The organism is Bradyrhizobium sp. th-b2 (assembly GCF_000426785.1).
In the GTDB taxonomy this organism is placed as follows: Bacteria; Pseudomonadota; Alphaproteobacteria; order Rhizobiales; family Xanthobacteraceae; genus Bradyrhizobium; species Bradyrhizobium septentrionale.
Genome location: NZ_AUGA01000058.1, coordinates 1 through 43,257 on the forward strand (window position 1 = coordinate 1; position 43,257 = coordinate 43,257).

General features: G+C 63.2%; 40 protein-coding genes and 1 tRNA gene. 25 read left to right on the forward strand and 16 right to left on the reverse strand.

The window, feature by feature from the left end; genetic code table 11:
• Positions 1 to 38: 38 nt before the first annotated feature.
• Positions 39 to 635 carry a helix-turn-helix domain-containing protein gene (locus tag K359_RS57645; RefSeq protein ID WP_051346645.1) on the reverse strand — a complete coding sequence of 199 codons (597 nt, stop codon included), beginning with the start codon at positions 633 to 635 and terminating at the stop codon, positions 39 to 41.
• A 247-nt stretch (positions 636 to 882) separates the two neighbouring features.
• On the opposite strand from K359_RS57645, the gene K359_RS0138455 reads away from it, so the two are divergent.
• Positions 883 to 2,667: an acyl-CoA dehydrogenase family protein gene (locus K359_RS0138455; protein ID WP_156928891.1), complete on the forward strand. Its 1,785-nt coding sequence runs from the start codon at positions 883 to 885 to the stop codon at positions 2,665 to 2,667.
• Positions 2,668 to 2,712: 45 nt separating this feature from the next.
• On the opposite strand, the gene K359_RS0138460 is transcribed toward K359_RS0138455, so the two are convergent.
• Positions 2,713 to 4,386, reverse strand: coding sequence for a bifunctional protein-serine/threonine kinase/phosphatase (locus K359_RS0138460; RefSeq protein ID WP_029083991.1), 1,674 nt, complete (start codon positions 4,384 to 4,386; stop codon positions 2,713 to 2,715).
• 63 nt (positions 4,387 to 4,449) lie between these two features.
• Positions 4,450 to 5,709, reverse strand: a complete 1,260-nt coding sequence (locus tag K359_RS0138465; RefSeq protein ID WP_029083992.1) for an MFS transporter — start codon at positions 5,707 to 5,709, stop codon at positions 4,450 to 4,452.
• A gap of 638 nt (positions 5,710 to 6,347) precedes the next feature.
• On the opposite strand from K359_RS0138465, the gene nirB reads away from it, so the two are divergent.
• The 5 genes from nirB (at position 6,348) to K359_RS59490 (ending at position 13,295) form a co-directional block, all read left to right on the forward strand.
• On the forward strand, positions 6,348 to 8,807 hold the full coding sequence (nirB, locus tag K359_RS0138475; RefSeq protein ID WP_029083994.1) for a nitrite reductase large subunit NirB: 2,460 nt from the start codon (positions 6,348 to 6,350) through the stop codon (positions 8,805 to 8,807).
• Positions 8,804 to 9,133: a nitrite reductase small subunit NirD gene (gene nirD / locus K359_RS0138480; protein ID WP_029083995.1), complete on the forward strand. Its 330-nt coding sequence runs from the start codon at positions 8,804 to 8,806 to the stop codon at positions 9,131 to 9,133. The genes nirB and nirD overlap by 4 nt, the downstream gene beginning before the upstream one ends.
• Before the next feature lie 10 nt (positions 9,134 to 9,143).
• Positions 9,144 to 11,807 carry a nitrate reductase gene (locus K359_RS0138485; protein WP_029083996.1) on the forward strand — a complete coding sequence of 888 codons (2,664 nt, stop codon included), beginning with the start codon at positions 9,144 to 9,146 and terminating at the stop codon, positions 11,805 to 11,807.
• Between the two features lie 298 nt (positions 11,808 to 12,105).
• Complete coding sequence (locus K359_RS0138490; protein ID WP_029083997.1) at positions 12,106 to 13,059, forward strand: amidohydrolase; 954 nt, start codon at positions 12,106 to 12,108, stop codon at positions 13,057 to 13,059.
• Between the two features lie 38 nt (positions 13,060 to 13,097).
• Positions 13,098 to 13,295, forward strand: a complete 198-nt coding sequence (locus K359_RS59490) for a bacterioferritin-associated ferredoxin (protein WP_084518656.1) — start codon at positions 13,098 to 13,100, stop codon at positions 13,293 to 13,295.
• 915 nt (positions 13,296 to 14,210) lie between these two features.
• On the opposite strand, the gene K359_RS0138505 is transcribed toward K359_RS59490, so the two are convergent.
• Complete coding sequence (locus K359_RS0138505; protein ID WP_029084000.1) at positions 14,211 to 14,453, reverse strand: hypothetical protein; 243 nt, start codon at positions 14,451 to 14,453, stop codon at positions 14,211 to 14,213.
• A gap of 276 nt (positions 14,454 to 14,729) precedes the next feature.
• Here K359_RS0138505 and K359_RS0138510 point away from each other — a divergent pair, with 276 nt between their 5' ends.
• A complete protein-coding gene (locus tag K359_RS0138510; RefSeq protein ID WP_029084001.1) occupies positions 14,730 to 15,956 on the forward strand; it encodes a CaiB/BaiF CoA-transferase family protein in 1,227 nt (408 codons plus the stop codon).
• 246 nt (positions 15,957 to 16,202) lie between these two features.
• Positions 16,203 to 16,598 carry a RidA family protein gene (locus tag K359_RS0138515; protein WP_029084002.1) on the forward strand — a complete coding sequence of 132 codons (396 nt, stop codon included), beginning with the start codon at positions 16,203 to 16,205 and terminating at the stop codon, positions 16,596 to 16,598.
• 12 nt (positions 16,599 to 16,610) lie between these two features.
• On the opposite strand, the gene K359_RS0138520 is transcribed toward K359_RS0138515, so the two are convergent.
• The gene (locus K359_RS0138520; RefSeq protein WP_029084003.1) at positions 16,611 to 17,300 is read right to left on the reverse strand and encodes a TetR/AcrR family transcriptional regulator; all 690 of its coding nucleotides are present in this window, start codon (positions 17,298 to 17,300) and stop codon (positions 16,611 to 16,613) included.
• Positions 17,301 to 17,535: 235 nt separating this feature from the next.
• Between K359_RS0138520 and K359_RS0138525 the strand changes: the two genes are divergently transcribed.
• From K359_RS0138525 to K359_RS54395, 4 genes are all read left to right on the forward strand, one after another.
• Complete coding sequence (locus K359_RS0138525; RefSeq protein ID WP_029084004.1) at positions 17,536 to 18,768, forward strand: acyl-CoA dehydrogenase family protein; 1,233 nt, start codon at positions 17,536 to 17,538, stop codon at positions 18,766 to 18,768.
• Positions 18,769 to 18,899: 131 nt separating this feature from the next.
• Positions 18,900 to 19,958, forward strand: coding sequence for a phosphotransferase family protein (locus K359_RS0138530; RefSeq protein ID WP_029084005.1), 1,059 nt, complete (start codon positions 18,900 to 18,902; stop codon positions 19,956 to 19,958).
• 156 nt (positions 19,959 to 20,114) lie between these two features.
• Entirely contained in the window at positions 20,115 to 21,029 is a 915-nt protein-coding gene (locus K359_RS0138535; RefSeq protein ID WP_029084006.1) for a DMT family transporter, read from the forward strand.
• 89 nt (positions 21,030 to 21,118) lie between these two features.
• Complete coding sequence (locus tag K359_RS54395; RefSeq protein ID WP_084518654.1) at positions 21,119 to 21,703, forward strand: DUF2199 domain-containing protein; 585 nt, start codon at positions 21,119 to 21,121, stop codon at positions 21,701 to 21,703.
• Positions 21,704 to 22,064: 361 nt separating this feature from the next.
• Here the strand turns inward: K359_RS54395 and K359_RS0138545 are convergent, their stop codons facing one another.
• The gene (locus K359_RS0138545; RefSeq protein ID WP_029084007.1) at positions 22,065 to 22,817 is read right to left on the reverse strand and encodes an SDR family NAD(P)-dependent oxidoreductase; all 753 of its coding nucleotides are present in this window, start codon (positions 22,815 to 22,817) and stop codon (positions 22,065 to 22,067) included.
• A 97-nt stretch (positions 22,818 to 22,914) separates the two neighbouring features.
• Here K359_RS0138545 and K359_RS0138550 point away from each other — a divergent pair, with 97 nt between their 5' ends.
• Positions 22,915 to 23,235 (forward strand): helix-turn-helix transcriptional regulator, encoded by a 321-nt coding sequence (locus tag K359_RS0138550; RefSeq protein WP_029084008.1) that lies wholly within the window; start codon positions 22,915 to 22,917, stop codon positions 23,233 to 23,235.
• 116 nt (positions 23,236 to 23,351) lie between these two features.
• Here K359_RS0138550 and lepB read toward each other — a convergent pair whose 3' ends face one another.
• From lepB to K359_RS0138565, 3 genes are all read right to left on the reverse strand, one after another.
• Entirely contained in the window at positions 23,352 to 24,110 is a 759-nt protein-coding gene (gene lepB / locus K359_RS0138555) for a signal peptidase I (protein ID WP_029084009.1), read from the reverse strand.
• Between the two features lie 190 nt (positions 24,111 to 24,300).
• On the reverse strand, positions 24,301 to 25,470 hold the full coding sequence (gene argE / locus K359_RS0138560) for an acetylornithine deacetylase (RefSeq protein ID WP_029084010.1): 1,170 nt from the start codon (positions 25,468 to 25,470) through the stop codon (positions 24,301 to 24,303).
• A gap of 995 nt (positions 25,471 to 26,465) precedes the next feature.
• On the reverse strand, positions 26,466 to 27,251 hold the full coding sequence (locus K359_RS0138565) for an SDR family NAD(P)-dependent oxidoreductase (protein ID WP_029084011.1): 786 nt from the start codon (positions 27,249 to 27,251) through the stop codon (positions 26,466 to 26,468).
• Positions 27,252 to 27,390: 139 nt separating this feature from the next.
• Here K359_RS0138565 and K359_RS0138570 point away from each other — a divergent pair, with 139 nt between their 5' ends.
• Both K359_RS0138570 and K359_RS0138575 read left to right on the forward strand, forming a co-directional pair.
• Positions 27,391 to 28,098: a histidine phosphatase family protein gene (locus K359_RS0138570; protein WP_029084012.1), complete on the forward strand. Its 708-nt coding sequence runs from the start codon at positions 27,391 to 27,393 to the stop codon at positions 28,096 to 28,098.
• Between the two features lie 82 nt (positions 28,099 to 28,180).
• Positions 28,181 to 28,948, forward strand: coding sequence for an SDR family NAD(P)-dependent oxidoreductase (locus K359_RS0138575; RefSeq protein ID WP_029084013.1), 768 nt, complete (start codon positions 28,181 to 28,183; stop codon positions 28,946 to 28,948).
• A gap of 144 nt (positions 28,949 to 29,092) precedes the next feature.
• On the opposite strand, the gene K359_RS0138580 is transcribed toward K359_RS0138575, so the two are convergent.
• Complete coding sequence (locus tag K359_RS0138580) at positions 29,093 to 30,316, reverse strand: serine hydrolase (protein WP_029084014.1); 1,224 nt, start codon at positions 30,314 to 30,316, stop codon at positions 29,093 to 29,095.
• A 169-nt stretch (positions 30,317 to 30,485) separates the two neighbouring features.
• Between K359_RS0138580 and K359_RS0138585 the strand changes: the two genes are divergently transcribed.
• A tRNA-Trp gene (locus K359_RS0138585) sits at positions 30,486 to 30,561 on the forward strand.
• Positions 30,562 to 30,641: 80 nt separating this feature from the next.
• Here K359_RS0138585 and K359_RS0138590 read toward each other — a convergent pair.
• Together K359_RS0138590 and K359_RS62015 are read right to left on the reverse strand one after the other, a co-directional pair.
• Positions 30,642 to 31,871, reverse strand: a complete 1,230-nt coding sequence (locus K359_RS0138590) for a site-specific integrase (protein WP_029084015.1) — start codon at positions 31,869 to 31,871, stop codon at positions 30,642 to 30,644.
• Positions 31,868 to 32,488, reverse strand: a complete 621-nt coding sequence (locus K359_RS62015; protein WP_156928892.1) for a hypothetical protein — start codon at positions 32,486 to 32,488, stop codon at positions 31,868 to 31,870. Before K359_RS62015 ends, K359_RS0138590 begins: the two co-directional genes overlap by 4 nt.
• 214 nt (positions 32,489 to 32,702) lie before the next feature.
• Between K359_RS62015 and K359_RS63610 the strand changes: the two genes are divergently transcribed.
• From K359_RS63610 to K359_RS0138620, 5 genes are all read left to right on the forward strand, one after another.
• On the forward strand, positions 32,703 to 32,837 hold the full coding sequence (locus K359_RS63610) for a helix-turn-helix domain-containing protein (protein WP_198031240.1): 135 nt from the start codon (positions 32,703 to 32,705) through the stop codon (positions 32,835 to 32,837).
• 212 nt (positions 32,838 to 33,049) lie between these two features.
• Positions 33,050 to 33,421 carry a hypothetical protein gene (locus K359_RS0138605; protein ID WP_156928894.1) on the forward strand — a complete coding sequence of 124 codons (372 nt, stop codon included), beginning with the start codon at positions 33,050 to 33,052 and terminating at the stop codon, positions 33,419 to 33,421.
• Entirely contained in the window at positions 33,418 to 34,515 is a 1,098-nt protein-coding gene (locus K359_RS54400; protein ID WP_051346648.1) for an AAA family ATPase, read from the forward strand. Before K359_RS0138605 ends, K359_RS54400 begins: the two co-directional genes overlap by 4 nt.
• Positions 34,516 to 35,483: 968 nt before the next feature.
• On the forward strand, positions 35,484 to 35,822 hold the full coding sequence (locus K359_RS0138615) for a hypothetical protein (RefSeq protein ID WP_029084018.1): 339 nt from the start codon (positions 35,484 to 35,486) through the stop codon (positions 35,820 to 35,822).
• A gap of 224 nt (positions 35,823 to 36,046) precedes the next feature.
• Complete coding sequence (locus K359_RS0138620; protein ID WP_029084019.1) at positions 36,047 to 36,937, forward strand: hypothetical protein; 891 nt, start codon at positions 36,047 to 36,049, stop codon at positions 36,935 to 36,937.
• Here the strand turns inward: K359_RS0138620 and K359_RS62025 are convergent.
• A complete protein-coding gene (locus K359_RS62025; protein ID WP_156928895.1) occupies positions 36,887 to 37,285 on the reverse strand; it encodes a hypothetical protein in 399 nt (132 codons plus the stop codon). The two genes, K359_RS0138620 and K359_RS62025, sit on opposite strands and share 51 nt — an antisense overlap.
• On the opposite strand from K359_RS62025, the gene K359_RS62030 reads away from it, so the two are divergent.
• The 4 genes from K359_RS62030 to K359_RS54405 all read left to right on the forward strand — a co-directional run bounded on the left by K359_RS62030 (position 37,284) and on the right by K359_RS54405 (position 40,464).
• Complete coding sequence (locus K359_RS62030; RefSeq protein ID WP_156928896.1) at positions 37,284 to 37,676, forward strand: hypothetical protein; 393 nt, start codon at positions 37,284 to 37,286, stop codon at positions 37,674 to 37,676. The genes K359_RS62025 and K359_RS62030 overlap by 2 nt on opposite strands.
• A gap of 183 nt (positions 37,677 to 37,859) precedes the next feature.
• The gene (locus K359_RS0138635; RefSeq protein WP_029084021.1) at positions 37,860 to 38,363 is read left to right on the forward strand and encodes a hypothetical protein; all 504 of its coding nucleotides are present in this window, start codon (positions 37,860 to 37,862) and stop codon (positions 38,361 to 38,363) included.
• A gap of 186 nt (positions 38,364 to 38,549) precedes the next feature.
• Positions 38,550 to 39,815 (forward strand): hypothetical protein, encoded by a 1,266-nt coding sequence (locus tag K359_RS0138640; RefSeq protein ID WP_156928897.1) that lies wholly within the window; start codon positions 38,550 to 38,552, stop codon positions 39,813 to 39,815.
• 196 nt (positions 39,816 to 40,011) lie between these two features.
• Entirely contained in the window at positions 40,012 to 40,464 is a 453-nt protein-coding gene (locus K359_RS54405) for an ASCH domain-containing protein (protein WP_051346649.1), read from the forward strand.
• 374 nt (positions 40,465 to 40,838) lie between these two features.
• Here K359_RS54405 and ligD read toward each other — a convergent pair whose 3' ends face one another.
• The 3 genes from ligD to K359_RS0138660 form a co-directional block, all read right to left on the reverse strand.
• Positions 40,839 to 41,762: a non-homologous end-joining DNA ligase gene (ligD, locus tag K359_RS0138650; protein WP_029084023.1), complete on the reverse strand. Its 924-nt coding sequence runs from the start codon at positions 41,760 to 41,762 to the stop codon at positions 40,839 to 40,841.
• Positions 41,763 to 41,765: 3 nt separating this feature from the next.
• Positions 41,766 to 42,116: a hypothetical protein gene (locus K359_RS0138655; protein WP_029084024.1), complete on the reverse strand. Its 351-nt coding sequence runs from the start codon at positions 42,114 to 42,116 to the stop codon at positions 41,766 to 41,768.
• A gap of 603 nt (positions 42,117 to 42,719) precedes the next feature.
• Positions 42,720 to 43,079, reverse strand: coding sequence for a PRC-barrel domain-containing protein (locus K359_RS0138660; protein WP_029084025.1), 360 nt, complete (start codon positions 43,077 to 43,079; stop codon positions 42,720 to 42,722).
• Positions 43,080 to 43,257: the final 178 nt, after the last annotated feature.

Consider the following 43,257-nt stretch of genomic DNA (forward strand, 5'->3'; position numbering starts at 1 on the left):
CCCGCGAAATCGTCATAGCGCTTCTCCTAGGATTACCCCTAGGACCTGCAGCGCTCGCGTCCGTCAAACAAGGCGGCCCTCAATGGAGGGATACTGTAGAGCTGGTTGCGCGCCACGACGAACGTCGTCAGCCGTGTCGCCTCGTGCAGCTCGCGCGTGATGGCATCGAGCGTTGCGCCCGGCAGCCGCTCGCTCGTGAGCCAGCCGCCGAGCAGAGCGATGCGGACCGTCGGCCGGTAGGTGCGCGCCTGCCGGTCATGCTCGAGATAGCCGAGCTCGACCAGGCTCTTCAGCAGCGCCGACGTGCTCGACGGCGGGTAGTTCAGCCGCCGCGCGATCTCGGTCATCGCCGCCGGCCGCTCGATCTCGGCAAAATATTCGAAGATGCGGAGCACGCGGTGCGCCGACTTGACGACGGACGGATCCGCGCTGCCGTCGGCGGCGCGAAATAACTCGTCATGCCGGTTGGCCTCGATCACCGTCGCCGCGGGATCGTCGAGTTGCGCGCGCACCCGCTCGGCGACGATGCGCCTGCGGCCGCGCCGCGACGGGGACTGGCTGTCGGAGCGCGCTCCCTTCATCTGCTGCCGCTCATGTCCTTGCGCGCGCAGCGCCAACCGGGTGCGCTGCAACATTCGTGGTGTCGCCTTCTACTGTCGAATGTGCAGCGAAACCGGCGGAGGTCAATAGTGCGCGGTGCAGCATCGACCGCATGCGCGCCGCGCGCGGACGGCATTTCTTCCACGTATCTGAAATTATTCTCGCATGGGGGTCCGGAGGTGGACATCGCAACCACGGTTCTCGATGTTGCAGACAGACGGGGATGACATCCCGCACACCGGCAAGGCTGGTGCGACGCCATCCCGAACAAGGAGAGCCCCGATGCAGATGAGCGCGCTCGATCTTCGTAGCCCCGACGCTGCCGCCAATCCGGCCGATCCGGCCCGTCACATCTCGCATGATTGCGCAGGCCTCAATTTCTACGATCTCGACCGTGGCCTGCGCGGCCTGCTCAACCTCTATCTGTCGCGCGAGGATCGCGAGAAACTGGAGCCGCATTTCCACCGCCTTGGCGAGCTGGCGGGAGGCAGGCTCGACCAGCTGGCGCGGATCGCCGACAAGCACGGCCCGGTGCTCAATCCGCGGGACGCTTACGGCCGCGACGAGGACTGGATCGACTATCACCCCACGTATCGCGAGATGGAGGCGATCGCCTTCGCCGATTTCCAGTTTCACGCCATGAGCCATCGCGCCGGCGTGCTCGGCATGGACCGGCCGCTGCCGGCCGTGGCCAAGTACGTGTTTCAGTATCTGTTCGTGCAATCCGAGTTCGGGCTGATGTGCCCGATCAGCGTCACCGACACCTCGACACATCTGATCCGCAAATTCGGCTCCGACGAACTCAAGGCCTATCTGCTGCCAAAGATGCTGTCCGACGACATGGCGACCTTGTGGAAGGGCACGCAGTTCATGACCGAGCGCGCCGGCGGCTCCGATGTCGGTGCGGTCGAGACCGTCGCGCGCCGCGACGGCGAGGTCTGGCGCCTGACCGGCGACAAATGGTTCTGCTCCCACGCCGATGCCGACGTCGCGCTGATGCTGGCGCGGCCGGAAGGCGCGCCAGGTGGCACCAGGGGCCTGGCGCTGTTCGCGCTGCCGCGCCGCCTGAAGGACGGCAGGCGCAACAGCTACCGGATCGTCCGCCTCAAGGACAAGCTCGGCACCAAATCGATGGCGTCAGGCGAGATCCGTCTCGACAATGCGGTGGCCTATCTGGTCGGTGATCCCGAGCAGGGCCTCAAGCAGATGATGGAGCAGGTCAACCTCTCGCGCCTGTCGCACGGCGTGCGCGCCGCGGCCATGATGCGGCGTTGCCTCAACGAGGCCAAAGTCAGCGCCTCCTCGCGGGTGGCGTTCGGCCAGCGCGTGATCGATTTTCCGCTGCTGCGCCGGCAGCTGATGAAGTTGATCGTGCCGACCGAGGAGGCGCTGTCGATGATGCTGGTGGCCGCGCGCGCGATGGACGAAGCCAATGCCGGTTCGGCGCAGGCGAGGGACCTGCTGCGCATCCTGACGCCGCTCTTGAAGTACCGCGCCTGCCGCGACAACATTCCGGTCGCCACCGGTGCGATGGAGGTGCGCGGCGGCAACGGCTACATCGAGGAGTGGGTGCAGCCGCGGCTGGTGCGCGACGCCCACGTCGGCGTGCTCTGGGAAGGCACCAGCAACATCAACGCGCTCGACATCATCACGCGCGCCGTCGGCAAGAGCGGCGCGCAGCGGGCGCTGGCCGTGGCCCTGCATGCGCGGCTTGACGAGGCGAAGGCCTTGCCGGAGCCGTTTCGTAACCGCCTCCGCACAGCGCTCGACCGCGCGATCGGCTTTGCCGAGCAGGTGGCGGCCGATCGCGCGGCGGAACATGCGGCGCGGCTTGCGGCCAGTGCGCTCTACCATGCGGCGTCGGCGATCGTTCTGGCCTGGGAAGGCTGCCAGGCGGAGGTCGATGCACGACGGCTGTTGCTGTCGCGGTTCGTGCTGGAGCATCGCCTGACCGCGAAGGACCCGCTGGCGCCGGCCGACGATGCGTGGGAACGCGACGCCATCGCACTGGTGCTCGGCGACGACGCCGTTCCGCTTGCGCGGGCGGCAGCGTTGCTGGTTGCCTGATCGCGACACAAGCCGGGTCTTGGTGCGGATGCTCAGCCTGCCGGATTAGTGCCGCGCCAGTAGCACCACGACGATCACGGCCAGGATGGCGCACAGCACTTTCCAGAACGTCACGGGATCGCGGTCGTGCAGCGATTTCCGGGTCGTGACGGCGGGGCCGGCCCAGGTCGCGCCGTTCTCCAGCTCGTGCGCGAACTCGATGGCGTCGCCGAAGCGCTGCGCGGGCTCGACGCTGAGCGCCTTGCCGATCACCGCATCGAGCCAGGCCGGCAAATCGGGGCGGTAGCGCGACAGGGGCGCCGGCTTGCCGAAGCGCGGGCGCGAGAACGGCTCGATCTCGCCGAACGGATAATTCGCGGTGAACATCCGGTAGACGGTGACGCCGAGCGCGAACAGGTCGGACGCCTCATCGCCCGCCTTGCCGCCGAACAGCTCAGGCGCCATGTAGCTCGCGGTGCCCGGAATGTCCTCGGCCGGAAAATCCTCCAGCAGCGGCACGCGCGAGACCCCGAGATCGACCAGCCGCAAGCCGCCGTCCTTCAGCAGGATCACATTGTCGGGCTTGATGTCGCGATGGATGATGCCGGCGCGATGCAGCGCCGTCACCGCGCGCACCAGCTTGGTGGCAATCCCGATCCCTTCGGTCAGCGACAGCCGCGGCGCGCGATTGAGCCGCTGCTCCAGCGTCTCGCCGTCATAGAGCGGCATCGCCGAATAAAGCCTGGTCCGCCGTTCCGCCGGCACCTCGATGATCTCGCCGATCCACAGGCTGCGTACCCGCGCGGCGACCCATGCCTCGCGGACGAAGGCGAGACGATAGGAGCCCTCGCTGGCGACCCGCGGATGCGGGAATTTCAGCACGACCTCGCGGCCGGCGCGCTTGTCGACCGCCTTGAACAGGCGGCTGTAGCGTCCGTCGGACAGCACGTCGCCGAGCGCGAAATCGTCGACGATGTCGCCGCTTTCCGGCAGATCGCCGATCGGCAGCGTTGCGATCGAGTGGGTGAGCTCGTCACGATCCGCCGGCGGCAGGTCGACGACGTCGAGCACCAGCGCGGTGGTGTTGTCGCTGCTGCCGGCCGCGAGTGCGGCCTCGACGATGCTCTTGGCCGACTCCTCCGGCGGCGTGCGCTCCTCGAGCAAATGCAGCAGGCGGGAATCGCCGAGCGCGCCGTGCACCCCGTCGCTGCAGATCAGAAGGCGGTCATGTTGCCGCAGCCCGACCGAGGTGTAGTCGAAGCGGGCGAACTCCTCGAACCCGATGGCGCGGTTGAGCAGGTGCGCGAGATCGCCGCGGCCGGCGATATGATCTTGCGTCAGCCGTTCCAGGCGTCCATCGCTCAGGCGATAGACGCGGGTGTCGCCGATATGGATCACATGGCACTGCCGCCGCGACAGGATGACGGAGGAAAACGCGCACGCCATGCCGCTGCGTGCGGCATCGACGCGCCCCTGACCATAGATCCAGCTGTTGGTGGCTTCGAGCGCCCGCGCGGCGCGGCGGCGGACGCCGAGCGTCTCGGGCAGGCAATAATAGGCGTCGATGAAGCTGCGGACGGCAACCTCCGCGGCCTCGCGTCCGCCCTTGTGGCCACCGACGCCGTCGGCGACCGCCGCGACGACGTCGCGGTGCAGCGTGCCCGGCGTGCCGAAGCACGCCGCGACATAGTCCTCATTGGCGGCGCGCTTGCCGGTCTCGCTGGCGAAGCCGAGCCGCACTCCCAATTCCCGTTGCGAGCCGTTCGCCACGTCGGTGCCCCGTCGTCTCGCGGGGGCGGGCGGTCAGACGCGCGCTCCCGACGCCGCGCCCCAGGTGGTGCGCCAGCGGACCTTGACCATGGCAAGTCCGATGAAGCCAAGCAACGCCAGCACGCCGAAGAACAGGAAGCCCGCGCCGAAGCCGCCGGTCATGCCCTTGGCGGTGCCGAGCGTTTGCGCCAGGAAGAAGCCGCCGACGCCGCCGGCGCAGCCGACGAGCCCGGTCATCAGGCCGATCTCGTGCCGGAAGCGCAGCGGGATCAACTGGAACACCGCACCGTTGCCCATGCCGAGCGCCAGCACGCCGATCGAGAACAGCAGCACCGAGGTCCAGGCGATGCGCGGCAGCTCGGTCAGCGACCAGCCGGCCTGCGTTGGCGCGGTCGGCCCCTCCGGCATGAACGCGATCACGAGATAGGCCGCGACCACGACCCCAAACAGGATCGACAGCGAGCGGATGCCGCCGATGCGGTCGGCGATCATGCCGCCGACCGGACGGAAGCCGGAGCCGAACGCGACGATCAGCGCCACCAGCATGCCGGCGGCAACGCCCGAGACATGATATTGCACGGTGAAATACAGCGGCAACGCGTTGGCGAGGCCGACGAAGCCGCCGAAGGTGATGAAGTAGAAGAACATGAACCAGCGGCTGTCGGAATCCTTCAGCAGCGCGCCATAGGCCTTCAGCGAGATCGGCTTGCGCTCACCCGGCGCGTCCTTCGCCGCCACGATGTAATAGGCCAGCACCATCAGCATCGGAAGCAACAGGCAGCCGAACACGGCCTGCCAGCCCCAATGCTCTGCGATCGTGGGCGCGAGCAGGGTGTCGAGCACGACGCCCATATTGCCGGCGCCGGCGATCCCCATCACGACGCCCTGATATTGCGGCGGATACCAGCGGCTCGCCTGCGGCAGCGCCACGGCGAACGAGGCGCCGCCGACGCCGAGCGCCAGGCCGAACAGCTCGATCGCGGACTTGCTGTTCAGTCCGAACTGCCAGACCGACACGGTCGCGGCGATCACGACGAGCTGGGCAATGATGCCGGTGCGCTTGGCGCCGATGACGTCGGCGAGAATGCCCATCGGCACGCGCAACAATGCTCCGGCGAGCACGGGAATGGCGACCAGGGTGAACTTCTCGTTCACCGCCAGATTCATGTCGCGCGCGATGTAGACGATCAGCGGGCCGAGCGCGACCCACGCCATGAAACTGATGTCGAAGTACAGGAATGCAGCGAGCAGCGTCGGCCAGTGACCTGCCTTCTTGAATTCAGCGAACTTCATTGGCAACGACCTCGCAATGATGCGGCCGGAGCAGCCGCATTCTCGCGGTCAGTTCCGGCGCAAACAGTCATGATGTGAATGAAAAGGCGAGCGCACTCGTCGTTGAGACGCGCCTGGTTGACGAATGTTCAGCAATTACCGTGCCATCGAATCGCATGCGGACGCTTCGTCAGCGATCGCAAGGCGTTGCCGCTGTGTCGGCGAACGCGTGTGAAGGCTCAGCGTGCTGCCGCTGGCGGCAGATGCCGCCGCGCAAACGCGCAGGCTGGTGCTTTTTTGAGCGGCGCGCGTACTCACTTGCAAGGGCGCATCGATGCCGCGCGCATGATAACGCGCGGTGCGCGTGATGCTGTGCTGCACAAGAGATCATCGGCGTGGCTAAAAATGTGGCCGGAAAATCCACCCCAGGCGCTGGCTGGTGATTCGGGGGTGGTCTGGAAGGCTTTGATTTTGCTTCAAAATTCCCCGGCGGGAAGTTGGCACGCGTCTTGAATATCAGTCGGTAACGGAACATCGGTCGTCATCGAAGACGGTCTGCGCCCGCGGCTGGGCTTCCTACAACTCCAAACCTTTATCGGTGTCCATCAACGACGCACGCCGCGTCGCTGAGCAGCATCGTCGGAATTGAAAGGCAGACCATGCTCGACAAAGTGACAAAGCAAAAGCTCGTGGTGATCGGCAACGGCATGGCCGGCATCCGCACGGTGGAGGCGCTGCTCGAACGCGCGCCCGATCTCTACGACATCACCGTGTTCGGCTCCGAGCCCTACGGCAATTACAACCGCATCCTGCTCTCGCCGGTGCTCGCCGGCGAGAAGACCGTCGACGACATCATGCTCAACACCGTCGATTGGTACGAGGACAACAACATCACGCTGCGCAAGGGCGAGACGGTCACCATGATCGACCGCCGCACCTGTGAGGTCGTCACCGAGGCCGGCGCGCGCGTTCCTTACGACCGTCTGCTGATCGCGACCGGATCGAATCCGATCATGTTGCCGCTGCCCGGCAAGGAGCTGCCCGGCGTGATCGGCTTCCGCGACATCTACGACGTCGATCGCATGATCAAGGCCTCGACCGACTATCGCAACGCGGTCGTGATCGGCGGCGGCCTGTTGGGCCTCGAAGCCGCCAACGGGCTGATGAAGCGCGGCATGAACGTCACGGTCGTGCATCTGCTCGACACGCTGATGGAGCGCCAGCTCGATCCGGTGGCCGGCGGTCTGTTGCGCAAGTCGCTGGAAGAGCGCGGCATGGTGTTCAAGATGCCGGCGCAGACCCAGGCGATCCTGGGCGAGGACCGCGTCACCGGCGTGCGCTTCGGCGACGGCACCGAGCTGCCGGCCGATCTGGTCGTGATGGCGGTCGGCATCCGTCCAAACTTCGAGCTGGCGAAGAAGGCCGGGCTCTATTGCGAACGCGGCATCGTGGTCTCCGACACCATGCAGACCTATGACGGCCGCATCTACGCGGTCGGCGAATGCGTGCAGCACCGCCGCCAGACCTATGGCCTGGTCGCGCCGCTGTTCGACCAGGCCAAGGTCTGCGCCAACCACCTCGCGATGAAGGGCTTTGCCACCTATGACGGCTCGGTCACCTCGACCAAGCTGAAGGTCACCGGCATCGACCTGTTCTCCGCCGGCGACTTCGCGCCGGGCCCGGACAAGGAGGAGATCGTGCTGCAGGACGCCAATCGCGGCGTCTACAAGCGCATCATCCTGAAGGACAAGAAGATCGTCGGCGCCGTGCTCTATGGCGACACCATCGACGGGCCCTGGTACTTCCAGCATCTGCGCGACGGCACCGACGTCTCGCATATGCGCGAGCGCCTGGTGTTCGGCGCCGCCAATCTCGGCGATGGCGGCGTCAACGGCCAGAGCTCGGTCGCCGCGATGAGCGACGAGACCAAGATCTGCGGCTGCAATGGCGTCTGCAAGGGCGCGATCGTCAAGGCGATCAGCGAGAAGAAGCTGTTCACGCTCGACGACGTCCGCGCCCATACCAAGGCGTCGTCGTCCTGCGGCTCCTGCACCGGTCTGGTCGAGCAGGTGCTCGCCTTCACGCTTGGCGGCGACTATTCGGCGGCGCCGAAGGTCAAGCCGCTGTGCAAATGCACCGATCACAGCCATGACGACGTTCGCCGCGTCATCGTCGAGCAGCAGCTCAAGACGATTCCGGCCGTCATGCGCTTCATGGAGTGGAAGACGCAGAATGGCTGCCATTCCTGCCGCCCGGCGCTGAACTATTATCTGCTCGCGACCTGGCCCGGCGAATATCGCGACGACCAGCAGTCGCGCTTCATCAACGAGCGCGTCCACGCCAACATCCAGAAGGACGGCACCTATTCGGTGGTGCCGCGGATGTGGGGCGGCGTCACCACGCCGAGCGAGTTGCGCGCCATCGCCGACGTCGCCGAGAAGTTCAACATCCCGACGGTGAAGGTCACCGGCGGCCAGCGCATCGACCTGCTCGGCGTCAAGAAGGAAGACCTCCCGGCGGTGTGGGCCGATCTGAACGACGCCGGCATGGTGTCGGGCCACGCCTACGCCAAGGGGTTGCGCACGGTGAAGACCTGCGTCGGCTCGGAATGGTGCCGCTTCGGCACCCAGGATTCCACCGGTCTCGGCGTCAAGCTCGAGAAGTTCATGTGGGGCTCCTGGACGCCGGCCAAGGTCAAGCTCGGCGTTTCCGGCTGCCCGCGTAATTGCGCGGAGGCGACCTGCAAGGACGTCGGCGTGGTCTGCGTCGATTCCGGCTACGAGATCCATTTCGCCGGCGCCGCGGGACTGCACATCAAGGGCACCGAGTTCCTGACCAAGGTCGAGACCGAGGATGAGGCGCTCGAGGTGATCGTGGCGCTGACCCAGCTCTATCGCGAGGAGGGCTGGTATCTCGAGCGCATGTACAAATGGTGCGACCGCGTCAGTCTCGAGCAGATCAGGAAGCGGGTGGTCGACGACGTCACCAACCGCAAGGCGCTGTTTGCCCGCTTTGCCTATTCGCAGCAGTTCTCGCAGAGCGATCCTTGGGCGGAGCGCGCCAGCCAGGGCGTCGACCGCAACGAGTTCGCCCCGATTGCCGAATTGGAGCTCGCATGACCAGCTGGATTGAAATCGGCGCGCTTACCGACATTCCGCGTCTCGGTTCGCGGGTGGTCCGCACGCCCCATGGCAACATCGCGGTGTTCCGCACCGAGAGCGACGAGGTGTTCGCGCTCGACGACCGCTGCCCGCACAAGGGCGGGCCGCTGTCGCAGGGCATCGTGCACAACAAGCGCGTGACCTGTCCGCTGCATAACTTCGTCATCGAGTTGGCGAGCGGGCAGGCGGTCGCGCCCGACGAGGGTTGCACGCATACACATCCGGCCAAGGTCGAGAACGGCGTTGTCTGGCTGTCGGTGCGGCAGGCGGCGGCGGTGGGCTGAGGGGCCAGGCATGCCCGTCAAGACCACGTGTCCCTATTGCGGTGTCGGCTGTGGTGTCGTCGCGTCCAAGGACGCGGCGGGCACCATCCAGGTCGAAGGCGACAAGCAGCATCCGGCCAATTTCGGCCGGCTCTGCAGCAAGGGTTCGGCGCTCGCCGAGACCATCGATCTCGACGGGCGTCTGCTCGCGCCTGTCGTCGACGGCACGCCCGTTGCGTGGGACGACGCGCTTGATCGCGTCGCCGATGGCTTTGGCCGGATCATCAGGGAGTACGGGCCCGACGCGGTGGCGTTCTACGTCTCCGGCCAGCTCCTGACCGAGGACTATTACGTCGTCAACAAGCTCGCCAAGGGCTTTGTCGGCACCGCCAATATCGACACCAATTCGCGGCTGTGCATGGCCTCCAGCGTGGCCGGGCACAAGCGCGCCTTCGGCAGCGACACCGTGCCGGGCTGCTACGAGGATCTCGAGCAGGCGGATCTGTTGGTGCTGGTCGGCTCCAACGCCGCCTGGTGCCATCCGATCCTGCACCAGCGCATGCTGGCGGCGAAGGAGAAGAACCCGGCCTGCAAGATCGTCGTGATCGATCCGCGCCGCACCGCGACCTGCGAGGGCGCCGATCTGCACCTGCCGCTGCGCTCGGGCAGCGATTCCGTGCTGTTCAACGGGCTGTTTGCGTTCCTCGCCGGCAGCAATGCGGTCGATCGCAGCTTTGTTGGCAGTTCGACCACGGGCGTGGTCGACGCCCTCAAGCAGGTCGCCGGCCAGACCGTGGCGCAGACCGCGGCAACCTGCGGGCTGAGCGAAGGCGCGGTCGGGCTGTTCTTCGACTGGTTCACGAAGACCGAGCGTGTCGTCACGCTCTATTCGCAAGGCGTCAACCAGTCGTCGACCGGCGTCGACAAGGTCAATGCCATCATCAATTGCCATCTCCTGACCGGCCGGATCGGCCGTCCCGGCATGGGGCCGTTCTCGCTCACCGGTCAGCCCAACGCGATGGGCGGTCGCGAAGTCGGCGGGCTCGCCAACCAGCTCGCCGCGCATATGGAGCTCGAGAACCCGGCGCATCGAGATCTTGTGCAGCGGTTCTGGCGCGCGCCTGTGATGGCGGAGAAGGGCGGGCTGAAGGCGGTCGACATGTTTGACGCCATCGCCGACGGCCGCATCAAGGCGGTGTGGATCATGTCGACCAATCCGGTGGTGAGCCTGCCGGACGCCGACCGCGCGCGCGCTGCGCTCGATGCCTGCGAGCTCGTCGTGGTCACGGACTGCATGCGCGATACCGACACCACGCGCCATGCCGACGTGCTGCTGCCGGCGCTGGCGTGGGGCGAGAAGGACGGCACCGTCACCAATTCCGAGCGCCGGATTTCACGGCAACGGACGTTCTTGCCCGCGCCGGGGGAAGCGCGTGCGGACTGGCGCATCATCTGCGACGTTGCGCAACGCATGGGATATTCCGGCTTCGATTATCCTGACGTTGCCGCCGTGTTCCGCGAGCATGCCGAACTGTCCGGTTATGAGAACGACGGCCGGCGTGATTTCGACATCTCGGCGCTGTCGACGCTCGATGACCACGCCTATGAGGCGCTGGCGCCGGTGCAATGGCCGGTGACATCAGATCGTCCAGACGGCACGGCGCGGATGTTCGAGACGCCGAATTTCTTCACAGCCGACCGCAAGGCGCGCTTCATTCCGATTGCGCCCCGCGCAGCGCGCCATGCGACCAGCCGCGACTATCCGCTGGTGCTCAACACCGGTCGTATCAGAGACCAGTGGCACACCATGACCCGGACCGGGAAAACCGGGCGGCTGCTATCGCATATCTTCGAGCCCTATGCCGAATTCCATCCCGAGGATGCGCGGCTGGCCGGCTTGGAAAACGAAGGGCTGACGCGGCTGACCAGCAGCTGGGGCGAGATGATCGCGCGCGTCGTGGTCAGCGCCGACCAGCGCCGCGGCTGCGTGTTCGTGCCGATGCACTGGAATGAGGAATTTGCCGGCGAGGGCCGCGTCAACGCGCTGGTCAGTCCGGCCGTCGATCCGCTGTCCGGTCAGCCGGAATCCAAGCATACGCCGGTGAAGGCCGATCCCTACGCACCGAAATGGCACGCCTTCATCCTGAGCCGCAATCCGATCAAGCGTCCGCAAGCCGGCTACTGGGTTCACGGCAAGGCGGGCGACTGCTGGCGGTTGGAACTCGCGCTCGACGCCCGCCCGGAGAGCTGGCGCGACTGGGCGCGCGTGCAACTTGGCCTCGACGGCGTCGAGATCGAATGGGTCGCCTATCGCGATCCTGCCGTGGGACGGTTCCGCTACGCGGCGGTGCGCGACGGCCGGCTCGATGGCTGCGTGTTCATCGCGCCCGACCACACGCTGCCGTCGCGGGCGTGGCTGACCGGGTTGTTTGCGGAACAGCAGCTCTCGGCGAACGCGCGGATGGCGCTGCTCGCAGGACGGCCGTTCGGCGCGGGCGAAGATGTCGGTCCGATCGTCTGCTCCTGCTTCAGCGTCGGTCGGCACCAGATCACCGCCGAGATCAAGAAGGGCGCCAACAGCGTCGAGGCGATCGGCCGCTGCCTGAAGGCCGGCACCAATTGCGGCGGCTGCAAGCCAGAAATCGGCAAGCTGATCGGCGCAACCGCGCAGCCGCGGCAGGCGATCGCGTCGTAAGTTTCCGCGCGTCGCAGCCGCGCCAGGGCGAAACGCAAACACTGAAATTGGGGCGCTATCCGTCCAGAAGCGGACTCGTCATGCTCACCTTGAGTGCTTCGGGTCTTGACCCAACTGAGAGATGGCGCGGCTCAAGATTGTTGCGGCGCAAATTGACCATTGAACCCTATTTCTATGGTCGCAATTTCCTGATGTGATCTTCAGTATTGCAGGCCAATTTGCTGTCTTCTCGCTCAGATGGCGCGGTGTCGATCAGCATCATGTCGTGACAACAATAATAAGACAGGAAGGACATCACATGCCTTCACGCCGTGGTTTTCTGACCGGCACCGTCGCGACCGGTGTCGCGCTGTCAATGCAGCACGCCGCGGCAACAGTCGCGCAGCAAAAGCGAGTGATCGTCGATTCGCAGGTTCACCTGTGGCCGGCGAGCACCCCGGAAAGACCCTGGCTCCCCGGTGCCAAACCGCAGCTTCCGGAGCCCTTCACCATCGAGCGAATAATTCCACTGATGGACGAGGCTGGCGTCGATCGCGTCGTCATCGTTCCGCCGGTGTCGCTCGAAGGCGAGCGCATCGACTATGCCCAAGAGGCGGTCAAACGGTACCCGAGCCGCTTCGCCATCATGGCGCGTGTAGCCCTCGACAAGCCCGACCGCGCGGCACGGCTTGCGACTTGGCGCGACCAGCCCGGCGTGCTGGACGTGAGGTTGAACTTCGGCCCCGGCGAAGCGGCGTGGCTGACGGACGGAACCGCGGATTGGTTCTGGCCGGCGGCGGAGAAGGCCGGCCTGCCTGTGATGTTTCTCACGTCGGGCCAGACATCGCTGTTCGCCCGCATCGCTGAGCGACACCCCCAACTTACACTCATCATCGACCACATGGGGGTCGGCGCGGGCCTGCGCCCTCGTCCTGATTCATTGGCATCCGTGGGAAACAACACGGTCCCTGAAGCCATTGCACAGTCGGTGGCGCTCGCAAGATATGCGAATGTGTCGGTGAAGTTGTCGTCGGTACCGCTGATTTCGACTGAGCCTTATCCATTCCGTGACGTGACCCCGCATATCCACCGCCTATTCGACGCCTACGGCCCGGAGCGCTGCCACTGGGGAACCGATGTAACCAATTCATTCGCCCGGGCCACCTACCGGCAGCGCGTGACGGAATTCACAGAGGAGCTTCCGTTCCTCACCGAAAGCGACAAGGACTGGATCATGGGCCGCGCGATCCTGGCGCGGCTTCGCTGGACGTGAACCAAGCTTGCTGCGATGCATGAGTCCGCGTCTGGCCAATTTCGGCCTTATGCGATGTCCGCTCCAGCTTCAGCGTCGGTCGGCACCAGATCACCGCCGAGATCAAGGAGGGCGCCAACAGCGTCGAGGCAATCGGTCGCAGCCTGAAGGCCGGCACCAATTGCGGCGGCTGCAAGCCCGAGATCGGCAAGCTGATCGCCGCAACCGCGCAGCCGCGGCAGGCGATCGCGTCCTGAGTTTCCGCGCCTCGCAGCCGCGCCAAGGCGAAACGCAAACACTGAAATTGGGGCGCTATCCCCCAGAAGCGGGCTCGTCATGCTCACCTTGAGTGCTTCCGGTCTTGACCCGGCACGGACATTGGGCACCGTGGTTTTGCTTTCCCAAGCCGTTCATCAGTATTAAGTTTCACGGAAACCGTTCCGCCAACGGCGGTCGGAGGAAACTATCGCTGGATTGTCGGTTGAGGTTCCGGGAACAACGGAGGCTTCGGAAATGAACAAAGCAGCATTGGCGTTAGTGACCGCTGCCACCATCGGTGTCTCTGTCTTGGTGGCCCCATCACCAGCCCAAGCGTGGCGTGGTGGTGGCTGGGGTGCTGGACTCGCGGCCGGACTAATCGGAGCGGCGGTGGTTGGCGGCATAGCCTCCAGCGCCTACGCCTATGGCCCAGGTTACGGCTACTACGGCGGACCGGGTTATGGCTATTACGGGGGTTACGCCCCCGCGTATTACGGCGGCTATGCCCCGGCATACTACAACTACGGCTACGCCCCCGCATACTACGGCGGATACAGCTCTTACTATGCTCGTCCCGCGTACCGGCGCGTTATTCGCCCCGCATACGCCTACGGCCCTGGGTACTATCGCGGGTATGGCTATCGCGGGTATGGCTATCGCTGGTGATCGCCAGCGGCGCCGCCGAAGTCTGGGCAACGAACGGTCGCGGGACGGCCGCGGCCTGTTTCGTGCCCGCGGGTGCTTGAGTGTTCATAGCGAGCGGCGAGACGACCGTGAGCATTGACGTCGGCGGCAGACAAAGACCGATGGCCAGCGTGTCTCCTGTTGGCCCATTTCGGCCTTATGCGATGTCCGCTCCTGCGCCGCTGCCGGGGGGGGGGGAAGCGGACATCGCGAATTTGTCACTGCTCGCTCTAGCAGCCGTGGCAGATGCTCTTCAGCTTGCTGTTGAGCAGGCGGTCCTCCTCGTCGGAGGCCGCCTTGGTGTAGGGGTCGTTGCCACGGCGCTTGTCCTCGGCAAATCCGCCGCCGCGATTTGCGCCGCCGGTATGTATGCTGTGCAAGCCGCCGCCATGGCCGTGGCCGCCGCGCGCATCCGCCGGCGGAATTGCGATCGCAAGCAGGGTGAGCAGCGCGGCCGTCGTGATCGTCCGCATGGTGTCCTCCTCGTCGCGGCAAAATACCGCTGGCGCTGCGGCAAATCGGTGTCGGCCGTTTTCACAATTTCGCGTGGCGGCAATCGGGGCAGGGGCCGGCCGGTTCCGGCCGAATACCGCCAGTGAGCCGCACATAGGCCGCGGGCGGATGGCTTCATGCCGACAATGCAGTGCTCGCCGCACCAAAATGGTGTATCCGCAAGCCTTGGCATGCCCAGGACATGATCCGGCGGCGCCAGATAATCAAGATTTTGCAAGATATCGGAGGAATGCTTCATGTCGGCTTTGCCACTCTCGGGCATCAAGATTCTCGATTTGACGCGGGTGCTCGCGGGCCCGCTGTCGGCCCAGATGCTGGCGGATCTCGGCGCCGAAGTGATCAAGATCGAGCGGCCCGGCGGCGGCGACGACGCCCGCGCCTTTGGCCCGCCCTATCTCGCCGATCCCGAAGGCAAGCAGAACAACAACAACTCGTTCTACCTCTGCGCCAACCGCAACAAGAAGTCGGTCACGGTCAACATCGCCAAGCCTGAAGGCCAGGCGATCATCCGCGAGCTCGCCAAAACGGCCGACGTGATGATGGAGAACTACAAGGTCGGCGATCTCAAGCGCTACGGCCTCGACTACGAGACCATCAAGCAGCTCAACCCCGGCATCATCTATTGCTCGGTCACCGGCTTCGGCCAGACCGGACCTTACGCGCCGCGCGCCGGCTATGACGCGATCCTGCAGGCGATGGGCGGGCTGATGAGCGTCACCGGCCATATCGACGGCGAGCCCGGCGAGGGCCCGATGAAGGTCGGCCCCTCGATCGTCGACTACATGACCGGCATGAATACCTCGATCGGGATTCTCTCGGCGCTCTACCATCGCGACGCCAACAACGGCGAAGGGCAGCACATCGACGTTTGCCTGTTCGACACCGTGATCGCATCGCTGTCGCACTGGCTGCAGATCTACCTCGTCAACGGCAAGATGCCGCCGCGCCGCGGCACCTGGGGCAATGGCGGCATGCCGGCCGGCGTGTTCCGCTGCACCGACGGCGAATTGATGCTGGTGGTCGGCAATGACGGCCAGTTCCAGCGCACCTGCGCCGTGCTCGGCGAGCCCGAGCTCGCCAACGACAAGCGCTTCGTCAAGAACAACGACCGCGTCGTGCACGGCAAGGAGATCATGGCGATCTTCGCCGGCCTGTTCTTGCGCAAGCCGGTCGCGTACTGGCTCGAAAAGCTTGAGGAGGCCGGTGTGCCGTCGGGCCCGATCAACGATTTCGAGCAGGTGTTCAGCGATCCGCACGTGCAATCGCGCGGCATGCGGGTCAACGTCGACCATCCCTACGAGCCGAACCTGTCGCTGATCCGCAATGCGCTGACCTTCTCGGGCACGCCGATCACCGAATACCGCGCCCCGCCGCTGTTAGGGGCCGACACCAAGGACGTGCTGGCGACCATCGGCTATGACGACGCCAGGGTCGAAGGCCTGAAGGCACAGGGGATATTGTAGGCGCAAGTATTGAAGGCAAGCGCGGCCGCTTTTCCGTCATCCTGAGGAGCGGCCCCTTGGCCGCGTCTCGAAGGATGAACGGCCCGGCTGGTGGCCGTCGACCCTTCGAGACGGCCGCTGCGCGGCCTCCTCAGGATGACGGTCGGAGAGGGAGTCGGCTCCTAGTACACTTCGATATGTATCGAAGCATCATTGACACGAGCCTGCTAGTCTGGCGCCATCGATCCTCCGTCGAAGGCATCAAACATGAAACGGGAAGTCGTTCGCGTCGAACCGATCTCGAGCTGGCTCGAGCGCTGGAAGGCGCCGGCCTCGCCGGTCACCCGGGCCGGCAACATGATCTTCGTGTCCGGCCTGCCGCCGTTCGATCCCGCAACCGGCGAGTTCGCCGCCGGCGCCTCGATCGAGCGGCAGAGCGAGCTGGTCATGGCACAGCTCAAGCAGTGCCTCGAGGCTGCCGGCGCCACGCTCGACAATGTGATGAAGTGCAACGTGTTCTGCACGTCGGCCAAGCACTTCACCACGTTCAACGCGGTCTACGCAAAGTATTTCCCGCACGAACCGCCGGCGCGGATCTTCGTCTGCATCCCGGAATGGACCGGGCCGTTCGACGTCGAGGTCGACTGCATCGCGATGCTGTGAGGGCGCCGCGGTTCACAGATCCTGCCGCGTCAGCCGGCCGTGCACCACGACCGGCCGCGCCGCCGGCTTTGCCGGCATGTCGCCCATTGTCAGTGCCATCACCGAGACCGTGACGACGCGATCGATGATGGCGCGGACGTCGTCGAGGTCGCATTTGCCTTCCGACAGCCGCAGCAGGCGTTCCTTCTCGCGGATGGTGTGATGTGCCATCGCGAGCGCGAAGTGCAGGCCCCAATAGAGCTCGGTGTCGTCGCGACCGGGCATCGCGCGGCGCATCGCGGCGGCGAACTTGCGCAAATGATCGACCTCGCGATTCTTGATGCGGCGGATCGGCGGCACGGATTCGATCGAGGCGCGGATCATGAAGCGCGCCGCGGTCGAGCCTTCGCGATCCGGTCCGAGACAGCCGCGCAGGGGCGGGCCGACCAGGGCGCGCATGATGTCCTCGATCGAGGCGCGGCCGCCGCCTTTTTCCTCCGCGGCCTTCAATTCATTGAGGCGTTCGCGGTTGGTCTGGATGCTGCGGGTGACGAACAGCTCCGCGATCAACTCGTCCTTGGAACCGAAATGATAGTTCACCGCCGCGAGGTTGACGTTCGCCTCCGCGACGATGTCGCGCAGCGTGACGTCGCCGAAGCCGCGGTCGGCATAGAGCCGCTCGGCGGCGGCGAGAATGGCGGATCGGGTCTGATCGCTGGCCATGGCCTTGAGCCTTTCCGTTATTCCGCGGTGCGCCGGGGAATGACGAAGACGACAGGGAGTTGCATTTCAAACATTTGTATGAAACTATCGTTTGAACGGCCGGAAATGTCAATCCGCAACAATGTGGGCGGCATTCTGGCACACCACCACCGCCGTATCAGCGAATGCCCTTGCGGCCAGCGGATGCCGGGTGGACAGTGCGGCCCAAAGTCTAGGAAAAAACGAGGAGCGTCCCATGGATTTCACGATGTCGGCCAGGCAGAAGGAATGGCTCGAGCGCGTTCAGGCTTTCATGAAGGCGCATGTCCGGCCCGCGGTGCCGATCTATGACAAGCAGGACGCCGAAGGCCCGCGCTGGAAGGTGATCCCGATCCTCGAGGATCTGAAGAAGAAGGCGAAGGCCGAAGGCCTCTGGAACATGTTCATGCCGCCATCCTCGCACGAGGACGACGAATTCCACGGCGCGGGATTGAGCAACCTCGAATACGCGCTGCTGTCGGAAGAGATGGGCCGCATTTCCTGGGCGTCGGAAGTGTTCAACTGCTCCGCCCCCGATACCGGTAACATGGAAGTGTTCATCCGCTACGGCACCAAGGAGCAGAAGCGCAAATGGCTGCGCCCGCTGATGGACGGCGAGATCCGCTCCGCCTTCCTGATGACCGAGCCCGCGGTTGCCTCGTCTGACGCTACCAACATCGAGACCCGGATCGAGAAGGACGGCGATCACTACGTCATCAACGGCCGCAAATGGTGGTCGTCGGGCGTCGGCGATCCCCGCTGCAAGGTCGCGATCCTGATGGGCAAGACCGACTTCAACGCCGCCAAGCATCAGCAGCAGTCGCAGATCCTGGTGCCGCTCGACACCCCCGGCATCAAGGTCGAGAAGATGCTGCCGGTGTTCGGCTTCGACGATGCACCGCACGGCCACGCCCAGGTGCTGCTCGAGAACGTCCGCGTGCCGAAGGAAAACATCCTGCTCGGCGAGGGCCGCGGCTTCGAGATCGCGCAGGGCCGTCTCGGCCCCGGCCGCATCCATCACTGCATGCGCACCATCGGCAAGGCCGAGGAGGCGCTGGAGAAGATGGTGAAGCGGCTCGCCTCGCGCACCGCGTTCGGCAAGAAGATCATCGAGCATTCGGTCTGGGAGCAGCGCATCGGCGAGGCCCGCGCCGACATCGAGATGAATCGCCTGCTGTGCCTCAAGGCCGCCGACATGATGGACAAGGTCGGCAACAAGACCGCGCAGGCCGAGATCGCGATGATCAAGGTCACCGCACCGAACATGGCACTGAGGATCATCGACAACGCGATCCAGGCCTATGGCGGCGGCGGCGTCTCCGACGAAGCCGGGCTCGCCAAGGACTATGCCCATATCCGTACGCTGCGGCTGGCCGACGGTCCGGACGAGGTGCACAATCGCGCCATTGCCAGACTTGAACTTCGGAAGTATGCAAACACGTCGCACTGAGCATGATGCGGAACGCACGGCGTTCGCGCGGACATCGTGCTCAGAATGAAAAAAGCGATCAGGCTGGCGTACAGCCTGATCGAGGGAGCGCCCGACGGCGCTCCCGACAACGAAGTTGAGGGAGCGTCATCGTGGCGGACGGCGTCAGGAAAGACGAAGAATTTTCCGGCACAAGGGAAGTCGAGGAACGCCATCGCATCAACGAGGCGAACCTCGCGGCCTGGATGCAGGAGCACGTCGAGGGCTTTCAAGGACCTTTGACAGTCCTGCAGTTCAAGGGTGGCCAGTCCAACCCGACCTACAAGCTGGAGACCCCCGGCCGCAATTACGTGATGCGTCGCCGTCCGTTCGGTAAATTGTTGCCGTCGGCGCATGCGGTGGATCGCGAGTTCCGCGTCATCGCCGCACTCGGCAAGCAGAATTTCCCGGTCGCGAAAGCCTACGCGCTGTGCGCCGACGATGCGGTGATCGGCTCGGCCTTCTACATCATGTCGATGGAGGAGGGGCGGGTGTTCTGGGATCCGACGCTGCCGAGCCAGGAGCCTGATGCGCGCCGCAAGATCTTCGCCAGCAAGATCGAGACGCTGGCGAAGCTGCACATGCTCGATCCCGAAAAGATCGGCCTCGGCGATTTCGGCAAGCCCGGCAATTATTTTGCGCGCCAGGTCGACCGCTGGACCAAGCAGTATCGCGCCTCCGAGACGCAGCACATTCCCGAATTCGAGAAGCTCGCGGAGTGGCTGCCGAAGACGGTGCCGGAGCAGAAGCGCGTCTCGGTCGTGCATGGCGACTATCGCCTCGACAACATGATCTTCCACGCCACCGAGCCGCGGGTGCAGGCGGTGCTCGACTGGGAATTGTCGACGCTCGGCGATCCCATGGCCGACTTCACCTATCTGTTGATGCAGTGGACCATGCCGGGCCTCGCCAATGCCGACCTCAAGGCGTTGAACATTCCAAGCCAGGATGAGGCCGCCAAGATCTACTGCGACGTCACCGGCATGGCTGTGCCGGATCTGAACTGGTACTTCTCCTACAACCTGTTCCGCCTCGCCGGCATCACGCAGGGTATCGCGGGGCGAGTCCGCGACGGCACCGCTGCGAATGCCAAGGCCCTCGAGTCGGCCAAGCGCACCGTGCCGCTGTCGCAGGCGTCATGGGAATACGCGCAGAAGGCCGGCGCAACCTGATACGAAAGCGGCGCGATCCTTAAAGGCTCGCGTCGCTTCTGCGAACTGCGGCATGTTTCCGCATTGTAGCCATCTGTGACTTGAGTTCACCGCGCCGCTTTGGCAAGTCAGTCCGGTCAACGCTCCCGCCTTTTGTCCTGATCGGACACCCTCATCTTGCCCCTTTCTCCGAATCTTCGCGGCAGCCTGTTCATGGCGGCCGCCATGGCCAGCTTCACCGCCAATGACACCATCACCAAGGCGGTGGCGGCCGAGCTCAACATCGCGGAGATCCTGCTGGTCCGCGGCCTGGTCGCGATGGTGCTGGTCGCAGCGCTCGCCTGGTACCGCGACGCGCTGCGCAGTTTTGCCGCGCTGTTGATCTGGCCGGTCGGGTTGCGCGTCATGGGCGAGATCGGCGGCACGCTGACCTATCTCTCGGCGATCGCGCAGATCCCGCTCGCCAACGCGTCGGCGATCTTCCAGGCGCTGCCGCTGGTTATCACGCTTGGCGCGGCGCTGGTGTTCGGCGAGCCGGTCGGCTGGCGGCGCTGGCTTGCGATCGCAGCCGGCTTCATCGGCGTGCTGGTGATCGTCCGGCCCGGCGCGGAGGGCTTTAGCCAGGCCTCGCTGCTGGCATTGGCGTCGGTCGGCTTCTGCGCAGTGCGCGATCTCGCCACGCGCCGCATCCCGAAACAGCTGCCGACGGTGTTCATCACGCTGCTCACGACCGTGACGGTGACGACGGCGGGCGCCGTCGTGCTGGTGCCGCTCGGCGGCTGGCGGCCGCCGTCCGGCCACGCGCTCGGCCTGCTGGTGTTCGCCGCGGCGCTGATCCTGATCGGCTATCAATGCATCATCGTGTCGCTGCGCACGGGCGACATCTCGGCGGTGGCGCCGTTCCGCTACTCCGCGCTGCTGTGGGCGATGCTGCTTGGCTATCTCGCCTTCGGTCACAAGCCCGACGTTCAGATGCTCGCCGGCGCCGCGATCATCGTGGCGTCCGGCCTCTATGCTTTCTACCGCGAGCGCAAACGCGACAAGCTGCGCCCGGCCGCGACCGGACCAGGCCTGCCGCCGGACGGGCTATGATCCAACCGTAGACGCAGGGTGGGTTTCGCAAGAGCTCAACCCATCATGGGCAACTTGCGTGCTCGTTCTACCAGAGGTAGGACTTCACCATGCCAGACCTTGATTTGTCCAATGACCCTCGTTGGCGCCGCCTGTGGGAACGGCCCTGGCGCTGCAATTCATGCGGGGATGAGCACCATGGGATCTTTGATCTCGCATGCGGAAAGCCGGCGCAATTTCCCGGACCCGAGGAATTGGCCCCCAATAGCGCCCTCGATCTTGACGGTGATTTTCTCTCGGAGGACTTCTGCGTGCTCGAGGGTGAGCACTTCTTCGTGCGCTCCGTGCTGGAACTGCCGATCATCGGCAGTGACGACAAGCGGTTCGGCTTCGGCGTGTGGACGACGCTGTCGCGCGAGAATTTCGAGCGGTATGTCGCGAGCTTCGACAGTGGCGGGCAGGACGGCATGGGGCCGTGGTTCGGGTGGTTCTCGAACTGCCTGCACGGCTATCCCGAGACGCTGAATCTCAAATGCAGGGTACATCTCAAGAGCGGTCGCCAACGGCCACAGATCGCGTTGGAACCGACTGAACACCCATTGGCGGTCGAGCAAAGGCTCGGAGTCACCTTTGACCGGGTACTCGAGATTTACGCAATCAACGGACATGACATCCGTCGGTCGTTGACGGATTGACCGTTTCGTTTGTTACGACGTAGTCGTCCGTAGGATGGGTGGAGCCAATGGGTCCGCGCAAAGCGCGGCCCAATGATAAACTCCGCGATACCCATCATGGCGCCGCGGATAAGGTGATGGGTTTCGCTTCGCTCTACCCATCCTACGAATCTAACCCGAGACCGCACTGCAAAGTTTCCTTCCAGTCCGTAGCCCGGGTGAGCGATAGCGATACCCGGGGAACCTGCTCCCGCATGTCGCTTCGCTCATGCGGGTTACCGCAATTGGAAAGGCGTGCAAGGCGGATTCGCGTAGCGTGATCCGCCCTGTGGCCTGTCACAAATTCACCGCCCGATGTCCGGGCATGGCGAAAACAACCGCCTCAGTGAAGACCGCCCGTCACGTGCAACGTTTCGCCGGTGACGTAGGAGGCATCGTTCGAGGCGAAGAAAGCCACTGCCGCTGCGATCTCCTCGACCTTGCCGATCCGCGCCAGCGGCGTGATGGACTCGATCCATTTGCGCATGTCGCCCTCGGAAAGGCCGGCGGACACGACACCCTCGGTCGCGATCATGCCGGGGTTGACGGTATTGACGCGGATCTTGCGCGGCGCCAATTCCTTTGACAGCACCGAGGAGATCGCGTCCACCGAGGCCTTGGTCGCGGTATAGACAGCGGAGTTCGGCGGCGCGATCGTCGATACGCCGGAGCTGATATTGATGATGCTGCCGCCGACCGTATTGAAGTGCCGCGCGGCTTCCTGAGACACCAGCAGCAGGCCAAACACATTGAGATCGAAATGTTTGTGGAAGTGCTCGGCAGTGATGCCATCCAGCGGCGCGAACTCGTAGATGCCGGCATTGTTGACCAGGATATCGATCGGACCGAACGCCTTGACGGTCTCGGCCACCACCGACTTGACGTGGCCGGCGTCGGTGAGATTGCCATGCACAGCGACGGCTTTGCCGCCTTTGCCGGTGATCGCAGCCACCACGCGCTCGGCCGCCGGTTTGCTGGCGCTGTAGTTGACGGCAACCGCGGCACCCTCCGCGGCGAGGCGGATCGCGATCTCGGCGCCGATGCCCTTTGACGCGCCGGTTACCAGCGCCACTTTACCCTCGAGTCTTTTGCTCATCTTGTTCTCCATTGCCCGCGCGGATGCGCGAGTGGTTCAATAGTTCAGTAATAACGAACTATTGAAGTTGTTCAAGGGCAGCGCTATATATTTCGCCATGGTGCAATTCGTTCACCCGTCGCGTGAGGACATCACATTGGCCGGAGTGCTGGCAGCACTCGCGGACCCGATGCGGCTGAGGATTGTCAAAAGCCTGCTCGAGCAGGACGGTTGCATGTCGTGTACGGCGGCGGCGCCGTGTCCTGAGATGGCCAAATCGACTCTGTCGAACCATTTCCGCGTCCTGCGCGAAGCCGGTTTGATTCAAACCTCGAAAAAAGGCGTCGAGCATCGCAATGTGGTGCGCGAAGCCGATATCAATGCGCGCTTTCCCAAATTGCTCAAGACGATCTTGGGGTATCCGGAACAGAGCGCGTAGCTCGGGTGAGCGGCTTGTCCGCCGTAGCTCGTAGAGCGAAGGCGGAAGCGATAGCCGGGGAAACTGTTCCCGCATGTCGCTCCGCTCATGCGGGCTACACGACTACACACTGAACATCATCGGATGATCATGAACAGCCGGTTCCAGCGCAGCGAAGCGGGCCAACGCCACACTTGCCATGCAGGCGCCTCGTCGCCGATCGAGAAGAAGATCATCCTGGCTTGGCCGATCAGGTTCTCGAACGGCACGTAGCCGACGCCGCCGCGCGAGGGCGGCACGCGGCTGTCGGCCGAGTTGTCGCGGTTATCGCCCATCGCGAAAAAATGCCCGGGCGGCACGACATAGACCTGCGTGTTGTCATATTCGGACCGTTCGATGCGATCGAGCGTGAAGTAGCTGACCCCATTCGGCAGCGTCTCGCGCCAGCGCTTGACTTGGACCGGCCGCGGCCCCTCGTCGCGATCGACGTAATCATCGGCGCGCTCGCGCTTGACCGCGGTGCCGTTGATGTACAGCAACCCGTCGATCATCTGAATGCGATCGCCCGGCAGGCCGATCACGCGCTTGATGAAATCGATCGAGTCGTCGCTCGGCAGCCGGAACACCACGACGTCGCCGGGCTTGGGCTCCGAGCCGAAAATGCGGCCGGAGAACAGCGGCGGCGAGAAGGGCAGGGAGTAGTGCGTGTATCCGTAGCTGTACTTCGAGAGGAAAAGGTAGTCGCCGACCAGCAATGTCGATTCCATCGACGCTGACGGAATGTTGAAGGACTGGAACAGGAAGGTGCGGATGACGAGCGCGATGATCAGCGCATGGAAGACCACGCGGAAAGTTTCCGCTAATCCGCCGTGCTGACGTTGGTTCTCGGTCGACATGGTCCCGGGCTCCTGTTTCACCGGCTGGTCCGCACGCCCTACGTAGCAAAGTATCACTTCGCGCAACGCGACTGGCGCCGCGGCTTTGTAGGGCGGATTAGCGAAGCGTAATCCGCCGCTCGTTCAGCGTAACTGAAACGGTGGATTACGCCTTCGGCTAATCCACCCTAGGCATCGATGCGATGCAGCATCACTTCGCGCAATGCGTGATCAGCCGCGCGACGAAATCTCCGCAGGCCGCGAGCTGCGACATCTCGACGAACTCGTCCGGCGTATGCGCCTGCGCGATAGAGCCGGGGCCGACCACGACCGACGGAACGTCCGCCATGCTGACGAACAGGCTGGCCTCGGTGCCGAACGCGACCTTGGCGTGGTCGTTGCGGCCGGCCAGCTGCTTGGCGAGCGTGACGATGGCGGCGTCCGCCCCGGTGTCGAGCGCGGGGTAATCGAGGATCTCCTCGAACTCGATGCCGCAGTCCGGATGCCGCTTGCGCATCGCCGGCTCGATCTCGGCCTTGGCCCAGGCGACGATCGCATCCGTCACCTCCCGGGACTCGGTGATCCCGATGCCGCGGCATTCGAACTCCACCGCGCAATGGTCGGGCACGATATTGAGCGCGGCGCCGCCGTGGACGATGCTGGTGAGCAGGGTCGAGTGCGGGACGTCGTAGAGGCTGCCCTGTTCGGCGTCGGCCGTCAGCAGCGCGGCGCGGCGGCGGATTTCGGTGATCAGGTCGGCGGCGTATTCGATCGCGTTGACGCCGTCGGGCGCGATCGAGGAGTGGCGGGCGAGCCCGCGGAAGGTCGCGCGCACGCCATGCTTGCCCTTGTGCCCGATGATCACCTGCATCTGCGTGGGCTCGCCGACAAAGCAGCCGAGCGGCTTCACCACCTTGCGTGCGACCTCGCGCAGCATCGGCCGCACGCCGACGCAACCGATCTCCTCGTCATAGGAGATCGCCAGATGGATCGGTGTCTTCAGATCGGCCGCAACCATCTCGGGAACCATCGCGAGGCAGACCGCGACAAAGCCCTTCATGTCGGTCGTGCCGCGGCCGTAGAGCCGGCCGTCGCGCTCGACCAGCTCGAACGGGTTCTGGGTCCATTCCTGTCCGGCGACCGGCACGACGTCGGTATGCCCTGATAGAACCAGCCCGGCCTTGTCCTCCGGGCCGACCGTGACCCACAACGAGGCCTTCTGCCCGGTGTCATCGACAATGCGCTGTCCGGCGACGCCCTGCGAAGCGAGATATTTTTCGATGTAATCGATCAGCGGCAGGTTGGAACGGTCGCTCACGGTGTCGAACGCGACGAGGTCGGCCAATAGCTTGCGTATACGGTCGGGACGTTGATTTTGCATTGCCTGTTCGTTTGTGAGGATTGAGAGGGCGCCGGTGATCTGGCTTGCCCAGCATAACAGCTGGTTTGCCTGCTGGGGCAAAGCAATATTCGGGCCGTTGCATGACGGTATTGCGGTCCACTGCTGCCGCCCCATGTTCTTGAACGACCGGGGAGATGGCCATGATCCAGCGCGTAGGATGGGTAGAGCGAAGCGAAACCCAACAAGCATATCCGCGCGGTGAGATGATGGGTTTCGCTGCGCTCTACCCATCCTACGATGCACATCGTGATGCCGACCAGTGTTGCCCATTCGACACGACGGGCAACTCAGCAAAACGCGTCAAGCCCCCGCAGCAAAAATATTTCTGTTTATCGGAATTACAACTTAGTGTATGGTTCGCCCGTCTCACCCGATCGAGGGGCGCTTCGCGATCGTCACGAACGCGTGTGAGATGCGGTGGACGCCGAGCGTGTGACTGACGAGAGCACGCAAGGCGGACGGTGAAGTCGTGTGGTCCTGACGCCCTAGTGGCCGGTGTCCCCTTGTAGAACGCGCAGCGTTCTTACGAAGGCGGTGACAAACAAGCCTAGTCTCGCCGGGGAGAGCACGTATAAGCCGTAAGCCATCGCGCAGGGAAAGCCGGAGTGTTTCCGGTTACACCTGTGGTCCTACCCCCGTGCTTTCTACCTTTGCACGGGGCCCATGGGTGCGATCGGCACCCGGCTTTCCCTGCGCCCTCTGCGAGAGGGGGCGGAACGAACAGCAAAGCTCGGGCGATTCACGTCGCGAGAATGCGGATGTTTGACTCACAGGCCCTATAACAAATTCAGTGTCGTCCCGGGCAAGCGAAGCGCGACCCGGGACCAATAACCACCAACGCTAGTTATTCGCACGACACTGTGGCCACAGCGCGCTTCAACAACTCAATCCCGTGGTTATGGGTCCCTGCTTTCGTAGGGACGACAGTGGTGTATGCGTCGCTATCGCGGACGACGGCCTTGAAAGAGCCGTCGCTAAATCGGCTTGCCCGTATACGGCATCGACGCGGTGAGGCCGCCGTCGACCGGGATCGCCTGGCCATTGACGTAGGACGCCTCGTCGCTCGCCAAAAACAATCCCATCGCGGCGAGCTCGTGCGGCTGGCCGGGACGCTTCAGCGGATTGAGCTGGCCGATCTTGTCCTGGGTGCCGCGTTCCTTGGCGCGATCGAACACCGGTTTCGTCATGCCGGTTTCGATCAGGCCCGGGCACACCGCATTGATGCGCACGCCGGTGCCGGAGAGCGAGTAGGCGGTGGTCTGCACCAGGCTGATGACGCCGGCCTTGCTCGCGCCGTAGGGATGTCCGCTGGCGCCGGACTTCAGGCCCGCGACGGACGCGGTGCAGACGATCGAACCGGAGCCTTGCTTGGTCATGTACGGTATAGAATGCTTGATCGCGAGGAACGGGCCAATCAGATTGATCCGCAGCACTTCCTGCCAGTGCTCGACGGTCTGGTCGGCGAGCGGCACCAGTCCGCCGCTGACGCCGGCATTGGCCCAGATCGCATCGAGCTTGCCGTATTTGGCGACAGCCTTGTCGATGAAGGCCTTCACGTCGCTCTCCGAGCCGGCATCGGCGGTGACGGCTTCGACGGTGCCGCCGGCGTCGCGCACCAGCTTGGCGGTCTCGTTGACGCCATCGGTGCGATCGACCGCGATCAGCTTGGCGCCTTCCTTGGTGAACAGCAGCGAGGCCGCACGGCCGATACCGCTTCCAGCGCCGGTGATGATGACGGATTTGCCTTCGAGGCGGCCCATGAGGTTCTCCCTGTTCACATGGTCCGTGGCGCGTCTGCCGCGCGACGGAATTCAAACAAAATTTCAAACGTCCGAAGCACTTGAGACGATGTGCGGCGTGACGTACAGCGACGGGGGACACTATTGAAGGGCTCATCCGATGTCCAATCCAGAGAAGCCTAACGTGACGGTGACGCGGTGGTGGTGGGTTCGCCACGCGCCGGTGCGCAGCGACGGCGGCAACATCTACGGGCAGGAGGATATCGACTGCGACACCGGCGATGTCGAAGTGTTCGAGGCGGTCGCAAAGATGCTGCCGCGCAACGCCGTGTGGTATTCGAGCAATCTGAAGCGCACGCACAAGACCGCGGAAGCGATCTGGGCCGCAGGTTTTCCGAAGCCTGAAAGCATGACGCAGGAACGCGACTTCGCCGAGCTGCATCTTGGCCGGTGGCAGGGCATGAACCGCGCCGCGTTTCTCGCCAGCCGTCCGCCGGGCAACCTCTGGTTCGCCGACGTCAACGAGCCGGCACCCGGCGGCGAGAGTTTCATGGACCTCTACACCCGCGTCTGTCGCACGATCGTGCGGATCACGGCTGTGGAAGCGGGTAACGACATCATCGCGGTCGGCCATGGCGGCGTGATCAGGGCTGCGGTCGGTCTTGCGCTTGGCGGCCAGCCTGACAGGGGCCTGTCCTTCGACATCGACAACGTCTCGGTAACGCGGCTCGATCACATCGCGGCGCCCAACGTCTCCGTGTGGCGGTTGCCGATGGTGAACCAGCAGCCCTGGATCGCCGATCCACGCCACGCCGCGATGCATCAGCCGTCCGGGCCGGAGGTCCGGCCGGCGAGCAAGCTTGCGTGATTGCTGCTATCGCAACACCGGAACGCTGCCTAAGCTCAACGCAATTCAAACACTCAAGACTTCAACATCGTGGGAGAGAAACATGACCTTGTTCGACATGAAGGGAAAAGTCGCCGTCATCACCGGCTCGACGCGCGGCATCGGGCGCGCGATCGCCGAGCGCATGGCCGAGCACGGCGCCAAGGTCGTGATCTCCTCGCGCAAGGCCGATGTCTGCGAGCAGGTGGCGAAGGAAATCAACGACGCTTACGGCAAGGGCACCGCGGTTGCGATCGCGGCGAACATCTCGTCGAAGGAAAACCTGCAGAACCTGATCGACGAGAGCAACCGCGCCTTCGGCAAGATCGACGTGCTGGTCTGCAACGCGGCATCGAACCCGTATTACGGTCCGCTCGCCGGCATCTCCGACGATCAGTTCCGCAAGATCCTCGACAACAACATCGTCGCCAACAACTGGCTGATCTCGATGGTGGTGCCGCAGATGATCGAGCGCAAGGACGGCTCGATCATCATCGTCTCCTCGATCGGCGGATTGAAGGGCTCGACCATCCTCGGCGCCTACGCGATCTCGAAGGCCGCCGACATGCAGCTCGCGCGCAACCTCGCCTGCGAATACGGCAAGCACAATATCCGCGTGAACTGCATCGCGCCGGGCCTGATCAAGACCGACTTCGCCAAGGCGCTGTGGGACAATCCGGACAACCTGAAGGCCTCGACCGCGCGCTCGCCGCTGCTCCGCATCGGCGTGCCTGACGAGATCGCGGGCGCCGCGGTGTTCATGGGCTCGCGCGCCGGCGACTTCATGACCGGCCAGACCGTGGTGATCGACGGCGGCGCGACGATCAGCTGAGGATGTTCTCGTGTCCCGGACGCGGTGCGGCGCAGAGCGCCGCTCCGCAGCGCCGGGACCCAGGAGGACCTGCACGATTGGATGAGGTGGCCCCGGCTCAGCAACGCACCGCTTGCGCGCTGCGTTGCGTCCGGGGCACGAGACTTACTCCACCGCCGCATACACGCCGTTGCGCACCAGCGAGCGGGTATATTCGCGCTGGCCGGGGCCCTGCATCATGAAGACCGCGATCAGCTCTTCGCGCGGATCGATCCAGAAGAACGTGCCGGCCATGCCGCTCCAGAAATACTGGCCGACCGAGCCGGAGAACGGCGCGATGCCCTGCTGCATCCGCACGGCAAAGCCGAGGCCAAAACTGTGGCCGGGCGACACCAGCGTGCCCTGGATCTTGACGCCGGCGCCGAGGTGATCGGACGCCATGAATTCGAGCGTCTTGCGGCCGATGATCCGGGTGCCGTCGAGCGAGCCGCCATTGAGCAGCATCTGCGCGAAGCGCGCATAGTCCATCGTGGTCGACACCAGCCCGCCGCCGCCGGATTCCATCGCCGGCTTCTCCAGCATGTTGAACAGCTGCACCTTCTCGTTGGTCCAGGGGTCGTTGGCAAAGGCCTCGGCGAGCCGGCCGGCATTGGCTTCCCCGGTGTGGAAGGCGGTCTCGGTCATCTGCAGGGGAGAGAGGATGCGTTCGGTCAGGAACGCGCCGAGCGTCTTGCCGCTGACGACCTCGATGATGCGGCCGAGGATGTCGGTGGAGCGGCTGTAGTTCCACTCGGCGCCGGGCTGGCAGACCAGCGGCATGCCGGCGAGCATGGTGGCGTGCTCGGCATTGGTGATCTTGCGGCTGCGCAGCCGCGACTGCTGGTAGAGCTGCTGCACCGGCCCGTTGCCGGTGTGGTCATAGGTCAGGCCCGAGGTGTGGCGCAGCAGGTCCTGGATCGTCATCTGTCGCTGCACAGGCACCAGCTCGAGCTTGCCGTCACGCTCGACGCCGACCTTGGTCTCGGCGAATTCGGGGATGAACTTCGCGACGGGGTCGTTGAGCAGGAAGTGGCCGTCCTCCAGCAGCATCATGATGCCGATGGAGACGATCGGCTTGGTCATCGAGAAGATGCGGAAGATCGTGTCATGCGTCATCGGCGCCGAGGCCGCCGGGCTCTGCCGGCCGATCGCGTCGAACCAGCCGATCTGGCCGCGCCGCGCCACTAGCACCGTCACGCCGGGCACGGTTCCCTTGTCGACCTCGCGCTTGAAGGTGTTGGACAGCGCCTGCAGCCGCACGCTCGACAGTCCGATCGATTCGGGCTTGGCGAGGGGGAGGGATGGGGTGGTTTGGCTGGCGGCGTGCTTAGTGGCGGTCTGGACGTTCATAGTCTCTCCCTGGTTCTTGATTCTTGCGGCGGAGCGCCGACGCGGGGTGATCGCCTAAGTCTGGCGCAGAAGTTTTGCAATGAACAGAAGCTTCACCGCTTCGCCCTTGCAAACCGGCCATGCCCTGTGCTTGAAACGGCGCGAACCGGCGGCGACGCAGGTTCCCTGCAGGAGTGTAGCTCAATTGGTAGAGCACCGGTCTCCAAAACCGGGGGTCGCAGGTTCGAGCCCTGCCACTCCTGCCAGTTAAATCAATAGCTTAGACCCCATTTCTCTGAACATATTGGGTACACAGCGAGGCATTGGACCCAACTTGGACCCAAGCTCAGGTTGGACCCAGGATCGCCGTTCCTAAGGCGTTCACGACGTCGGACATTTGCGTGCTCTTTTTCTTGGTAAGCTGCGCATAAACCCGGAGCAGGGTCGCCGGATCATCGCCGATGCGCGCCGCGACCCGATGCACAGGCATGCCCTTGTCCAGAAGCATGGTACTGTGGGTATGCCGCATCATGTGGAAGGTGAAGCCGGTAAAGCCGAGCTTCTTGGCGCGGCCCCGGAAGGCCTTTGAGACGCCCCACGGATCTCGCGGCCGGGCCAAGTCCAAGGCTCTACCGCCTGCGGGAACCGCGGGAAACATCAGCGCGTCCGCGGGGAGTTTCACCAGCGACAGATTAACCTCGGCGGCATCGGGTACACCCGCCTTGATCCGCTGATACCGTTCCTTCTCGTGGAGTAGTAGGGCGAGGGTGCCGTCATCCAGATCAATGGTTCGCAAACCTCGGGCCGTCTTGGGCGGCTTCAGCGTCATGCCGTGCTTTTTTGTTGGCTCCCACGCCCTTTCGATCCGCAGCGTCTTTTTCTCAGCATCCAGATCGGTCCAGCGCAGGGCCAACACCTCGTTTCGGCGCATACCGGTGGAGGCCGTCAATGCCACAATACGAAACAGTGGGGACGACTTGAAACCGGTAACGAGTTTGGCAAGGTCCGTCTCGTCGAGCGCAATGCCGGGCCGCCCATCGCCTGTCTTCGGCTTCTTGGCCGTTTTGGTCATCGGATTGACCGATAGGAGGCCGGTGCGAACGGCCGTCGCGAGCGTCGCGCCTAGGACGACATGAACATGACGCTGTGTCCGCTGTGAAAGTGGGCGCTTCGTCCAGGGCGAAATCTTAGCCTTGAGTTCCGTGTACAGCCGGTCGATTTCGGTCGCCTGCAGTTTCTGCAAGGGTTGGTGGCCGAGGACAGGTTTGACGTGCTCGTTGACGAGTTGGGCGTAGCGTTCCTTGGTCCGCTCGGAGACCTCCTCCTGCTTGCGGCCCGGGGCGCCTATGCGGAGCCACTGATCGATCCACTGCCCGACAGTGAGTTTGCTTGGGTCGACGTGCTCGCCGGTGTCTCCCGCGCGGAGGAGGGCGCGCAACTCCTTGCGCGCCTCGCTCAGACTTCCGTGAAAGGTTTTGGTGAAGCGCTGCCCGTTGACGCGGTAGCGTAGTCGATAGACGTCTTCGCCTCGACGATCGATGCTTCCATCGCCATGCGACCTCCGCGATCCTTTCACAATTTGCTCTCCCTCGCTCTCGATGCAATTTCCTTGATCGCCAAAAAAGCGCCGTGAGGCAGCTCGGAACTCACTGACAACACATCAAACCTACGCTGATCGGTTTCACCGAACTCCGTGTGAACGGGCTCTTTCAGTCCCGGCCAAGCGAAGTATTCGATCCACGCCTTTGGTTCGAACCGTGACACGGAGATCTCGATGAGAGTGTCGGTGTCTCTCGAAACGGACACCTTGTCAGAGAGGAGGGCGGTTAGCGCGTCGTGGAAGTTCGTGGCGTCTGTTATCGGACACCGACTTGCTCGTTGCTTGCCAATGATCTTCGCCTGCGCGAGCCGACGCACCCGCCCGTCGATTTCAGAGAGGTTGTCGGTCGCCATGACCGCGATGATCAAAAGAGCAATATGAGCAGGCTCGGCCTGAGCTCCGCTTCTGCGTCCGCGTCCTTCTGCCGACGGTAGCAGCTCCAATCGGATCAATGCCCGGGCTCGCTCGTACAGGGCTTGAGACGTCAGCCCTAGGCTTGGAGCAAGTTCCGGCAAAACACTGGTGAGGCTGGGCAAAAGGGTTTTTTCCGCGGAAAGTTGGGTGAACGTACCAAAAAAAGCTTGAAAATGCAAACGGGGTAGCTTTAAGTTGGGTGAACCAACCAACTTTGGACGAAATTGTATGGTTCAGACTAGTCCGCTTCTTGGCTCTGACGCGGGAGCCGAAGTTCTTCCATCCGGAAATCGGAATGTCGAAAACCACCCTCAACTCGTAACGGGGGCGGCAAGTCAGGGCGGAGCTGGGTCGTCGCGCCTCACGTACGACCTCTGGCCGGAAGTCGGCCAAATGCTCGGACTGACGCGAAACGCCACCTATGCCGCCGCGAAGCGCGGTGACATCCCCGTGGTCCGGTTCGGCAAGCTCATGAAGGTGCCGAGGGCGGCTTTCGACAGAATGCTGAAAGAGGTCGGAGCCCTCTGAACAGTTAAGCCGCCGCCGAGCAGTCTCCGGCGCCGGTGCAGCGCTGCGAGCCGGACGTACGCTCGCAGCGCCATCGCGGTGCCGCCCGGGTTTAGCCCAGGACCTGGGCGGCACCCACAATTTCCACCGCGCTGCAATCACCCCAACAGCCACAGGAGATAGTTATGGGTGAAGTCATACAGTTTCGGCGCAACCTGCGAACCGCATGCGCGGTGACCGAGCCGAACCGGACAGGTGCGCCTGGCGGCTTCAGGCTGACCGACATCGAGGATCTGTTCTTCGATGTGCTGTGGACGCAACTTCACGAGGCTGGGCAGGAAGCTCCACGGGAATTGAACCTGCCTCCCGGAACGCGCGTCGTGCACCGTTCGCTAGTGAGCAAGGCCTATCGCATCAGTTCTGTTCGCGAAGATGGTTCGCAACCGATCTCGGAGAACACGATCAAGAGCCGATGGACGCGATCGACGCGCCGGCTGCTCACCGAAAACGTGATCGGCTTCCACGAACCTTACTTCTGGCACACGGGCAAGCCGGTACTCGGCAAGCCCGCCACGCAACAGCATCGACCTGGAGGCGCGGCATGAGCGCTCCGGTGAACATCAACGACGGCGCGCATGTGGACGCTGACAGCGCGGCGGCGGAAGAACTAGATGCCGGGCAGGATGCCGCCGCACTGTCGACCTCGGCCGACGAGATCGAATTCGACGGTGATGAATTCATTCCTTTCGACGATATTGACTTCTGTCGTCCCATCACACCGAAAAAGTGGATGGACACGGTGTCGGCTCCGCAGCGGTGGCTTGCAGAAGGTCGAGTGCCATCTGACGACGTGACTATCTTGGCGGGCGACGGCGGCAGCGGAAAAACCGAGATCGCTTGCCAACTGTTGATCTACGTCGCAGCCGGCATCGACGACTGGCTGGGCTCTGCAATCGAAAATGGGCCAGCTCTTTTCATTAGTTGCGAAGAACCCCAAGACAACATCCGCCGTCGCGTCGAGTGCATCTCGAAACATGTGAACATTGACGCGCACGGGCTCGACGATCTGCACATCCTTTTTCCCGACTTGGACGACACGTGGCTCGTTCATGCCGAAAGGGATGGTCGATTGAGCAAAACCTCGCTGTTGAAGGGGGTGGAGGCGTGGATCGCCGCGCATAGGCCCCGGTTGGTTGTGATCGATAGCGTTGCAGCTGTGTTCGACGCCGATGCAATCTCACGGCGCCAAGTCCGCACCTTCGTCGCGATGCTGCGGAAGGTCGCCAGGAAGCATGGCGTCGCGATCGTGTTGCTCGATCACCCCAGCGTTCGCGGCATGACCGACGGCACGGGCACCGCCAACAGCGTCGACTGGCGCAATTCAGTGCGCTCCATGATGCTGTTGTCTGAACCTGACAAGGAAGACGATCCGGACATGCGCGTCCTCAGGTTCACGAAAAATAATCGTGGCCGGAAAGACCAGAAACTTACTTTGCGCTGGGCTGGGCTGACATTCACGACCGAGGCGGAGGCGGCCGCTTCACCGCACCGCACCGCGCGGCTGCGGAGCGTGAGGTGGACATCCTCTTCCTGCGGCTGCTCGACAAGCGGCTCGCTCAAGGCCGTCCGGTGCACGCCAAGAGCGCCAAGGGCAGCGCGCCGGCCGAGTTTGCTCTCGATCCGGAAGCGAACGGCGTGACCGCGGACGCCTTCCGCGCGGCGATGGAGCGCTTGCTGACCGCGGGCAAGATCGTGGTAGTCGAGAGAGGACCACCTTCCAAGCGCCGTCAGCACATCGAGAGGGCGACCTGAGTGGCTTCCAACAGGGGTACCAACGCTACTTTTGGGCTTCCAACCCTACTGCCAACAACCCTCCCAACAGCGTTCCAACAGCTTCCAACAGGGGTACCAACAGGTGTTCTCCAACCCCCCATACCCCCCAGCGTTGGAAGCGCCGTTCCAACGACCGCTTCGCTGGAGCTACGCGGTGCGTTGAAACGTCCAACCGGACACGGGCGGCGCGCGCACAGCGCGCCGCCCATGCGTTCACTTATCAACGTCGAGATTGACAGCGGCGGGTCGAACACCGCCGCCAGCGATGCTCAGACCAGCGCTGCGCCCACGCCTGTACCGTGCGCTGGTGGCGGCTGTCCGCGAGCCCAGTCTTTTCGCTCGCTGACTGGCAAACCGCTCTGTACGCCGCTGCCAAGCCGTCCTAGCCCCACTATGCCGGGGAAAAAGGACAAGTATCTTTCAACACCGGGAAGCCATGCGAGTGCGACGCGCGCTTGGCTTCACCGTATTTGGGTCGGCGGAAAGCCGGGTTTAGTTTGCGAGGCGATGAGGCGCTGATGTCGGGCCAGTCTGCGCATCTGGGGTCCGCTTCCCAACCAAACCGCCGACTTCGATCGCGGATTGTGGCGATGCTCCGCGTGCACGATGGTCTGACGGCCTGGGAGATCGCTGCAAGCGCCTACGGCCGCCGCTTGATCGTTCGGCGTGGTTGTCACCGAACCGCTCCTACGGCTCGTCTCTGGGCGACGCGGCGGGCGCTGAGGCGCTTAGTCGAGAAAGGGCGGGTCGTGGTCGTCGGGCGTTACCGCCGGCGCAAGCTCTTTGCGATTGCCGGCCGACCGCCTTTCCCGCCGCTCGACCTAGGGCCGCCGGATGGCTCATGAAGTACACGATCTCGACCTGTTGCTGCCCGAGGGACTGCGAACCCTGCTCGAGCTGGAGCGTGCCCACGCGCGTGCTCCAGAGGGGTTTCTCCACCTTATCGAGTTGAAGGACGCTGCGTTCGTGGCCGACCGTTCGGAGGCTCATCTTCGCCGGCTAGCGCAGGCAAACCCCTACGGGATCGTTCCGGACGGCTACGGGTATCGAGAGGATGGCGAGCGTCCCTGGAAGATCGTCGTTCTTCCTTTCCTTCACACCCAGCCCCTCAACATGATTGGTCGGCTCCGGGCCACTTACTCATGGCGTCGGATTATGAAATCCGCCGAATAACGAGGTGTGTCCGTCATCGCGCATCGATGCGCGATGACGATCTTGCGACCACTCTGGCAAATCAGATCCAGTGCGCAAAGAGCGGGATCACGGGCACGGTCTCAAAATAGAAGCTGTGATCCGCGCTCGTCGGCTGCAGTGCTTCCGGGCAGCCCGACGCGCCGCCGGGTTTTTTGCGTCTTTGGCCCGGCGGCGCCCCTTTTCCGATCGACAGGAGATTTTGAATGCTTGACGTCATCCACGACCGACGAGCGCGCCTCGATCAGGCGCGCGCCGATCAGGCGGCCAACGACGCCGCACTCCAGGACCTTGAAGTCTCCAAGTCTGAGGCAAGCAAAGCCGGACGCGAAGCGTTTGCTGAGTGGAAGGAAGAATTCGATTGGCGAGCGACCGAGCGCGAGCGGTTGACCGTTGCGATCGAAGCTCTTCGAAGCGAGATCGTTGCTGAGGACAGCGTCGAGGCGGAGACCGCACTCCGCGATCGCCACCGGCGTCGGCACGAAGAAAACGCCAAGCTGGCTGACAGAATTAAGAGCGAACTGGCAGAATTGAATGCCAAAGCGACCGCGCTGCTTCGTGACGTCGCTCTCGCAGCGCTCGAAGATGCAGAGATCAATGCCAAGTTGCCGCCCGACCTTGAACCGCTTGTGTCGGCGAACACCTTGGCGCGAGCTTATCCCGGGTGTGCTCGAGAAGAGGTTGGAAGGGAACAAGTGTCGTTGTGGGTGCGCTCGGACAATGGTTCGTTGATCGGGGACCAGGCCGCTGTCACCGATCTCGGCATCGACAAGACCGGTAAGAACCGCGGCGGCGTCATCGAGATGCGATTTTCGGCGCCAGTTTATTGCAGAAGGATGCAATTTGAGCAGATCAGCTTCCATCCCGAAATCGCTCCCGAGCGTCCCGCTCCGCTGTGGCAGATGAGATTACTCGAAGCCGATAGTCCGGCCGCAGCCTTCGACGGGACGGAGCTGTCGCACGCACGTGAGGTGCTGAAGGCCTTAAATCGAGCAACTCGGTTCCAAGACCCTGGGCCTCGTCCCGTCCAGAAGGAGCTGCGTCCTCTAGAGCCCGTAGTTAAAAGGCAGTCCCACGATGAGTGGACGGATCATTGAGGCGAAAGCCGTCATCAGCGCTGCCGACAAGACCGGCAGCGTTTTCGACAAGATCGCTGCGAAGTTTAAGGGCGTCGAGAACAGCGCAAAGGCGTTCGAGGGATTAAGGCTCCGAAATTCAGCGGCGACTTGTTCGCCGAGCTGGAGCGGCTCAAACTGTCCGAGCGCCAGTTGCAGAACGTCCGAAAGGAATTCGCGGCGCGTGCGTCGCACTATCTGCGCGCCATCGACGATTGGAAGGGCAAGACCGTCAGTCATCGGCGCGAAGTGCGCGCCCCGTACCGAGGAGGCGGAGGCCGCCCGGAAGAAGTATTTCGATGGTGCGAAGGGTGCCGGCAAGTTCGGCATGCACGTAGCCGCGCACGCCGTCGGCATCGGCTCGATGGTCAACTGCGCCGGTCACGCCATTCGCAGCACCGCGGAGGCCGCCGGCGAGCGCGGCCGCGCGGTCGCGAAATACGAGATGATGGGTCTCTTCGACGACCAGCTCTCCGAGGGCAGGGAGATCGCCAGCGGGATCAGCTCCAAGTTCCCGTCCATCTCGCGCACCGAAGTTCTCGACTATCTCCGCACCAACGCGTCGGGGCTCGGCAGCTGGGACCGGTCGAAGGACGTCGCCGAAGCGTATCTGCGCGCGCTGATCGCGACCAAAATGTCAGGCGGCAGCGAGCATGAGATGGAGCAGACCGTCCGCGCCCTTGAAGGCATGGGCAAGCCGAACACGACGCAGCAGCTCTAGGAGGGCCTCAATGCCTTCGCCAGGGCGAAGGCGGCCAACCCGGATTACACCGGCGAGCAGTTCCGCTCCGACATCGCGGCAGCGAGCAGCTCGAAATACGCGCTCTCCAAAGTCCTTGCGTCGCACACCACCGGCTTCGGCAACAAGCTGGCTACCGGCCTCTCGAAGGACGCCGCGCTCGCCATGGGCAAGCTCGGCCCGGTGCTGGACCTGATGAACGAAGGGGAGCTGCCCACTGACAGCCCATTTGGTCGCTGGAGGGCCGCGCAACGCGATCACGGTTTCCTCGCGCCGGTCGAGCGCATCAACGAGGCGAACCGACGCGGCAACCTGGGTGCCCAAATTCGCGAGCTGGATGCGAAGATCGGTGATGACGGCGGGCCCGGATGGGGGCTCGACGCCAAGATCGCGGTCTACCTGCGGCTCAAGCGCCTCGATCGACAGATTGCTCTCGATCAGTCCGAGAACCTTCGGACGATGCCGCCGATCTTCACCGACAACTACGTTGCACGGTGGCAAGAGGACGCGGTTCGCGAGCAGGCGTCGAAGATTCCACTGCCACGTGTGCGGCGCGACTGCCCTTCGCAGATCAAATTAGGATCTCCGTTCGTGTCGAGATCCTCTCTCGTCGCGGAGGAAGCGGCTAGCAATCCTCTCGACCAACTCGGGTGGTTCACCAATCCGTGAACCGAGCTGCGTCAGAATGGCGCAGATTTTTCGGGGAAGCTTACCGAAGTTTAATTCCTCCGCCAGAGGTCAGCAAGGTTCCGGAACTCAGAGTTCCCGCGTACCGCCTGATCCGAGGGGACCTGCGAGGCGAGCCCAAACTCGATCGCTGCGAAATAATAACTTCGAACGATGTTGGAGGAAGAAATGAATAAGCGTGCGCTCACTTCCGTTAGCACCGTGGCGTTGGCCTGGTTGTTGCTCGTGAATGCGTCGTCCAACGCCGACGCTGATATTTTCAGCGAAACGATTGGCCACATTGCCAAGGAACTTGAGAAGGGCGTTCACAACATTGGAGATACTGGCGAGAAAGCACTCCACGACGTCGGCAACACGGGCGAGAAGGCCCTCCACGATGTCGGCGACACAGGCGAAAAGGCTCTTCACGATACTGGCAAGACTATCGAGAAGGCCGTTCAAGATACCGGGAAGGCCGGTGAGACTGTCTACAAGTTTGGGGTTCGGGAGATCGAAGGCATCGGCCAGATGGTGAGTGATGCCGATAGGCGCTTGAAGGAAGGAAAGATTGTCGATGCGGTGTGGCACTTCGCGACTGATCCCGTGAAGCACACCGAGGAGAATGCAGCGAAGGCCGCGCAGGAAAGCGAATTGGTCCGTGTCGCCGGACAGATCGCGGCAAGCGCCTACGGCGGTCCGGGCGGTGCGGCAGCGTATGCGGCTTGGCTAACTTACAAACAAACAAATGACGTAGGTCTTGCCCTGCGCGTCGGCGCCATCACGGGAGCGGCGGCATATGGGACGGGAAGCATCGGCAAAATTCCGAATGCGAATGCCGGTGTGATCGCTGAAAAAACGATCATGGCCGGTGCCATCGGAGGCGTCGCGGTCGCAGCCGCTGGCGGCGACCAGCAAGCCATTCAGGAAGGTTTTCTAAAAATGGGAGGCGCCGTGCTTGTGCAGTCTGTTTATGAAGTGCAGACGGAACACAAGCTCGATGCTCGGGTGTCGAAAGGGGACGCATATTGCATGGCTGCCGTCGATCCTTCGGCCCCGTGCGCCCCACCAGTGGAAGCCTACAAAGAGATCGGCCCCGACGGAAAAGCGGTCGTCGATAAAGACGGATTGCCGAAAGTCGATGTTCGAATGACCGAGCCTAGATCGCCTGTGCCGGAGCCGATGAGACCTCACGTAGGCACATGGGCAAAGCCCGGTGAAGCGCCGATCATCGGAACACAAGAGACAAGCACATTTATGGTGACTGTCTCGAAGTATCCCGGAATGAATGCGATGGCGATGCTACATGATCATCTGTCCTATTCGATGAAACTCGATCCGGTCACAAACGTCTGGACGATCGTGCCTGCGGCGGCGGTTACCTATTACGGCACGGAGGCTCCCGCGCAAGACGCGATCCGGAAAGCCGCGACAGACAACAGTCAACCTATACATTAGTTGTCGATTGAGGCGACCTTGAGCACCGACGGGAATAGCTCAGTGTCAATGGCGGCTCCGGTCTGCAGGCCCGCGCAACAGTTCCCCAGCTCAGCGAGTGCTCCTTAACCGGAGCACTCGAAAGTTGCTGACTTTCCTGTTGCCGGCCGGGCTTTCCGGTTGGCATTGCGAGATCAGCCGCTAATCTGCACTTGCAATGAAGATTATCAGCATTAGACAGCCCTGGGCCTCTCTAATCGTCACCGGCGGCAAGAATATCCAAACCGGAGCAATCGAGCTCAAGGACGTCGAGAACCGCACCTGGGCTACGACCTATCGCGGCCCTGTTCTCGTCCACGCGTCGCTTCGAGAGGACGCGATAACCTCTGACGAGATCGAGCGGCGCTTCGGCTTGCGCTTGTCAACCGATTTGCCGCTCGGTGGCGTGATCGGGATGACAGAGATCGTTGACTGCGTCCGGCCACACGCGAGCCGCTGGTACGCTCCGGGCTGTTACAGCTTCATTCTTGCGAACTCGCGCCCTCTGCCGTTCGTCCGTTGGAAGGGAGCGCTTTCGCTGCGCGCCGCACCGGCTGAGCTGCTACAACTCTGCGGACTGTTGAGCGCTCAAGACGGGTCGAGCGACGCCTTCACCGCGACCGCGGTTTAGAAACTCTCTAACGATCGCGAAACGTAGTTCATCTTACGTTTTGTAGAACGCGCGAATTCCTCGCCGTTCAAAGCGGATGTCTGCTTCGCGACACTTCGTAGCGAATTCACACCTATAAATCGTAACGAGCATTCTCCTTGGCATCGCAGGACGCGCCGCTACGCTTCTTCTCGCGAACAACAACGCGAGAGGAGAAACTACCTTTGACGAGTAAAGTGGAGGGAGATCAAGCCGGAGCCTAAGCTCGGGGCGGCGGGGAAAGCCGTCGTCCCGTTTCGTTGCGCGTCGCTGGAAAGGCCGTGGAATGCGCTGAATAGTTAAAGTCCGAAGCGGGCCGGTCACAGATGGGCATCTACGGTCCGACGGTGAGTTGCCTATAAGTCTTCACGTATCCCGCGGAAAAAGGGGTGCCGCACCTTTCCTGCAGCCGACTTCGCCCTGTATTCGATTTCGGCCATCACTTCGGGCTCAACCCAGATCGCTTTGTGTGCGACGCGCTTGGTATATGGCTGGGTCTTACGGATCAGAGGGGCAAGGCGCTTGCGCAGGTCAGCAATAGAAGCCTTATCGAAGCCGTGGTCGACCTTGCCGGCATAGATCAGATCGGCGCCTTCGCGCCGGCCGACATAGATGCCGTCCCATTCTTTGCCGTCCAGTACGAAGCCCGCAATCGTCAACGTCTCCCGTTGCGCACACGTCTTTTTGACCCAGTCGCGACTGCGCTTTCCGGTCGGGTAGACGCTATCCGCGACCTTCGACACCACGCCTTCGTAGCCGAGCTTGCATGCGTGGGAAAACATCTCACGGCCATCGACCTTAAAGCTCTCGCTGAACTGAATGTCCGTGTCGCAGACTAGCTTCTGCAGGACGGCCTTGCGTTCACGAAGAGGAAGCTTCCGCAGATCGCGGCCGTTGAGGTAGAGCAAGTCGAAGGCAATGAAGACGATCTTAGTCGATTTGCCGCGTAGTTCGTTCTGCAACACGGAAAAATCCGTGGTGCCATCGACCGCCGGAACGACAATCTCGCCGTCGATTATCGCCGAGGAAGCGGAGATGTGCCAAGCATCGTACGCGACTTTCTTGAAACGGTTCGTCCAATCGTGACCGCGGCGCGTAAAAATCGTCACCGTTTCATTGGCGAGGTGAACCTGGACCCGATAACCGTCGAACTTGATTTCGTGGACCCATCGCTCGCCGCGCGGCACCTGACCGATCGTTGACGCTAGCGCCGGTGCAATGAAGCCTGGAAAAAGTGCCTTGATGCCAATCGCTTCTGGCTTCTTCCGCTGCAAGGGCACTGCTCAGACCGATCGTAGGCTGAGTTGCTTTAGGTCGCGTCCATCGTGTCGGTCGACAAAAGTTTGGAGCTGGGAGGGGATGTCAGTCAATTGCAGATCGCAACGCTGCCGTACTTCCCGGGCGATGTCTTCGGAGACGTCCTGCGACCAACGTTCGGCCGTGTTAAAGGCCACGACACGGATCGGGTTGGAATATTCGCCGGAAAGCAAGTCTTGGACGACGGTTTCTAGGTCGGTTGCCTCGAGGTCGGCTTCGCGCCAAGCCCTTCCAATCCGACCGAAATCATCAGCGACAAGGTAGACGGTCTGATCGTCGTTGGGAACAATCGACGGCGTCCAATTCGATCGGCGCATCACAAACACTCCGCGCAACAAACTGTATTTCCTAAATCGCTATCGTCGACGTCCTAAAAGTACACCTATAAGAAAAGCCGTAGCGAGCATCTCAAGCGGAGCTTCACGGGTTGCCGCGCTGAGACGATCGATCCATATCGGGCGCGCGCGCTCGCTGGGAAGCCGCTCAGAAAACTCACGCAGCGTTTCTCTGACGCCTACATCTGTCTCTTCGATTGACATTGTCTAGCCTCCAGACGCAAAGAACGCTGAGCGGATCGCTTAGGTTCCAGAGACCGGGGGGTCGCAAGGGTGAGTGTGTATCCGCCATCACGGGCGGCGAGCCGGCGCTCAATTCGTATGAACGAGTGCAGCGATTAATCTACGGAGAGCTTTGTGCTCGGGTCCGTCCTTTCCGTGAGAAAGAAAGTCCGAAATCTCTATCCTCTTAAAGACGCCGCCCGAAGGTAGATTGGCCTCGTGCAACACAAATACGCGCCCGTCATCCTCGCTGCATAACGTCCAGCGATCTCCGTTAGAGCTATGGTAAAGTTCGCGTTGGCCGGACATGGGCAAACACAGCTCGGCGCGCCTAGAACGGGCGCGCCTATGGAGTTGATGCAGTCAGAACGGGACGCCGTAGTACTCATTCACTGATCGGCCGACCGTAGGGTCGTTCCAATTCCAGCCGGTCTCCTCGCGATACTTTGGCGCGCCCTGTAGCTGCTTCTCGGTGATGCCCGTGACGTAGCCTTCGAGATTGGTATCGTACTTCAGCGATTGCCAAGGCAAGGGGTAGTGATCGTCGCCGATGCCGAGAAAGCCACCAAAGCCGAGCACCGCATACGATACTTTGCCGCTTGTCTTGTCGATCATCAGCCGTTCGATGCTGCCGATCTTCTGGCTATCCGCCCCATAGACTGCAGTGCCTTCGACCTTGTCGCTGCCAATCAGATTGCCCGTCTCCTGAGTATCCAGTGCCATGATAGCCTCCGTGCGTTGTAGATAACTCCGGCAAGCACGAGAGCGCGCGAACGTTCCTATTCGCGGTATCCGCCGCGTCGAAGCGGACCTTGATCGGCTCCGATCGCCCGCTCTGACGTTACGCTGACCACCGATCCTGCTCTTCCCGGTCGGCTTGTTCGTTGAGCCGGTCAGCGAT

Bases quoted from the DNA above. Each gene is read 5' to 3' on its own strand.
- K359_RS0138660 (WP_029084025.1), bottom strand. From the start codon at position 43,079: ATGGCACTGGATACTCAGGAGACGGGCAATCTGATTGGCAGCGACAAG.
- K359_RS0138655 (WP_029084024.1), bottom strand. From the start codon at position 42,116: ATGCGCCGATCGAATTGGACGCCGTCGATTGTTCCCAACGACGATCAG.
- K359_RS54405 (WP_051346649.1), top strand. From the start codon at position 40,012: ATGAAGATTATCAGCATTAGACAGCCCTGGGCCTCTCTAATCGTCACC.
- K359_RS0138640 (WP_156928897.1), top strand. From the start codon at position 38,550: ATGAATAAGCGTGCGCTCACTTCCGTTAGCACCGTGGCGTTGGCCTGG.
- K359_RS0138575 (WP_029084013.1), top strand. From the start codon at position 28,181: ATGACCTTGTTCGACATGAAGGGAAAAGTCGCCGTCATCACCGGCTCG.
- K359_RS62030 (WP_156928896.1), top strand. From the start codon at position 37,284: ATGCACGTAGCCGCGCACGCCGTCGGCATCGGCTCGATGGTCAACTGC.
- K359_RS0138545 (WP_029084007.1), bottom strand. From the start codon at position 22,817: ATGAGCAAAAGACTCGAGGGTAAAGTGGCGCTGGTAACCGGCGCGTCA.
- K359_RS0138490 (WP_029083997.1), top strand. From the start codon at position 12,106: ATGCCTTCACGCCGTGGTTTTCTGACCGGCACCGTCGCGACCGGTGTC.
- K359_RS0138570 (WP_029084012.1), top strand. From the start codon at position 27,391: ATGTCCAATCCAGAGAAGCCTAACGTGACGGTGACGCGGTGGTGGTGG.
- K359_RS0138515 (WP_029084002.1), top strand. From the start codon at position 16,203: ATGAAACGGGAAGTCGTTCGCGTCGAACCGATCTCGAGCTGGCTCGAG.
- K359_RS0138620 (WP_029084019.1), top strand. From the start codon at position 36,047: ATGCTTGACGTCATCCACGACCGACGAGCGCGCCTCGATCAGGCGCGC.
- lepB (WP_029084009.1), bottom strand. From the start codon at position 24,110: ATGTCGACCGAGAACCAACGTCAGCACGGCGGATTAGCGGAAACTTTC.
- K359_RS0138615 (WP_029084018.1), top strand. From the start codon at position 35,484: ATGGCTCATGAAGTACACGATCTCGACCTGTTGCTGCCCGAGGGACTG.
- K359_RS63610 (WP_198031240.1), top strand. From the start codon at position 32,703: ATGCTCGGACTGACGCGAAACGCCACCTATGCCGCCGCGAAGCGCGGT.
- K359_RS54400 (WP_051346648.1), top strand. From the start codon at position 33,418: ATGAGCGCTCCGGTGAACATCAACGACGGCGCGCATGTGGACGCTGAC.
- K359_RS0138455 (WP_156928891.1), top strand. From the start codon at position 883: ATGCAGATGAGCGCGCTCGATCTTCGTAGCCCCGACGCTGCCGCCAAT.
- K359_RS0138520 (WP_029084003.1), bottom strand. From the start codon at position 17,300: ATGGCCAGCGATCAGACCCGATCCGCCATTCTCGCCGCCGCCGAGCGG.
- K359_RS54395 (WP_084518654.1), top strand. From the start codon at position 21,119: ATGCCAGACCTTGATTTGTCCAATGACCCTCGTTGGCGCCGCCTGTGG.
- K359_RS0138510 (WP_029084001.1), top strand. From the start codon at position 14,730: ATGTCGGCTTTGCCACTCTCGGGCATCAAGATTCTCGATTTGACGCGG.
- K359_RS0138505 (WP_029084000.1), bottom strand. From the start codon at position 14,453: ATGCGGACGATCACGACGGCCGCGCTGCTCACCCTGCTTGCGATCGCA.
- K359_RS0138485 (WP_029083996.1), top strand. From the start codon at position 9,144: ATGCCCGTCAAGACCACGTGTCCCTATTGCGGTGTCGGCTGTGGTGTC.
- K359_RS62025 (WP_156928895.1), bottom strand. From the start codon at position 37,285: ATGCCGAACTTGCCGGCACCCTTCGCACCATCGAAATACTTCTTCCGG.
- K359_RS0138550 (WP_029084008.1), top strand. From the start codon at position 22,915: ATGGTGCAATTCGTTCACCCGTCGCGTGAGGACATCACATTGGCCGGA.
- K359_RS0138635 (WP_029084021.1), top strand. From the start codon at position 37,860: ATGGGCAAGCTCGGCCCGGTGCTGGACCTGATGAACGAAGGGGAGCTG.
- nirD (WP_029083995.1), top strand. From the start codon at position 8,804: ATGACCAGCTGGATTGAAATCGGCGCGCTTACCGACATTCCGCGTCTC.
- argE (WP_029084010.1), bottom strand. From the start codon at position 25,470: ATGCAAAATCAACGTCCCGACCGTATACGCAAGCTATTGGCCGACCTC.
- K359_RS0138565 (WP_029084011.1), bottom strand. From the start codon at position 27,251: ATGGGCCGCCTCGAAGGCAAATCCGTCATCATCACCGGCGCTGGAAGC.
- K359_RS0138580 (WP_029084014.1), bottom strand. From the start codon at position 30,316: ATGAACGTCCAGACCGCCACTAAGCACGCCGCCAGCCAAACCACCCCA.
- K359_RS0138465 (WP_029083992.1), bottom strand. From the start codon at position 5,709: ATGAAGTTCGCTGAATTCAAGAAGGCAGGTCACTGGCCGACGCTGCTC.
- K359_RS57645 (WP_051346645.1), bottom strand. From the start codon at position 635: ATGTTGCAGCGCACCCGGTTGGCGCTGCGCGCGCAAGGACATGAGCGG.
- K359_RS0138525 (WP_029084004.1), top strand. From the start codon at position 17,536: ATGGATTTCACGATGTCGGCCAGGCAGAAGGAATGGCTCGAGCGCGTT.
- nirB (WP_029083994.1), top strand. From the start codon at position 6,348: ATGCTCGACAAAGTGACAAAGCAAAAGCTCGTGGTGATCGGCAACGGC.